This window comes from Aliiruegeria sabulilitoris (assembly GCF_001558155.1).
Classification (GTDB): domain Bacteria; phylum Pseudomonadota; class Alphaproteobacteria; order Rhodobacterales; family Rhodobacteraceae; genus Tropicimonas; species Tropicimonas sabulilitoris.
Genome location: NZ_LOAS01000008.1, coordinates 56,347 through 112,636, shown reverse-complemented (window position 1 = coordinate 112,636; position 56,290 = coordinate 56,347). Strand labels below are relative to the sequence as shown.

The window sequence follows — 56,290 nt, the reverse complement described above, 5'->3', positions numbered from 1 at the left end:
GTGCTCGGCAGGGGAAACGCCAGTTTCAGCCCGATCACGCAAATCGCGATGGCCGCGATGAAATAGAGAGATACCTTGATCAGCCGCATGTCCCGCTCCGAGTTCGATCAGTCAGGGTATCGTCGCATTCAACGCTGGAGCATGGCCAGCCCGGTTTTCAAGATAACCCTCTGAATCCGGAATTCGATCATCGAATGTCGTATCCAATTGGGCTCCGTGGCGTTGTCTTGGACAGGTTTTCCTTCGACCTCCGGCCGGAAACCGGCGGCTCGCTGTTGCTGGTGAGGCGTCAGCGAACTTGCGCAGTCAACCCAATGACGGCAACGCGAAGCTCCCGTCGGCCAAGCTGGAAACAGACCCGCTGGCGCTGTTACCCTTTCCGGCTCAGGAATTCTCCCATGCGGTCCAGTGCGCGGGAGATGTTTTCCGCCGAGTTGGCATAGCTCAGTCGAATATAGCCCTCGCCCAGCACGCCGAAATCCGGCCCGCCGATGGTGGCCACGCCGGCCTCTTCCAGAAGGGCAGAGGCGAGCGGTTTGGCCTTCCAGCCGGTCTCGCCGACATTCGGGAAGGCATAAAAGGCACCCTTGGGCGTGATGCAGCTAACACCGGGGAGGGCGTTGAGGCCGTCCACCACGAGCGTTCGGCGCTTGTCGAATTCCGCCAGCATCGTGGCCACCGCGTCCTGCGGGCCGGTCAAAGCTTCGAGGGCGGCGAATTGCGCAGGTGCGTTGACGCAGGACCAGGCGTTGACCGCGAGCTTGCGCACCTTGTCATAGAGCCCGTCCGGCCAGACGGAATAGCCCAGCCGCCAGCCGGTCATGGCATAAGTCTTGGACCAGCCATTGAGCAGGATCAGGCGGTCGCGGATCTCGGGATAGTCGAGCAGGGTGACGTGTTGCTCGCCGTCATAGAGCATCTGGTCGTAGATCTCGTCCGACAGGATCGCGACCTGAGGATGCGCGGCGAGGCCCGCGACGAGCTTGTCGACCTCGGCCTTGGGCGTGACGCCGCCGCAGGGGTTGGCGGGCGAGTTGACGATGAGCAGGCGTGTCTCGGGCGTGATCAGCGCGAGCGTCTCCTCCGCCGAGAAGCCGAAGCCGTTCTCCTCGCGGATGGGCACCGGGATGGGGCGGGCGCCGGTAAACTCGATCATCGAGCGATAGATCGGAAAGCCGGGATCGGGATAGAGGATATCCGCGCCCGGCTCGCCGAACATCAGGATGGCGGAGAACATGGTGACCTTGCCGCCCGGCACAACGATGACGTTGTCGGGGTTCACCTCCGCGTTGAAGCGGCGATGCAGGTCGGCGGCGACGGCTGCGCGAAGCGGCGGGATGCCGACCGCCGGGGTATAGCCGTGCTGGCCGTCCTTGAGGGCCTTGATTGCAGCCTCGACGATATTGGGCGGCGTCGGGAAATCCGGCTGGCCGATGCCGAGATTGATGATGTCCTTGCCCTGCGCGGCAAGCTGGCCTGCGCGCGCCAGAACGGCGAAGGCGTTTTCCTCGCCGATACGGTCAAAGCCCGCGATTGTCTGCATGGTTGTTCCTTTACTGCTCGCGGGAAGGCCGCTGGCGCGACCTGCCTTCGGCGAGGATATTTTTGAACAGATGATGAGCCTAGGCGCTCCAGGCTTTCACGGACTGGTTCTGTTCGCCGAGCCCTTCGATGCCGAGGCGCATGGTGTCGCCGGGGCGCAGGAAGCGCTGCGGTTTCATGCCCATGCCGACGCCCGGGGGGGTGCCGGTGGAGATGATGTCACCCGGCATGAGCGTGATGAATTCGCTCAGGTGGCTGATGATCTCGGCCACGCCGAAGATCATCGTGGCGGTGTTTCCGGTCTGGCAGCGCTCGCCATTCACGTCGAGGAACATGTCGAGCGCCTGCGGGTCGGGCACCTCGTCGGCGGTGACGAGCCAGGGGCCAACCGGGCCGAAGCCGTCGCAGGATTTGCCCTTCACCCACTGGCCGCCGCGCTCGATCTGGTAGCTGCGTTCGGAGAGGTCGTTGACCACGCAGTAGCCGGCGACATGGTCCAGCGCGTCCTCGACGGAGACGTGTTGCGTCTTCTTGCCGATGACGACGCCAAGCTCGACCTCCCAGTCCATTTTCTGGGATCCCTTGGGGACGGTCACCGGATCATTGGCGCCGGTAGCCGGGCAGACCTTCATGAACAGGATCGGCTGTTCGGGGATCGCCATGCCGGCTTCCTCGGCGTGATCGGAATAGTTCAGCCCGATGCAGAAGATGCGTCGAATATCCGACAGGATCGGCGCGTAGTCCGGGGCGTTGAGGGCGGGCAGGGCGGCGAGGCCGGCTTCGGTGACGCTGGCCAGTTTGCCCTCGGCGAGGGAGTCGGCGCTCAGGTCTTGCATGAGCCCGGCAAGGCTGCGCGCCGTCCCTTCGGCGTCAATGGCGGCGGGGATGGTGCCGGTCTCGGTGCGGATTCGGCAAAACTTCATGGTTTTTCCTCCCGGGCGGTCAGCCGCCCTTGCGAATATGGAATTCCAGGTGACCTGCGCGCTCTGACTGCTCCAGCAGCGCGTGGCCGGCTTCGGTGCAGAAATGCGGGAAGTCGATCACGGCGGCCGGATCGTCCGCCAGAACGAGAAGTTCGGCGCCATCGGGCAAGGGTTTGAGCGCCTTGCGGGCCTTCAGAACCGGCAAGGGGCAGAGCAGGCCGCGGGCGTCGAGCGTGGTCGGATCCTTCATGGGGAAAATGTCTAGGGCCAGATCGGCGTGGCGTCTACAGGACATCCACGCCAATGTGACCGCTGGGGCCGTGACCTTTTGCGCGCGAGCGTCTAGAGCGGTGTGAAAGGAGAGGACATGTTCGGATTTGAAATCATCGACGCCGCGCTTTTGCCGGCCATGGCGATTGCCCTCGTGGCGGGGTTGATCTCGTTTCTGAGCCCTTGCGTGTTGCCGATCGTACCGCCTTACCTGGCCTATATGGGCGGCATCTCCATGTCCGACATGAGCGACGGCGGCACGGGACGGCGGCGGGTGATCCTGACAGCCCTGTTCTTCGTGATGGGGCTGTCGACCGTGTTCCTGTTCCTGGGCTTCACGGCCTCGGCATTTGGTGCGTTCTTTCTTCAGAACCAGCAGGTTTTCAACACGCTCGCGGGCCTGCTGGTGATGTTTTTCGGGCTACATTTCCTTGGCATTATTCGCATTCCCTTTTTGGAGCGCGAAGCGCGGCTAGATGCGGGCGACCGGGGCGGCTCCGCCTTTGGCGCCTATATCCTTGGGCTCGCCTTCGCCTTCGGGTGGACACCTTGCATCGGGCCGCAGCTCGGGGCGATCCTGTCGTTGGCGGCCTCCGAGGCGAGCATCACGCGCGGCACGCTGCTGCTGGCGGTCTATGCGGCGGGGCTTGGCATCCCGTTTCTGCTCGTCGCGGCGTTTTTCCCAAGCCTGACGGGCGTTATGGCCTGGATGAAGCGGCACATGGCGCAGATCGAACGGATCATGGGGTTGCTGCTCTGGACCATCGGATTGCTGATGCTGACGGGCGGCTTCAGCCAGTTCTCCTATTGGCTGCTGGAGACTTTCCCGGCGTTGGCACAGCTCGGTTGACGGGTCGCGATCAGCGCGGGTCCACCGATAGCCAGACCTTTCCATCCCGGTAGCCGCCGCGGATGACATGCTCCGGCTGCCTCAGTTCCGGGTACTCGTCCGCCCAATCTCGGAACCGGTCATTGCTGATGACGCGTGCGCCCATATCGCGCGCCGCGCCAAGCAGGACGGGGTCGGCCGGGACACCCTTGTCCACGACCAGGACCCTGCTCGGGGGCAGGCCGAGCTGGCGCGCCAGCGCCTTGTCTCCGCGATATTGGCCCTCGAGCTTGTAGCCGGCATTGGCATCGAAAACGACGCCTGGCCTCAAACCGAGCGCGGTGAGGCGGTCGATCACTTCGCGTACCGTTTCCAGGCGGGCCTCGCCATCCTTCCAATGCATGACGTTCGAACCATCCAGAACGACCACGTTCGCCGGGTGCCCTCGGCCCAGAATGGCCCGGACCAAGAGGTAGAGGCTTGCCAACGCCGCAGGTCCGGCAACCAGGAGCAGGTCGCCGAGTTCAGGACGCAGAAAGGAGAGGATTGCGGCCGCGAAAGCGATCAGGAAAAGCAGCAAGGGAACGATCATGGCGGCACCTTAGCCCTTCGCGCGCTGCGTGCAATCGGGGGGGCATTGGCGTTTGTCGAAGCGCCATCCCGGGATCAGTTGGCCCCTGCAATCTGGAAATTGACGCAAGGACAACCTGCTTCTAGGCTGAAAGGGCGCAAAGACAGGACAACCACCTTTATTGGGAGGCAAGGAAACGCATGTCAGATCGTCCATATGACGGAAATACCAACTACCAACGTACTTTTGAAACAGTTGCGGACCGCGCGGCGAATGCCGGGGTCAATCCCGGACAGACCAGGCAGCGATCCTATTCGGTCGAGCGGCGGTATCGGTCGGGGTCAATCGACCGGGTGCATATTCATGACAATGCCCGCAACGGAAACCGCCAGTTTCGGCATGTGATCGGCCATTGGAACCGGGACGGGGATTATGACGGACGTCCCCTGTAACAGGGCCATCGAAAAGACGCGCCGGCGGAACAACGGTTTTGCGGTGCACTAGAGACGAGAGCGCCCCGGCCTAATCAGGCCGGGGCGTCCGTTTGTTCTTCTCTGATCTCAAATGGCTCAGGCGGCGGCTTTCGCCAGGTTGCGCAGCACGTATTGCAGCACGCCGCCATTCTCGATGTAGTCGATCTCGACAGCGGTATCGATCCGGCATTTCAGTGTGATTTCAACCGTCTCGCCACCCGCGCGCGTGATCGTGCAGGGCACGTCCTGCAGCGGCTTCACGCCCACCAGGCCAGTGATCGCCACCGTCTCGTCGCCGGTCAGGCCCAGCGTCTTGCGGGTATCGCCGCCGGTGAACTCGAACGGGATGACGCCCATGCCGACGAGGTTGGAGCGGTGGATACGCTCGAAGCTCTCGGCGATCACCGCCTTGACGCCCAGCAGGTTGGTGCCCTTGGCCGCCCAGTCGCGGGAGGAACCGGCGCCGTATTGCTCGCCGCCAAAGATCACCAGCGGGGTGCCGGCCTTCTGGTAGGCCATGGAGGCGTCGTAGATCGACGTCATCTCGCCATCCGGGCCCTTGGTGTAGCCGCCTTCGACCCCGTCCAGCATCTCGTTCCTGATGCGGATATTGGCAAACGTGCCGCGCATCATGATCTCGTGGTTGCCACGACGCGAGCCGTAGGAGTTGAACTCCCGCGGGGCGACCTGCCGTTCGATGAGGTATCTGCCGGCCGGGGTGTCCTGCTTGAATGAGCCGGCGGGCGAGATGTGGTCGGTGGTGATCATGTCGCCCAGAAGGGCCAGAACCTTGGCGCCTTCGATATTCTCGATGGGCTTGGTCTCCATGCCCATTCCCCGGAAATAGGGCGGGTTCTGGATGTAGGTCGATTGCGCGGGCCAGTCATAGGTCTCGGCATCCGTGGTCTCGACCGCCTGCCATTTCTCGTCGCCCTTGAAGACCTCCGCATATTTCTTGCGGAAAGCTTCGCGCGTGACGGTCTCGTGCACCAGATCGGCGATCTCGGCATTGGAGGGCCAGATGTCCTTGAGAAACACGTCCTTGCCGTTCTGGTCCTGGCCGAGCGGCTCGGTGGTCAGGTCGATATTCATGTCACCGGCCAGCGCATAGGCGACAACCAGCGGCGGCGAGGCGAGGTAGTTGGCGCGCACGTCCGCGCTGATGCGACCTTCGAAGTTGCGGTTGCCCGAGAGCACCGCGGTGGCCACGAGGTCGCCTTCGCTGATCGCCTTGGAGATCTCCGGCTGGAGCGGGCCCGAGTTGCCGATACAGGTGGTACAACCGTAACCGACGAGGTTGAAGCCGATCGCGTCGAGATCCTCCTGCAGGCCGGCGGCCTCCAGGTACTCGGTCACGACTTGCGAGCCGGGGGCGAGGGACGTCTTCACCCAGGGCTTGCGGTTCAGGCCGAGCGCGCGCGCCTTGCGGGCCACGAGACCGGCGCCGATCATCACATAAGGGTTCGACGTGTTGGTGCACGATGTGATCGAGGCGATCACGACCTTGCCCGAGGACATGGTGTACGCCTCGCCCTCGACGGCAACTTCCTTGCCCGGCTCGCGCTTGAAGGCCTCGACCATTTCCCTGGCAAAGGCTTGCTTGGCGTTGGTCAGCGGCAGGTAGTCCTGCGGGCGCTTCGGGCCGGAAATGGCCGGAACGATGCTGCCCATGTCGAGTTCCAGCGTGTCGGTATAGACCGGCGCGTAATCGGCGCCGCGCCAGAAGCCGTTCTCCCTGGCGTAGGCCTCGACCAGCGCGATGCGGTCCTCGTCACGCCCCGTCTGGCGCAGGTAGCGCAGCGTTTCGTCATCGACCGGGAAGAAGCCGCAGGTGGCGCCGTATTCGGGGGCCATGTTGGCGATGGTGGCACGGTCGGGCAGGGGCAGTTTGTCGAGACCCTCGCCGTAGAATTCCACGAACTTGCCGACCACGCCCTTGACGCGAAGCATTTCGACGACCTTGAGCACGAGGTCTGTGGCGGTGGTGCCTTCGACCATCTCGCCGGTGAGCTTGAAGCCCACGACCTCCGGGATCAGCATGGAGATCGGCTGGCCGAGCATGGCGGCCTCGGCCTCTATGCCGCCCACGCCCCAGCCCAGAACGGCCAGACCGTTGACCATGGTGGTGTGGCTGTCCGTGCCCACGAGCGTATCCGGATAGGCGACCTCGCGGCCGGTCTGATCGGTGTCGGTCCAGACGGCCTGAGCGAGGTATTCGAGGTTCACCTGGTGGCAGATGCCGGTCCCCGGCGGAACGACGCGGAAATTGTTGAACGCCTTCTGGCCCCATTTGAGGAAGGTGTAGCGCTCCATGTTCCGCTCGTATTCGCGGTCCACGTTCATCTGGAAGGCGCGCGGGTTGCCGAACTCGTCGATCATCACGCTGTGGTCGATCACGAGGTCGACCGGGTTCAGCGGGTTGATCTGCTGGGCATTGCCGCCAAGGCCCTTGATGCCGTCACGCATGGCGGCGAGGTCGACGACGGCGGGAACGCCGGTGAAGTCCTGCATCAGCACGCGGGCGGGGCGATAGGCGATCTCACGCGGGTTCTGGCCGCCATTGGCGCCCCATTCGGCAAAGGCCTTGATGTCCTCGACGGAGACGGTGAAGCCACCGTCCTCGAAACGGAGCATGTTCTCCAGCACCACCTTGAGCGCGGCGGGAAGCCTGGCGAAATCGCCAAGCCCGGCGGCTTCGGCGGCGGGAATGGAGTAAAAAGAATATGTTTTTCCGCCGACAGTAAGATCCTTTCGGGTCCTGGCGGTGTCAGTGCCTACTTTGATCGGCATGTGTTGGCCTCCCTTTCAGGTCCAGGGCTTCGCTGTTTGCACGTTTGTCCGAGCCGGCGCCCTGCAATCAAGATTGCCATTGGCAGGAACGCTTTCAAGCCATCCCATGCCGGTCGCGGCCCCGGTTGCGGAATTGCCGGCGTCGTATTCGCGGGCCAACACTTCCGGCTGCACCCCGAAGCCGCCTTTGTGCGCCCTAGCAGTGGTGGGGAGAGCCTGTCGAACGGCTCCCGAAGTCTTCGCGCTTTGAGACCGTCCCGTTTTGCATGTAAGAGGATGTTCAAGCGCTATGCGGGCGGCTGATGGGGGCGCCACGACAAGTTTGTGACAACCTGTCGCGTCGTTTCTGTTGAAGATCAGATCGCTTTAGTATACCGTCGCATACAACAAGCTTGTCCCGGCTCGCCAGACGATTCTGAGATTCGGCGTTCAAGCTGCAACCTGACATCTGAACGGTGAGAAAAGACATGAGCTTGTACACTGAATACCTGGACGAAATCGGCACCCGCAAGGCGCAAGGCCTGCACCCCAAACCGATCGACGACGGAGCGCTCGTTGGCGAGTTGATCGAACAGATCAAGGATACCGGCAACGCGCATCGCGCCGACTCGCTGGAGTATTTCATCTACAACACCCTGCCGGGCACCACGAGCGCGGCGGGCGTGAAGGCGAAATTCCTCAAGGAGATCATTCTTGGCGAGGCCGTGGTCGCGGAGATCACGCCGGACTTCGCCTTCGAGCTGCTCTCGCACATGAAAGGCGGCCCCTCCGTCGAGGTTCTTCTCGACCTGGCGCTGGGCGACGACGCTGCCATCGCGGAGCAGGCCGCCGAGGTGCTCAAGACGCAGGTCTTCCTCTATGACGCGGATACCGCTCGTCTCGAGGCCGCCTACAAGGCCGGTAACAAGATCGCCCTTGGCATTCTGGAAAGCTACGCCAAGGCGGAGTTCTTCACCAAGCTGCCCGAGATCGACGAGGAGGTGAAGGTCGTTACCTATGTCGCCGCCGAAGGCGATATCTCCACCGACCTGCTCTCGCCCGGCAACCAGGCCCATTCCCGCTCCGACCGTGAGCTGCACGGAAAATGCATGATTTCCGAGACGGCGCAGAAGGAAATCGAGGCTCTGAAGGTCAAGCATCCCGAAGCGCGCGTCATGCTGATCGCCGAAAAAGGCACGATGGGCGTCGGCTCCTCGCGCATGTCGGGCGTCAACAATGTGGCGCTCTGGACCGGCAAGCAGGCCTCTCCCTACGTGCCGTTCGTGAATATCGCTCCGGTCGTCGCCGGCACCAACGGCATCTCGCCGATCTTCCTGACCACCGTCGACGTTACGGGCGGCATCGGGATCAACCTGAAAAACTGGGTCAAGAAGGTTGACGAGGACGGCAAGCCGATCCTCAACAATGACGGCAACCCGATCCTGGAGCAGAAATACTCCGTCGAGACGGGCACCGTCCTGACCATCAACACGAAGGAAAAGAAGCTCTTCAACGAAGACGGCTCCAAGGAGCTTGTCGACATGGCCGGCTCCTTCACGCCGCAGAAACTTGAATTCATGAAGGCCGGCGGCTCCTATGCCATCGTCTTCGGCAAGCGGCTGCAGACATTCGCCGCCGAAACGCTGGGTGTCGAGCCGACCCCGGTCTTTGCGCCCTCCAAGATCGTGACCAATGAAGGCCAGGGCCTGACCGCGGTTGAGAAGATCTTCAACCGCAACGCCGTGGGTGTTCCCGCCGGTACGGTCATGCATGCCGGCTCCGATGCCCGCGTGACGGTGAATATCGTTGGCTCGCAGGACACGACCGGCCTGATGACCAGCCAGGAACTCGAAGCAATGGCCGCCACGGTCATTTCGCCGAAGGTTGACGGCGCCTACCAATCCGGTTGTCACACGGCGTCGGTCTGGGATCTGAAGGCGCAGGCCAACACCCCGCGCCTGATGAAGTTCATGAGCGATTTCGGCCTGATCACCGGGCGCGACCCGAAGGGCGAATATCACGCCATGACGGACGTGATCCACAAGGTGCTCAACGACCTCACCGTGGATGACTGGGACATCACCATCGGCGGCGACAGCCACACGCGCATGTCCAAGGGCGTGGCCTTTGGTGCCGACTCCGGCACCGTGGCGCTGGCGCTGGCAACGGGCGAGGCCTCCATGCCGATCCCGGAATCGGTCAAGGTGACCTTCAAGGGCAAGATGGCCGACTACATGGATTTCCGCGACGTGGTGCACGCCACCCAGCAGCAGATGCTCCAGCAATGCGGCGACAACGTCTTCCAGGGCCGTGTCATCGAGGTGCATATCGGCACGCTGCTGGCCGACCAGGCCTTTACCTTCACCGACTGGACCGCGGAGATGAAGGCCAAGGCCTCGATCTGTATCTCCAATGACGAGACGCTGATCGGCTCGCTGGAACTGGCCAAGCATCGCATCGGCATCATGATCGAGAAGGGCATGGACAACGAAGTGGGCATGCTCCAGGGCCTGATCGACAAGGCGGACAAGCGTATCGCCGAGATCCGTTCCGGCGAGAAGCCGGCGCTGACCCCGGATGAAGACGCGAAATACTTTGCCGAAGTCGTGGTCGACCTGGATCAGATCGTCGAGCCGATGATCGCGGACCCGGATGTCAACAACGCCGATGTCTCCAAGCGCTACACCCACGACACCATCCGCCCGGTTTCCTTCTACGGCGCCGAGAAGAAGGTGGACCTGGGCTTCGTCGGCTCCTGCATGGTGCACAAGGGCGACATGAAGATCGTGGCCCAGATGCTCAAGAACCTGGAGAAGGAAACCGGCAAGGTCGAGTTCAAGGCCCCGCTCGTGGTTGCCGCTCCGACCTACAACATCATCGACGAGTTGAAGGAAGAGGGCGACTGGGAGATCCTGCAGAAATACTCGGGCTTCGAGTTCGACGATTTCATGCCCAAGACCGAGGCGCGCACCGAGTACGAGAACATCCTCTACCTCGAGCGTCCGGGCTGTAACCTCTGCATGGGCAACCAGGAGAAGGCCGCCAAGGGTGACACGGTGCTGGCCACCTCGACCCGCCTCTTCCAGGGCCGTGTCGTGGCCGACGCGCCCGAGAAGAAAGGTGAATCGCTGCTAGCCTCGACCCCGGTCGTCGTCCTCTCCGCCATTCTCGGCCGTACGCCGAGCGTCGAGGAGTACAAGCACGCCGTCGAAGGGATCGACCTGACCAAGTTTGCACCGCCGCTGGCGGCCCCCGCGACGTCCAGATCCGTCCATTTCTGACGGGGTGTGTAACGAGCGCTTCGCGGCCGCCGGGTTGACCCCGGCGGCCGTTTTTTGTTCCGGGTGGTACGTCTGCCGACGAAGGGGATGAATAACCGCTCCAATCCGCGCCGAGGCGGACTGATTCACGCAGACCCGCGGCAGGGGATTGCACGCCCGCACGCTCTGTCACAAAAAGACGGGCAGGCAGGGCGTGCCGGCGCGCAGGGGCGTGCAGGTGAGTCGCAGTGCTGGACGGGAGGGACACATGTCGGATCGAGACGCATCGGAAGAGATTTCGCTGAAGGAACAACTGGACCGGATCGAGCAGAAGGTGGACCGGATGCTCGGTCTCTACGATGCATTGGGCGATATCGCCGCCGGTCTGCCGCCGCGCCTGGTGGCGGCGCTGCACACCATGTCGCCGGCCGAGCATGTCGCCTTGCAGATGGTGCTGGATAACCGCTCCAACCACGAGATTTCCGTCTGCCTCGACGTGGAGGAGCCGCGCGTGGCCGAATGGGTGGACTCCGTGCTTGCCAAGCTAAACGTGAGCCGCCGGGCCGAGATCCGCAGGTTGATGCAGCCGCTGATGGCGGCCATCCCGCCCGAAAACTACGTGCGCGCCAGTGGCGGCATTCCCAAGGACTGGAACGACAAATACGGCGTTGGCGGCGTCCCGGATCCCTATCGGCGTATTTATCACCCGAATCCGGACTGACAGTCGCGCCATCCGTGAGCATTCGTTACCGAAATCCCACGGGTTCTTGATTGGCGGTTGCATGGCGCGGCGGCTAAGAAGGGCGTCAGCGAAGGACGAGAGGCGCCCTATGAAATCGAACCATCTGCTGGCGGGTATAGCAGCAACTGGCATGCTACTGGCACAGGCCGTTTCCGGTTGGGCCGAGACGGCAACGAACGATGCCAGTTCCTCTCTGGTCGTGGTCGAGCTGTTCACCTCGCAGGGCTGTTCCTCCTGTCCGCCGGCCGATGCGCTTTTGGCGCGTCTGGCCGAGCGCGCGGACATCCTGCCGCTGGCCCTGCATGTCGATTACTGGGATTACATCGGCTGGGCCGACAGTTTTGCCCGTCCCGAGCATACCAAGCGTCAGAAATCCTATGCTCGCGTGGTCGGCTCACACACGATCTACACACCGCAGATGGTGGTCGGTGGTGTTACCCATATCGTTGGTGCCAAGCCGATGGAGCTGGCCGAGGCGGTGATGGAACTGACGCCGGCCGCTTCGGCGATCAAGCTTAGCGCGGAGCGGAAGGGCGACATCGTTCACCTCTCGTCGCCGGCGCTGCCGCAGGGCGGGACCTACGCGGTGCAACTCGTGCGCTTTGTGCCCAAGAGCACGGTAGCCATAGAGCGGGGCGAGAACGCGGGCAAAACAATTTCCTATTCCAATATCGTGACCGACTGGGAAACTCTCGGCAAATGGTCCGGCGACGAGCCTCTCGCGCTCGAACTTCCGGTCGGAGGCCCCGAAGAGGGGGCCGTGATTGTGCAGGAGTGGGGATTCGGCCCGATTCTCGGGGCGTTGCGGCTGCCCTGACCGGCTTGGGCCGTTTGATCGCGGCGCGGACTTTCAACGAGATTTCTGACGGGGCAATTCTGCCGGGTGAAGGCCCGGCACCATGCCCTTGCCGCCCTGCCACTTCCGTTTCCAGCGGCGATGCAGCCAGAACCACTGTCCGGGATCTTCCACGATCCGCGCTTCGAGCGAGCGGTTGAAGGCCGCTGTCATCTCTTCCGGGGTGCCGGGCGGGATCGGCGCCTCCAGCACGAAACGGAAGCTGAGCCCGTCGGGCTGGCGAATGCCGTAGAAAGGAATCAGCGGGGCGTCCATCTTCAGCGCGAAGTCGGCAGAGGACAGCGCGGTGCGTGCCGGTCTGCCGAGGAAATCCATCTCGATCCCGCCACCGACATAGAGGTCGTTGAGGATGATCGCGGTGCCGCCGCCACGCATGTGGCGCAGCAGCCTGCCCATCCCCGCGCGACCCTGTTCGAAGAGCGGACCACGGCCGAGCGCGTCCACCGCATCGACATAATGCTGGTTCACGTACGGGTTCTGCATCGGCCGGTAGAGCCCGCCGGCGGACATGCCGCGCACTGTCAGGCAGATGAAGGCCATTTCGTGATTGCCGTAATGCCCGGTGATCAGGATCGCCGGTTTTCCGGCCGCCTGTGCCGCGCGAAGAACCTCCCATCCGGGCCCTTCAGGTTCGACATCCGCCATGCGCTGCGCCAGTTCCTGCATCGAGTAATGCTCGATCAGGGTGCGCCCGATATTGTCGGCGGCCGCGCGGGCGATGGCGCGGCGTTCCTCGAGCGGGCGGTCGGGCCAGACATGATCGAGATTGTCCAGCATGCGTTGTTGGAAATTGGGGATCGCGCGGGCGGCAGCCCGTGCCAGCGCGCCAAAGAGCGGCACGCGGCGCTTGTAGGGCAGGCGCAGCGCGCTCCAGATGGCCATGCGCAAGGCGCGGTCGACCAGCCACTGACCCGTGGTGCCGCCCGTCTCCGTATCGCTGCCGTGCTTGCGTGCCATAATGCTACCCCGCAGCGTGCAGACATATTCAAGCGCGCCGCCGATCTCAAGCCTGCGCGTGGTGTGAGGCAGCAGATTGGCGCCGCTCGGGGCGTCAACCTCTCGTCCGGTCGATCAATCGAGGGCGGGGTGAAGCGCGAACGGGTTCCCAACGCATCCGAAAACGCCTTGAGCCGTGCCCCGCAAGGATGCGCGGGTGCCGGTCTGGAAACTGCGCGATTACTCTTCTTCGGCCACGAGCAGCAACTCTCCCGCTTCGACAAGGCGTCGGATTTCGCCGACGACGGTGTTCATGGCTTCCTCGCCTGCCGTGTCCGCGACCGTCGCGGCCTCGCCGATCTCCTCGCGCAGTGCCTCGGCCATACGCTTGGACATGTTGTCCAGCACGTAGTCGCGTGCCTTTTCCATGTCCGCATTGCCGGCACAATACCCAAGCGCCTGTACCAGAACTGCCTGGTCGATGCCTCGCACGACGCGGGGGATGTCGCGCTCCGTGACGCGGCTGGGAATATTGGCGAAGGTGAAGATGGCCTTGCGCACCTCGGCTGCAAAGGCCCGATCGGTCTCGTCCAGCCCTTCGAGCACGTCGTCGCGGGTCGCGGCGCGACTGAAATTGAGAATGGCGCCGACGCGCTCCACCGGGTCCGCCTCGAAAGCCGAGACCGGCTCGGCATCAAGTTGGGAGGCGAGCGAAAGCCCTATGCGCTGCACCGTTTCCGGCAATACCTTCCCCGTGCGGGAGATTGCATAGGACAGCTCGCGCGCACGATGACCTGGCAGCATGCCGAGCAGGGTGGCAGCCTGCGAGACCGACAGTTTGGAGAGCATCACCGCACCGACCTCGGTGCTCTCCTCCTCCAGAACCTTCACCAGCCGCTCCGGAGCCAGCCCCGAGATCCGCTCCCAGGGGTCGCCCCGCGCGGCAACGCCCGCCTGGCGCCTCAGCCGTGCGGAAGTTGTCGGGCTGATATGGCCGTCCAGCAGGCCGAGCGCGCCCTCTATCCCGCCGGGAAAGGTCAGCCCGATCGAGTCCATCTCATCGACGAACTCGTCCACGACCGATTGCAGCGTGTCCCGGTCGATCGTCCGCATTTCTCCAAGCAATGACGTCAGGTCCGCTTGCTGGTCTTCGGTCAAGGCCTTGAGCGGAAGTTCGGCGCCTTCGGAGAGCAGCAACTGGACGATGACCGCAGCCTTTTGCTGGCGGTTCAGCCCCTTGCGTGCCACGGCCGGCATACGCGCCGCACACCGTGCGGGGGGCGGCGCGCCCGGAGCCCCAAGCCCGCCGATGGTCATGGGAATCGGTGTGATTTCTGTCGACACGTCCATCTCCTGCATGTCCTTGGACAGCAGGGTATCGTGATCGTTCTTAAAGCGGCGTTACCGGCCTCGCGGGGGCACCGCGAGACCGATGGAAATCAGCTCGTTGTCTGCTTTACACAGGCGCCCGAGGTGCCGTCATAGACATGTCCGTCCGGGCATTGGCTGACGCTCTGGTCGCGGTGCTCCCAACTGCATTCCGCCAGCGCGGCGGCGGGCAGCAGGCCAAGAAGGAAGGCGGCGGCAATAGCTTTCAAATGCATTCTGAATCTCCCTGTTCGTGCGTGACGTAAGGGTAGCACGGAAACGCGCGGGGTCAAAACGCCGCGGATCTCTGCCCGGATCCGAGACCCGCCGGGAAGGCGTCAATGGCCATTGCGCCGGGGACACGTTCGACAAGGATGCCTTCCTCATCAAGCGCCTCGAACGGCTCGAATTGCGCCATGCCCGGCGTGTCGGCCAGCAGGTAGACGACGCTGCGCCCATGCCGCGCTTCGGTCGCAATGCGTTGCTCCAACCGTTCCCGGGGCCAAGCCAGCGCGGCACCCGGCTCGGGAAGATGCACGCGCTCGGCATCGCGGCGCGCCTGTTCGAGAATGGCCGGCGCGACCTCGGGGGCGACGAAAATGATGTCGGCCTCCTGCAGGCGCTGCACGGCCCGAAGGGTCAGCAGATCGGCATCGCCGGGGCCGGCGCCGACAAGGCTGACTGCGCCCTTGCGACGGGTCTGTGGGTCGTGCCCCTCGGCAATCGCCTGCTTGAGAAGCCGTGCCGCCCGGTGCTCGGAGCCACGGGCGTGAAGCCGCCGCGGCTCGCCCGCGAACATCCAGCGCCAGAAACCGCGCCGCGCCTCGGGCGCGACGTGATGGGCCACCGCCTCGCGCAGACGGCCGGCCAGCCGCGCCATGTCGCCAAGGCGCGGCTCCAGCAGCTCCTCCACCTGGGTCTTGATCATGCGGCCCAGAACCGGTGCATTGCCTTCGGTGCCGATGGCCACCACGACCGGGTCGCGGTCGACAATGGACGGGGTGTAGGCATCGCAGAGATCGGGCTGGTCGACGACATTCACCAGCACGCCGGCTTCCTTGGCCAACGCTTGCAGCGCCGCGTCCAGCCCCACGCACCCCGTCGCGATGAAGACCAGCGCGGCGCCGTAGAAGCTCCTGACACCGGGGGCGCCGGTGTCGTGGCGGGCGCGGCCGGTGGCGACGAGATCCTGCAACTCCTCGTCAAGCTCCTGCGAGAGCAACACGATCTCTGCCTCGGTCTTGAGCATGAGCCGGGCCTTCTGGGCCGCCTGCTCGCCGCCGCCGGCGATGACAACGCGGCGGTCCTGCATTTTGAGGAACATGGGGAACGTCTTCACAGGGCGGTCCTTTCGGTTGCAAGGGCGCGGGCGGCCCAGAGGGCCTGGGCTTGTGCATCGGCCTCGGCGGGCGAGGCGGCGCGGCCCATCGTCAACAGGGCGAGTGCGGCGGTGCCGGTGACGATGGCTTCGGCGAAACTGTCCTCCGCGTCGCCCGACCATAGTGCTGCCAGCGCGTCGGGCGAGGTGGAAAGCTGTGGCCCGTCGGCGAGGCGGGCATGGGTCTCGGATAGCAGGGCCGGGGGCATGCCTTCCCGCAGGGCGCCCGCGCAAATGCCCGAGAGCGGCAGGGATTTGGCCGGGTTGCGCTCGAATTCGCCACCGCCGCCCTTGATCACACAGGAGCCTTGCAGCCCGAGCAGCAGCGCGGCCTCCGATTGCAGCGCCAGGTAGGGCGGGTGGAAGACGCCCTGAACAGAGGCCGGGGCGCCCGCGGGGTTGACCAACCGCAACACGGTATTGACCGCTGAGCGCAGGCCGAGCACGTCGCGCAATTGCAGCAGTTCCAGCGCCCTTGGCGCGTAGTCGGCGAGCGAGAGATAGGCGATGCCGGTGTCGGCAATGATCTGCCCGGCGTCGCATAGGCTCTTTGCCTGCCGGATGCCGGCATGGGCCAGCGCACCGGTGACCGAGGCCGCGACGCCCTGGTGCGAGTTCCAGCCATGCAGCAGCACCGGATGCCCGGCCTCGGCCAGAAGCCGCGCCGAGAGCAGGAACCACGGCAGGCCGCGCGTGCGTCCGGCGGCAAAGCTCGGCCAGTCCAGCGCGGGTGCGGGGCTGGACCAGTCGGGCAGGGTGGCGCGCAGCGCAAGGGTGAAACCGGCCAGCTCCTCCGGCGTCTCGCCGCGATAGCGCATGAGCATCAGCAGCGCCCCAACGGCCTCGGGGGCGGCGGTGCCAGCGAGGATCTGCGCCATCGCGTCTTCGGCCTCCGCCGCGCTCAGCGACCGGCCCCGGCTGGGACCACGCCCCATGGCGCGGACATATTCCCGCAGGCTCATTCCGCGGCCACGGGCGTTGTTGCGGCGGCGAGCAGGGCCTGAAGTTCGGGCTTGCAGGAGCCGCAATTGGAGCCGGCCTGAAGCGCCGCGCCAATCTGCTCGACGCTGCTCAGCCGCTGGCTCCGGATCGCCTCCAGGATCGTGTTCTGGCCGACATCGAAACAGGCGCAGACCGTGGGGCCGGGATCGGGGCGTTCGGCGCCGGGGCGGCCGGAGAGAATCTCGGCGCTGGTGTCCTCCCCGATCATCCCGGCGAGAAAACTGCGCGAGACGCCAACCGGTTCGGGGCCGGCATAGAGCGCTGCAACCAGACGGCCTTCTTCGAGGAAGGCGATCCGCGCGGCGCAGTGGGCGGGATCGATCATGCTGACCGCGGTGGCCTTCTGTCCGAGACCGAACAGCGCCCGCGCCGCATCGTTCCAATCGGCGGGGGCCTCGGCAGAGGCAAGCTCGGCCCGCCAGCCGCCGCGCGTGCGGGCGCGGGCCCAGTAATCGGTCTGGGGGCGGAACTCTCGGTTCGAGAGCGCGAAGCCGTACCAGGCGGCTGCCATTGGGCGAATGGCGACGGTGGAGGACTTGCTCTCGGGCTGTCCGGAGACAGGGTCGGTATTGGCAGCGACCAGCGCATCGACGCGGCCGCAGGGCGCGGTCTCGCCGGTCCAGTGCATGGGTGCGAAGACCTGGCCCCGTTGCACCCGCTCGGAGATCAGCACCCGCAGCAGGGCGCGGCCATGACGGCTGCTCACCTCGGCGATGAAGGCCGGGGCAAGGCGCAGTTCGGCGGCGTCCGCGGGGTGAATCTCAAGATAGGGCTCGGCGATATGCTGGCTGAGGCGCGGCGATTTCGCGGTGCGGGTCATCGTGTGCCAGTGATCGCGCACGCGCCCGGTATTGAGACGGAACGGGTAGTCCGGGCAGGGCCGCGAGGCCGGGGCGCGGTGGGTAACAGCGAGCATCCTTGCCTTGCCGTCGGGATGATAGAAGCCGCCCTCGGCGAAGAAGCGCCCGCCCTGGCGGTCCCCGGCGCGGGGCCAGTGGAAGGGCTCCAGCGCGTCGTAGTCCCGGTCGGACATGTTGCTCAGATCCGAGATGTCGAAATCGCGCCCGAGCTTGCCCGCGAGGCCGGAGAGCGCAGCATATTCGCGGAAGATCTCGGCGGGGGAGGCGAAATCGAACGCGGCGCCAAAGCCCATCCGCTCGGCCACGTCGCAGAGGATACGCCAGTCATGGCGCGCGGCTCCCGGCGGCGGCAGGATGGCGCGCTGGCGCGAGATGCAGCGCTCGGAATTGGTCACCGTGCCGTCCTTTTCAGCCCAGCCGGTGGCGGGCAGCAGAACGTCGGCGAGCCGGGCGGTGTCGGTCTGGGCCGTCAGGTCGGAGACGACGGTGAAATCGCAGGACTCGATGGCGGCGGCGACGCGGTCGGCCTCCGGCATGGAGACGGCCGGGTTGGTGCACATGATCCAGAGCGCCTTGATCCGGCCCTCCTCGACGGCGCGGAACATGTCCACCGCCTTGAGGCCGGGACCCTCGGGCATGGCCGGCGCGTCCCAGAATTCCTTTACCGTGGCGCGGTGCTCGGCATTTTCGATGTCGAGGTGACAGGCGAGCATGTTTGCCAGCCCTCCGACTTCGCGCCCGCCCATGGCGTTGGGCTGGCCGGTGACCGAGAAGGGCCCCATGCCGGGTTTGCCGATGCGGCCCGAGCCAAGGTGGCAATTGAGGATCGCATTGACCTTGTCGCTGCCTGAACTCGATTGATTGACGCCCTGCGAATAGATCGTGACCACCTTTTTCGTGCTGGCCCAGAGGGCGCAGAAACCGGCGATCGCTTCCTCCGAGAGACCAGAGGCGGCGGGATCGTCGGCGCGGGCAGTGGCCAGTGCCTCGCTGAGGCCGTTCACATGGGCCGCGATATAGGCATGGTCGAGCCGGTTGGTATCGGCGAGATAGGCGAGCAGCGCGTTAAAGAGCGCGACATCGCCACCGGGTGCGATGGCGAGGTGGATATCGGCCAATTCGGAGGTGGCGGTGCGGCGGGGGTCGATATTGACGATTCTGAGTGCAGGGTTGGCCTTTTTCGCCGCAACGAGACGCTGGAACAGCACCGGGTGGCACCAGGCGAGGTTGGAGCCGGTGAGCACCACGAGGTCGGCCTGATCGAGGTCCTCGTAGAGGCCGGGCACGGTATCGGTGCCAAAGGCGCGGCGGTGACCGGCCACAGAGGAGGCCATGCAAAGGCGCGAATTGGTGTCGATATTGGCCGAGCCGATGAAGCCCTTCATCAGCTTGTTGGCGACGTAGTAATCCTCGGTCAAAAGCTGGCCGGAGACGTAAAAGGCGACAGAGTCAGGGCCGTGCTTTTCGATTGTCTTGCGGAATTTCGTCGCCACCAGGTCGAGCGCGTCGGACCAGCCGGCCTCGCGGCCATGGATGCGCGGGGTGAGCAAGCGGTCGTCGAGCGCGGTGGTCTCGCCGAGCGCGGTGCCCTTGGAGCAGAGACGACCCGCATTGGCCGGGTGGGTCTTGTCGGCGGTGATGGTCAGCCCGCCAAGACCGTCCGGAACGGCATTGACGCCGCAGCCGACCCCGCAATAGGGGCAGGTCGTGCAGGTGGCGAGGCGCCCCTCGACCTGCAGCAGCTTCGCGGGGCGGGTGGAGCCGTCCATCATCACGCGGCGCTCCGATTTGCCAGTTGGGCGGCGTCGAGCAGGATGCGCCCCTGTTCGATGCGGGTAGGGTAGGTGGGGACCGAGCCCTCGTCGGGGCCCTGGGCGAGGCCCGTTTCCAGGCTAAAGACCCAGTTATGCAAGGGGCAGGTCACGGAGGCGCCGTGCACGATGCCTTCGGAGAGCGGGCCGCCCTTGTGCGGGCAGCGGTCTTGGAGGGCGAAGACCTGATCCTCGCCGGTGCGGAAGATGGCGACGCAACCGAGGGCGGTTTTCACCACGCGCGCGCCGCGGTTGGGGATGTCGTCAAGCGCGCCGATATCGATCCAGGTGGTCATGGGGCGGTTCCTTGTGTCTGGGCGGGGAGGGGGCTGTCTGCCCCCCGCGCGGCAAGCCGCGCGCCCCCCGAGGATATTTCCGAACAGATGATGGCTATTCCGCAGCTTGAAGATTCAGGCTTGCCAGCGGCTGGTAGGCGTCTGCGCGTTCACTGGCGTGCTCGGCCCACGGGTCCTTCTGGTAGATGGTCTGGGAAAGTTCGAAACGCTCGATCAGCGCCTTGCGGTTTTCCAGGTCGTCGATGACGCGTTTCTTGACCCAGTCCAGCCCGACCTTGGCGATCCATTTATAGGGCCGGTCTAGGTATTTCGCGTTCTCGCGGTAGAGCTGGTAGAAGGCCACGGTGACGTCGATGGCCTCCGCTTCGGTGGGTACCTGCGCCAGTGCATCGGTTTCGCGCAGATCCATGCCCGCCGCGCCGCCGACGCCGATCTGGTAGCCGCTATCGACACAGACGACGCCGAGATCCTTGCAGGTGGCCTCCGCGCAATTGCGCGGGCAGCCGGAGACGGCGAGCTTGAACTTGTGTGGCGACCATGCGCCCCAGAGCTTCTGTTCGAGCTTGATGCCGAGGCCGGAGCTGTCCTGCGTGCCGAAGCGGCAGTGCTCCTTGCCGACGCAGGTTTTGACCGTGCGCAGGCCCTTGGAATAGGCGTGACCGGAGACCATGCCGGCGCGGTTCAGATCGGCCCAGATGGCGGGCAGGTCCTCGCCCTTGACACCGAGCAGGTCGATACGCTGGCCGCCGGTGACGTGGATGGTGGGCACGTTGTACTTGTCTGCCGCGTCCGCGATGGCGCGCAACTCGTCGGAAGTGGTCATGCCGCCGAACATGCGCGGCACGACGGAGAAGGTGCCGTCTTTCTGGATATTGGCGTGCTTGCGTTCGTTGATGAAGCGCGATTGCGGGTCGTCGCGGTATTCCAGCGGCCAGTCGGCCAGCAGGTAGTAGTTGATCGCCGGGCGGCAGACATGGCAGCCGTCTTTCGACTTCCAACCAAGCTCCTGCCAGACCGCGGCCTGGCTCTTCAGCTCCTGTGACTTGATCAGACGGCGGACGTCTTCGTGGCTGTGCTCGGTGCAGCCGCAGATCGACTGCGCGGCGGGGATGACGAAATCGTCGCCGAGCGTGACGCCGAGGACCTGTTCGACCAGCCCGGTGCAGGTCCCGCAGGAGCCCGACGCTTTGGTCTTGGCGCGCACGGCGGCCAGATCGAGGGCGCCGCCTTCGATCGCGGCGACGATGTCGCCCTTGGAAACGCCGTTGCAACCACAGATTTCTGCGTCAGCCGGCAAGGCTGCAACGGCCGCCATAGGGTCCAGGGGTTCGCCCCCCTGGTAGGCGGGGCCGAAGATGAGGGTTTCGCGCATCTCCGAGATGTCTTGCTCGTCCTTCATCAGGCCGAAGAACCAGGAGCTGTCGGCGGTGTCGCCATACATGACGGCGCCGATGATCCGGTTGTCCTTGAGGATCAGGCGCTTGTAGACGCCGCGGCCCGGATCGCGGAAGACGATGTCCTCGCGGTCCTCGCCCGCCTCGAAATCGCCGGCGGAGAACAGGTCGCAGCCCGTCACCTTGAGCTTGGTCGACACCTCCTTGGGCACGAAATGGGCCGTCTCGCCGATCAGTGTCTGCGCCACGACCTTGGCCTGGTCATAGAGCGGTGCCACGAGGCCGAACACGGCGCCATTATGCTCGACGCATTCGCCCACGGCGAGCACGTCGGGGTCGGAGGTCAGCATGTGGTCATCGACATGGATGCCGCGGCCCGTGGCGAGGCCGGCCTCGGCGGCAAGCCCGGTATTGGGACGGATGCCCACGGCCATGACGAGGATATCGCAGGGCAACTCGGTACCGTCCTCAAGCATCAGGGCTTTAACTTTGCCGTCTACACCAATGATTTGCTTGGAATTTGCAGAACACATCACCTTGATGCCCCGGTCCAGCAACGCCTTGCGCAGCAAGTAGCCGGCGGCCTCGTCGAGTTGGCGCTCCATGAGGTGGCCCATCAGGTGGACGACGGTCACATCCATGCCGCGCAGCTTGAGGCCGGCGGCGGCTTCGAGCCCGAGAAGCCCGCCGCCGATGACCACCGCCTTGCTGCCGGGGGCAGCGGCGGCGTCGATCATGGCGTTGGTGTCCTCGAGGTCGCGATAGGCGATGACGCCGTCGAGATCGTGGCCGGGTAGCGGGATGATGAACGGGTTGGAGCCGGTGGCGACAAGCAGCTTGTCATAGGCCACCGGCTCCCCTTCCTCCCCGGAAACGGTTTTCTCGGCGCGATCTATCTTTGTAACTTTTTCGCCAAAACGGCAGGTTACGCCGTGTTCTTCATACCAGGCATCATCATGGGTGACGATCTCCGGGAACGCCTTTTCACCCGAGAGCACCGGCGAGAGCATGATGCGGTTATAGTTGCCGCGTGGCTCCGCGTTGAAAAGCGTCACGTCCCAGCCATGGGGCTCGGCGGCAAAGAGATGTTCGAGCGCGCGGCCGGAGGCCATTCCGGCGCCGATCACCACGAGTTTCTTTCTGTTCATTCGGGGGCTCCTTGAGCTTTGGCGGCGTCGATCATGGCGGTGGACAATATGGAGTAGGCTTCGACCCAGGCTTCGCGGGTCTCGAGGGTGAAATCCTCTCCCAGCCCGGCTTCGAGCGTGGCGATCAGCGCGGCGCCGACGGGCTCGTAATGGGCAGGCTTCACGCCGTAGCCCACATGCTCGACGGCCATCTTCCGGGCGATGGGGGTGACCTTGTGCAGGTCGCGCAGCCCGTTCACGACGGTGCCGAGCATCGTCATCAGCTTGCCGGCCTGCTCGGTCACGTTCTCCTTGAAGAGCGGGCGGACCTCCGGGGCGATCTCGAAGAGCTTGGCATAGAAGATCTCGCCGGCCTGCTGCTTGCTCGGCACGAGTTTGGCGTAGCTCTGCTGGATCAGGGTGATCTGGGATTGGTTCATCGGATCAGGCCGCTCACACGTACCAGGCGACGATGTGGGACAGCTCGCCGTTCTGGTGGATCGGCAGGGCGACCATCGAGTCGTATCCGGCGGTCAGGCCCGGAACCTTGCTTTCGACAACCGGAACACCACTGCCCAGCACGCGACCGATCAGGCCCTGCCATGCGGTGGCGCGGCGTTCGGATTCCTCGTTCCAGAGCGGACCTTCGCGGGCGCAGATGCCGTCGATCAGCACAGCTTCGTTCGCCTTGCCGACCTTGGCGGCGCGGGCGTCCCATATCTCGAAGCGCCGCGCGATGGGGGTGCCGCGAGCCGAGAGGAGGGTAAGAACGTATTCCTGCCCGGAAGGCGTCGGGACGGGCAGGCCAAGGCCGGTGGTCAGTCCTGCCTTGCCGGCGCTGTCGGAACGGATGAACTTGTAGCCCGAGCCGAGGTCGCGCATCAGGATTGGCGTATTGGAGGCCCAGACGCCCCCTGGAAGCCCCTGGCCGCGCGGGAAATGCGTGTGCTTGGAGACCCATTCGAAATGTTTGGCGGCGCCGTAATAGCCATCTTCCAGCATCAGCGCGTCATCTTTGTCGCGCCAGATCTCGATGGCGCCGGTACGCTCGTTGTCGTCGGCGCAGAGAACGACCAGAACTGCGTTAAGCAATTCGCCGTCGAACACCGGAATCGCCACGGCGCTGGTGAGACCCGCTTCATGCGCGGCCTCGGTGCGCTTGAAATAGGAGCCTTCGAACTCTTTCAGCACGATCGGGCGGGCCTCGGCCCAGGCCTTGCCGGGCAGGCCCTCACCCTTGGCGAAGCTCTCGTTGCCGGAGATCGAGGCGAAGTTTTCGAGCGAGCCGTAATTGCCGGCGGCCAGCACCAACTTGTCGTTTTCGGGAACCCAGACCTCGGAGACCTCGATGAAAGTACGGGTGGGAGCGTCGAGTGCGAGATCCATCAGGCGGCCTCTTCGGTTTTGGGTGTAGCTATCTGGGAGACAGGCGCGGATTTCGGCGTGGCGCCGTGCTCGTATTCCTCGAGGAAGGAGAGCACCTGCTCGCGGTAGAGATAGTAGTCGGGATGCTCCAGCAGCGCCTTGCGGGTGCGCGGGCGGGGCAGGTCGACATCGACGATGCGCCCGATCGTGGCCTGCGGTCCGTTGGTCATCATCACGACGCGGTCGGCCAGCAGGATGGCTTCGTCCACGTCATGGGTGACGCAGATCGCGGTGACCTTCGTGCGCGACCAGACTTCCATCAGCACTTCCTGCAACTCCCAGCGGGTGAGGCTGTCGAGCATGCCGAAGGGCTCGTCGAGCAGCAGCAGCTTGGGGGAGAGGGCGAAGGCGCGGGCGATGCCGACGCGCTGTTTCATGCCGTTGGAGAGGTCCACGGCCGCCTTGTCCATGCTCTCGCCGAGGCCGACGCGTTCGAGGTAGTATTCGATGATATCCTGCCGCTCGGCCCGCGAGGCGCGCGGGTAGACCTTTTCCACGCCCACGGCGACGTTCTCCTTGGCGGTGAGCCAGGGGAAGAGCGAGGGCGACTGGAAGACAACGGCGCGTTCGGGGTCGGCGCCGACAACGCCGCGTCCGTCGAGATTGATCACGCCCTTGGAGATATCGTTGAGGCCGGCGGCCATGGTCAGCACCGTGGACTTGCCACAGCCCGAATGGCCGATCAGCGAGATGAATTCGCCCTTGTTCAGCTTGAGGTTGAAATCCTCGACCACGGTGAGCGGCCCCTTGGGCGTGGGGTAGATCTTGTGAAGCTGCGAGAACTCCAGGTACTTGTCCGTCCGGCCTTCGCCTTGCACGGCCTTGAGCGCAGCGGGGGGCAGCTCGTTATGGATAGCGGTGACGTTGGGCAGTTGGCGGGTTTCCTCGGACTTTGCCTTGATGCCGGCATCCATCAGGTACTTGGTGACCACACCGCGCAGGCGCTTGAATTCGGCGTCATGGTTCATCTCGCCACGGTCGCGCGGGCGGGGGATGGTGACGCGGAATTCCTCGCCGAGCGTGCCGTCGGGGTTCAGCGCAATGATGCGATCGGCCAGCACAATGGCCTCGTCCACGTCATTGGTGATGAGCACGCAGGTCTTCTTGTCGGCTTCCCAGATATGCTCGATCTCGTCGGCGAGATTGGCGCGGGTGAGCGCGTCGAGCGCGGAGAGCGGCTCGTCGAGCAGCAGAAGCTCCGGGCTCATGGCGAGCGCGCGGGCCACGTTGACCCGCTGGCGCATGCCGCCCGACAGCTCGGCGGGGCGACGGGCGGCGGCATGGGAGAGGCCGACCATCTTGACGTATTTGGCGACCAGCGCGTCTTTCTCTGCTTTGCCCATCTTGGGAAAGACGGTGTCCACGGCGAGCTTGATGTTGCCGGTGACGGTCAGCCAGGGCATCAGCGAGTAGTTCTGGAAGATCACGCCACGCTCGCGGCCCGGCCCGGTTATGGGGGCGCCCTTGAAAGTGACCTTGCCCTTGGTCGGGAACTCAAGCCCGGCCATCAGGTTGATCAGCGTCGTCTTGCCGGTGCCGGAGAAGCCGAGCAGGACAAGGAACTCGCCTTCCGCCACTTCGAGGTTGATATTCTTGAGAATATCGGTTTTCGCCGTGCCCTCGCCGAAGGACTTGGTGACGTTGTCGAACTTGAGAATGCTCATCTGGGTCACCGGTTGTTGGAGAAGGTAAAGAGCGACTGGAGCGCGAACATCAGGCGGTCGAGCAGGAAGCCGATGATGCCGATGGTGAAGACCGCGACCATGATCTTGGCGAGCGACTGGCTGGAGCCGTTCTGGAACTCGTCCCAGACGAATTTGCCGAGGCCCGGGTTCTGCGCCAGCATCTCGGCGGCGATCAGCACCATCCAGCCAACCCCGAGCGACAGGCGCAGGCCGGTGAACATCAGCGGCAGGGCGGAGGGCAGCACCAGCTTGGTGATCTTGGTCCAGGTGTTCATCTTCAGGACCTTGGAGACGTTGACGAGATCCTTGTCGATGGAAGCCACACCCAGCGAGGTGTTGATCAGCGTCGGCCAGAGCGAGCAGAGCGTCACGGTGATGGCCGAGATCAGGAAGGACTTGGTGAACATGCCGTCATTGGTCGTGTAGGTGGCAGAGACGATCATGGTGACTATGGGCAGCCATGCCAGCGGCGAGACCGGCTTGAAGATCTGGATGATCGGGTTCAGCGCAGCTTCACCGGCGCGAGAGAGACCGGCGACGATGCCGAGCGGGATGGCGACCGCGGAGGCCAGCAGGAAGCCGAAGAACACGGTCTGGATCGAGGTCCAGATCTGGTCGTAATAGGTCGGCTTGCCGGTGTACTGGCGGTGCTTGACCTTGTCGGACTTGCCGGCCGCTTCCAGCTTGGCGTTGCGCGTGTCCTGACGGGTGTAGAAATCCTCTTCCTTCTGCCATTCGCGCTTGGCGTCTTCATGCAGGTTTTCCACCTGTTCCCAGACTTGCGCCGGGCCGGGGACGGCGCCGAGGGAGGTTTGCACCTTGGGCGCGAGGTTGGCCCAAAGCAGCAGGAAGCAGAGAATCGACAGCAGCGGGACACCGAGCAGGATCCAGATTTCCTTCATCTGGGCTTTCGGATTGTCGCCGGCGGCGGCCTTGAGCAGCGGGGTCATGAAGGAGAGGCCAAGCACCTTGAACCAGGAATCGGCCTTGTTGATGCGTGTGAAGAGGCGGGCCTTGCGGGCCTCAACGGCCTCCTGGGTGCTGGTGTTGACGGGGTCGATGGCGGTCATCTTGGCTATCCTAGGTCTGGCGGGGAGCTGGGGCCCGAGGGCGCTGCCCTTGCTCGGAAATGGCTGTTCGGATTGTTCAGTGTCGGGATGGCGGGACGGACGCTCGCTCTGACGAGCATCGCCCCGCCCGCCATCCCGTTTGTGCCGGCCCGGGAGACGGTGGGCCGGCAGGTCGGTCAGCCTTGTACTTCGTTGCCCACGACCTTCTGATCGCCCTTCAGGCCGATCGGCAGGCTGTCGAGATAGGCGTTGGGGGTGCGGCCGTCATAGGCGATGCCGTCGATGATATCCTCGGCCGGGGTCGGGGCCTTGTAGCCATCGGTGTCGAAGTCGAACATGTCGGCGGTGGCCAGGCCGTCATCGATCAGGCTCTCGGCGGCGGCGAGGTAGATTTCCGGCTTGTAGACCGACTTGGCGACCTCGTCGTACCAGCTATCCGGCTTGGCCTCGGCGATCTGGCCCCAGCGGCGCATCTGGGTCAGGTACCAGATGGCGTCGGAGTAATAGGGGTAGGTCGCGTTGTAGCGGAAGAACACGTTGAAATCGGGAACCTCGCGCTTGTCGCCCTTTTCGTACTCAAAAGTGCCGGTCATGGAGTTGGCGATCACGTCGTAATCGGCGCCGACATATTCGGAGCGCGACAGGATCTCCACGGCTTCGGGACGGTTGGCGTTGTCGTTCTCGTCGAGCCACATGGCGGCGCGGATCAGTGCCTTGGTCACGGCGATGGTGGTCTGCGGGTTCTCTTCCTGGAAGGCGGCGGAGATGCCGAAGACCTTCTCCGGATTGTTCTTCCACAGCTCATAGTCGGTGATGACCGGCACGCCGATGCCTTTGAACACGGCCTGCTGGTTCCACGGCTCACCCACGCAGTAGCCATAGATCGTGCCGGCTTCCATCGTGGCGGGCATCTGCGGCGGCGGGGTGACGGAGAGCAGTACCTCGGCGTCGATCTGGCCGGTCACGTCCTCGGGGGAGTAGTAGCCCGGCTTGATGCCGCCGGCGGCCAGCCAGTAGCGCAGCTCGTAATTGTGGGTGGAGACCGGGAAGACCATGCCCATGTTGAAGGGCTTGCCCTCGTCTGCGAAGGCGTCGACCACGGGCTTGAGCGCGGAGGCCGGGATCGGGTGGACCGGCTTGCCCTCGGCATCGTGCTCGACATGTTCCTTCATAAGCGCCCAGATCTCGTTGGACACGGTGATGCCGTTGCCGTTCAGATCCATCGAGAAGGGGGTGATGATATGGGCCTCGGTGCCGAAGCCGATGGTGGCGGCGAGCGGCTGGCCGGCAAGCATGTGGGCGCCGTCGAGCTGGCCACCGATCACGCCGTCGAGCAGCACTTTCCAGTTGGCCTGCGCTTCGAGTGTCACGAAGAGCCCTTCATCCTCGAAATAGCCCTTCTCGTAGGCCACGGCGAGCGGGGCCATGTCGGTCAGCTTGATGAAGCCGAAGGTCAGCTCATCCTTCTCGACGTCCAGCATCTCGGCGAGGGCCGGGGCCGTCAGGGCCGTTGAAGCGGCGAGGGCCAGGGCAAGAGTCTTGTTCATTGAAACCTCTGTCTGTCGGTGGCGCGTTTCGGGAGGTGGGGCGCCGAAAAAAGAAAAAGCCGCTGAGTTCGGAGTCGTGTGGGAGGAGGACACGACATAAGACTCAAGCGGCTTTGCTCGGGATGCCCCGGATCATCGGAGCGATGTCTCTGGTGGGACGCCCTTGCCCCGGAGACAGGTTTATTAGGGATGCTGCGCTGCTTTGGGTCAATGCTGCGATGCAGCTAGTGGGCCTTTTTCGAGGTTCTTATGGGTCGGGTACGCCGCCTGCTCAATCTGTGGGCGTCAAATGGCGCCCGGGTCAAAGATTTGACCATCGAAGAAACGGTCACGGTGCAGAATCAAGCTTCCGCTCTGGGCGGGGACTTCGGTCGCCTGTTCGAGGGCGCCTTCGAGTTTCTCGGAGGCGCCGGGCAGATCGACCGCGAGCCCGGCGAGGGCGGCCCGGTAGAGATCGCTGCGAAAGACGCTGTGCGCGGCGCGGCGGGCGCTGGCGCGATCGAGCCCCATGCGCGCGGCCAGACGGGCGGCGATCCAGCCGGCCTGGCTGCGCCAGGGGAAGGTCGCGGCGCCGTCGTGGAAATGGAGATAGTCTTCCACCCGGCGCTGTTCGCCGCGCGGGGAGATCGTCAGTTGTCCGGTCAGGGAGCGTTCGAGCAGTTCTGCCGGCAGGTTGAGATATTCCGGGCGGGCAAGGATCTCGGAGGCGGTGACGAAATTGGAGCGATCCGCCAGCCAGCGGGTCGCGCGCCACATGCAGCGGATCAGGCGCTTGGCAAGGTCGGGCTCGCTTTCGGCCCAGTCATGGCGCACAGCGAGCACCTTTTCCGGGGCGAAGGCCCAGATGGCCGAGGTTGGCAGCAGCAACTCGCCCGAGCCGTTTTCGACCGCGATCGAGCCCCAGGGCGCCCCCACGCAGAAGGCGTCCACATCGCCCGAGGCCAGCGCCTCGGCCATGAGCGGCGGGGGGACGGTATGCACGTCCAGCGCTTGCGGCGCTTCCAGCCCGAGCGCACCGAGCCAGTAATAGAGCAGCTCGGCATGCATCGAGAAAGGGAAGGGCACGCCGATCCGCAGGCGGTCGCCCGCGGCCGCGATCAATGCCTTGCCGGCGGCGGTGGCATCCGCGAAGTCGAAATCGTGGCCGGCCGCGCGCATGGCGGCGGCAAGTTCGTTGGACACGCCCACCGTGTTGCCGCCCACCGAAAGCACGCAAAGCGCATCCAGCCGGCTGGGAAGGCCGCCCAGCCCGAGCGCCGTGGCCACGGGAACGGGAGCGAGCATGTGGGCGGCCTCAATCTGGCCGAGCGCCACGAGGTCGCGCAGCGTGGACCAGGAGGGCGCGGCCCGCAGGGTCAGGGCCAGCCCCTCGCGCTCGGCGAAGCCAAGCTCGCGGGCAATGATCAGCGGGGCGGCGTCCACAAGCGGGATATAGCCGAGCGTCAGCGGGATTTGATTCATGAGAGCAGCCCCGCCGCCGTGACCAGAGCCTCGGCGACATCGACCATCTTCTTGCCCTGGTCCATCGCCGCCTTGCGCAGCAACGCGTAGGCGGCGTCCTCGTCCAGCCCGCGCGCCTTCATCAACAGGCCCTTGGCGCGGTCGATGATCTTGCGCTCCTCCAGCGCGCGCTTGGTGGCGGCCAGTTCGGCCCGCATGGCGTGGAACATGTGAAAGCGGGTGATGGCGGCGTCGAGCACCGGCTTGATCCGGCCCGGCGCCAACCCGTCGACCACGTAGGCGGAAACACCCGCCTCGATGGCGGCGCGGGTGAGGTTGTCGTCGGAGCGGTCCACGAACATGGCCACGGGCCGATCAAGCGGCGAGGAGGCGAGCGTGAGTTCCTCCAGCATGTCGCGCGAAGGCGAGGTCACATCGACCAGCACGACATCGGGGTTCTTCTCGGAGATCAGGCGCGACAGGCCGGTACGCTCGGAGATGACGGAGATTTCGTGATCTCCCGAGGCGCGCAGCGCATCCACGATCAGCAGGGCGCGTTCTCGATCCTGTTCGACAATTACGATGGAAAGGCGGTTTGTCATGACATCCCGTGAATCTTTGCCCGTGGGTCGGGCAAGCATGGGGACAGTTTCAACCCGATGCTGCCGCGACAATCGAGGTATGTTGGGGCATGGGAGCCTGCTTCGCGCAATTCCTGTGCGGGATGCCCGGAAATTATGCGCCTTGCATGCCCGCGCGGCACCACTCCAACAGGATATCGAAATCGCAGGGCAATTCCTCGGCCATGTCACCGCTGAACGCCCGGAAATCGTCCAGTTTGGCCTCGGTGACGCCAACCACAACGGCAACGTCCTCGGCCAGCGCGGTTCCGATCAGGTCCCGGAAACCCCGGCCTTCGGCTTCGTGGCTGCCAAACTTGTTGACGAAGAACAGGTCCGCCCCCTTCGCGAGGCGTTGGCCGCATTCATGAACCGCCGCCTCCAGCTGTTCAGTGTCGAGCCGGCAGCCGGTCGATCCCGGGCCGAGCGACTGGGAAATGCACATATGCGGCCCGTCGGGCAGCAGCTTCAGGTCCATGTCGCAGGGCACGTCCTCGCTGTCGGGCTCGCGATTCACCTGTACCGCGCCGACCACGCGGGCACCTTCGGCCTGCATCGCCTCGGCCAGCCGGCGCAGGGTCTCGTTCATCTTGCCCGGTATGTCGGATCCGGTATGGGCCAGTCGCATGGGCACCGCCGCTTGTCATGTTCTCCCCGCTGGCCTAGCACATCCGGGGTGGGAAACTGAAGGCCAAGCAGGGTCGCGAGGGGGGAGAATGCGCATTATCCTGGTGCATGGGGCGTGGAGCCGGGCCGATTGCTGGGAGCGGGTGAGCGCGCTTCTGGCCGGGGCCGGGCATGATGTAGAGGCCGTGGACCTGCCCGGCCATGGCGCCGACCCCACACCGCCGGAAGAAGTGACGCTCGCGCATTATGCCGAAGCGCTCCGTGCCCGGCTTGAGCGTTGCGAGCCGGCTGTTCTCGTTGGTCATTCCATGGGCGGAATGGCGATATCGGCGGCGGCCGAGCTTGTGCCGGAGCGGGTGCGGCGGCTGATCTATGTTGCCGCCTTCCTGCCGCGGGATGGTGACAGCCTGCTATCGCTGAAGAAACTGGAGCCGGAGACGATCGGCCCGGCAGTGCGGCGCGGGCCCGTGCGGGGCACGACCGTGCTCGATCCGGCCCTTGCGGGCGATATCCTGTTCCAGGATCTGCCCGGGCCAGCGCAACAGGCCGCGCTGGCACTCCTCGGACCACAGGCGAATGCGCCCCAGACCGACCCGATCCACCTGAGAGCGGAAAGTTTCGGGCGGGTGGCGCGCGATTACATCCTCTGCCGTCATGACAGGACTGTGACGCCCGAGCTGCAGGCGCGCATGTGCGATTGGAGCCCTTGTCGGCGGGTGGAAACGTTGGAGGCCGGACATTTCCCGCAGCTTTCCCGGCCCGAAGACCTCTCGGACATGATCCTGTCCCTGCTTGGCTAGCCGATCTTCTGCAGCAGTTCGTCCAACAGGCGCGCGGCCGCCCATTCCACTTGCGGGGTCAGGCCGGTACCGGGAGAGAAATCCTTCCCCTCAATTCCGACAAGCTGCAATTTCGGTGGCAGGCAGCCCATCGCGCGGGCCGTTTCCACCGCCTCGGCGGCGCCGACACTGCCGACAGGATGACGAAAGACATTGAGCGGAACCGGAGCGGCGCTGGCGTCGAAGCGGGTGATGGTTCCGGGCGCATGGCCGGACTGGGTCGCATCGACGAGGATCACATCGGAATGGGTGTCCATGGCTTCGATCAGCGCCGCGTCATCGCGCGACAGCGCAACGCATTGCGTCGCTCCGCGCGCGGTCAGGGTCCGCGCCAGCCACAGGCCAACAGTGCCATCATGCCGGTTATCGGCTCCCAGCCCAATGCAGAATGTCGTCGACGGGAGGCTCATGATCAACTCTCCATGGAAAGCCTTCGCCGTGAAATCGGCGACAGGACGCTTCCAGCGGAACAACAGGATAACACCAATTGAGATATGTCTGCCGAGCGCCCGATTTCAAGGCGCGCGAATGCATGGGGGGGGTGTGTTCGAACGCCTGTTATGGAAATCAGCGGCTTGCCAACGCGCTCAGCAATTGCAGCCTCTGTGCGCGGAAACGATCGGCGAGATGTGGCAGCCAGTTCTGGTAGAGCCGGTAGCCAAGTTCGGGATGCGCATTGCATAGCGCGCGCACGCCCGCGGCATCGAGGGCGACGGCACGGACATCGCCGATTGCCACCGCATCGGACATGCGCCGGAAGGGCGGCATCAGCCAGGCCCATCCGAGTATATCGCCCGGTCCCAGCGTTTCGATTCGGACTGGATCGCGTCCGGGCAGGGCATTTTGAACAGCAACTTCCCCTTCGAGAAGCAGCAGAACCGCATCCGCCTCGTCCTCCTCCTGGAAGATCGTGCTGCCGTCGGGAAAGTTCTCCTCCCGCGCATGTCGCGCAAGTTGCCGGCGTTCTTCGTGGTCGAAAGCGAAGAAATCGGGATGTTCGGCCAGCAGGGTTTCGATCCGTTCCATGGGCACGAGGCTCCTTCCATTTGCCGTCACCCCAGGAGATGAGCACCCGGGCCTTCGGAGTCTAGCCTCCGTGACCCCGGGGGTTGCATGATCCATGTCAAGATCGCCCGACGGACGCTCCAGCCCCTGTTTCCTTTCCACTTAAGCGAATTTTCACGCCTTCGGGCCAGTCTTCGCGGGAGAAGGCTGCGGATTTTCTCGATTCGTTGCGTGAAAACGGTGCATTGCGCCCCGGCCGTTATCTGGAGGTCTTCAACGGATGAGATTGCTCGACACGCTTGGTTATTTGATCGGGTTTCCGGATGGGCGTGCCGGTCGAGGCAATTGCGGGGCGTCCGAATCTCGGACCCAGGCCCGAGAAACCGAGCGCATGGATGACCGCAATCGTGCCGGCTGGGCGGGCCAGCGTGGCAGCGGCGCCGGCTACTTGCACAGACAAGGGTGGTAACAGTGACCGGGAGGGTTTCCGAAGGCGGATCTGCACCAAGTGGTTGGCTTTTCTCAATTAGATGGATGTGAGTGATTGATCAATGAGCAAGAAACGAGTGGTTATCGTAGATGATTCCGTGGTCATTCGGGCCCTGGTGCGAAGGCATCTGACCGAAGATGGACGTTTTGTCGTCGTGGGGGAGGCGGGAGATCCGTTCGAAGCCCGGGAAGTCATCAAGCGCGTGAACCCTGACGTCATCACCCTTGATGTCGAAATGCCTCGGATGGACGGGCTGTCTTTCCTCGAAAAGCTCATGCGGCTTCGCCCGTTGCCGGTGGTGATGTTCTCCACGGAGACTCACAAGGGCAGCGTTGCCGCGGTCGAAGCGCTCTCGCTCGGGGCCGTCGATTGCATCGGCAAGCCGAACGCTGCGGCGCCGGACACGATCAACACGCTGGCGGATCGCGTTTTCGTTGCCTCGAATGCGAGAATTGTTCCGCGTCAGACAAATGTGACTGCTCCCCCCTCCAGTTACACCTGGAACGGGAAGTATGTATTGGTGGGCGCGTCCACGGGAGGGGTTGATGCCCTGGAACGTCTGCTCGCGGGCTACCCGGAAAACTGCCCGCCCACGGTCATTACCCAGCATATGCCAGAGAGTTTTCTGGTCAGCTTCGCCGAGCGCCTGTCCAACCGGGTCCGCCCCGATGTCGCGCTCGCGCGGGAGGGGGAGAGGTTGCTGCCCGGGATGGTCCGGATTGCCCCGGGCGGTGAGAACCACCTGGTGTTGTCGGAAACGCGAACGGAGATCATGTGTCGTCTGCGAGCCGGCGAAAAGGTATCGGGGCATCGCCCTTCTGTGGATATGCTGTTTCGCTCGGCAAAACCTTTTGCGAGCAGGGTCCTGGCGGTCCTGTTGACAGGTATGGGCCGCGACGGTGCCTATGGGATGCTGGAATTGCGGCAGGCGGGTGCGCAGACAATCGCGCAGGACCGCAACAGCAGTGTCGTTTACGGGATGCCAAGAGTTGCCACCGAGATCGGCGGCGCCAACCGGACACTCGATCTCGATCGGATTGCCGCAGGCATTCTTGAAGAAACCGGACGCGGCACGCCTGCGTCCCCGCATGCGAGGGTTGTCGCAAAGTGAGGACAAATGTCCTGCATGTCACGCAAGGGGAGCATGCCGTTTCGGCGTGCACCGAGACGTATATCACCACCTTGTTGGGGTCCTGCGTCTCCACCTGCCTCTGGGATCCCTACGCGGGGCTGGGCGGACTGAACCATATCCTGGTGCCGGACGGAAAAAGCGGAGACATCACGTCCCGCTCAATAGGCACCAATGCGATGGAACTGCTCATCAACGACCTGCTAAGGCATGGGGCAAGAAAGAACAGGCTTCAGGCGAAGCTGTTTGGCGGCGCCCGGATGATCTCGGGGCTGAGCGATATCGGCCAGGCCAATGCAAAATTCGCGGAAGACTTCTGTCGGCGGGAAGGGATCCCTTGTCTGGCCAGCAGCCTCGGAGGAACGCAGGGGCGCAGGATACAATTCTGGCCTGTCACGGGAAAGGTTCGCCAACAATTCCTGCAAGCGGTTCCGGAAGAGAAAATCGACATCCCCCCAAAGCCGCATCGCCCGAATACGACGGAGATCGAACTTTTCTGACCAATGCCGGTGCATGTCAAACGGTGACATCTTGCGGCCGCCCACAACGAACGGAGGCAAGATTGACCTGCCCGGACCTTGGCGATCACCCTCGGGAGCAAGCGCGATCTGGACCGAGGAACGAGTCCGGGACGGCGCGAGGTGGGATCTGCCGTGTGGCAGTAACCGCCTGTCCGGACGAAACCACCCCAACCTTGCATGGGCCAAGCTCTGGGACAAAAACGCTTGCTCGAAGGCTTTACGAGAGATCCTGTGTGAGCGGCCCGCAAGCCGATTTGGCACGCAACTCCGCATGAGCCTGTGGGATTGAATGCAATAATTGTCAGAATTTGCAAAAAGCCGCAGGACGCCGAAAAAGCGATCTTCTGGCCCGCCAACTATTTTTGAGTATTCCCGCAGGCCGACCGCTTAATCTCTCGGCGCAGATTGATGCGGGCGACATTTCTGATAGGTTTTGTTCGAGGAAAGAATGCCAGGACAGTGGAGGAATGGCGTGGACGGATATGTCGGGCGAAGCGGGCTTCAGGTCGAAACCTCTCTGGCGGAATTCATCGAAACGGAGGCATTGCCCGGTACTGAGGTCGATGGCGAGACCTTTTGGGCGGGGCTGGCCCGGATGGTTGCCGAATACGGCCCGCGCAACCGGGAGCTTCTGGATGTCCGTGCCAAGATTCACCAGCGCATCGATGCCTGGCACATTGCCAGCCGCGACCGGCCAGCGGACTGGCCGGCGTATTTCTCCTTCCTGAAGGATATCGGCTATCTCTGCGAAGAGCCGGAACCGTTTCAATTGCAGACGGAAAATGTCGACCCGGAACTGGCCAGCATCGCTGGGCCGCAGCTCGTCGTGCCGATCACCAACGCGCGCTATGCGTTGAACGCGGCGAACGCGCGCTGGGGCAGCCTGTATGATGCCCTTTACGGCACCGATGCGCTGGGCTCGCTGCCCGAGGGAGCCGGCTACGATCCGGACCGTGGAGCCGCGGTGATCGCCTGGGCCAAGGCGCATCTGGACAAGGCGTTGCCGTTGGCCGCCGGTCGCTGGGCTGATGTGACCGGTTTCACCTTCGATGGCAGCATTCTCGGGCTACGCCTCGGCGAGGGTTTCACCGCGCTGGAGCAGCCGTCCTGTTTCGCCGGAACGGTCCTGAGCGAGAATGACGGAACGCTGCACGAGGTGATCTTCTGGGTGCATGGGCTGCATCTGCGGCTGGTGATCGATCCGCAGAGTCCGATCGGGAAGGACGACCCGGCGGGCATTTCCGACATGCTGCTGGAAGCGGCCATTTCGACCATCATGGACATGGAAGACAGCGTGGCCTGCGTCGACGGGCCGGACAAGGCGCTGGCCTATCGCAACTGGCTCGGCCTGATGAAGGGCGATCTGACGGCTGAGGTCTCCAAGGGCGGCAAGCCGTTCACGCGCGCGCTCAACAAGGATATCCACTTTACCCGGCCCGACGGCACGCCGGCCCGATTGCGGGGGCGGTCGCTCATGCTGGTGCGCAATGTCGGCCACCTGATGACGACACCGGCGGTGTTGACGGAAGACGGGGCGGAGATTGGCGAGGGGCTGCTGGATGCGGTGGCCTCCGTCTCCATTGCGTTGCACGACCTGCGCCGCAGCGGCGGACCGGTCAATGCGCCGGCCGGCTCGGTCTATGTGGTCAAGCCCAAGATGCATGGGCCCGACGAGGTGGCCTTCGCCGATGACATCTTCACCATGGTGGAAGAGATCCTTGGCCTGCCCCGATACACGGTGAAAATCGGGATCATGGATGAAGAACGCCGGACCTCGGCCAATCTGGCGGCCTGCATCGCAGCGGCCAGGCATCGGGTCTGTTTCATCAATACGGGCTTCCTGGACCGGACCGGCGACGAGACATCGACCTCGATGGAGGCCGGCGCCATGGTGCCGCGGGCGGAGATGAAGAACTCGGCTTGGCTGTCGGCCTACGAAGATCGCAATGTCGATATCGGGCTGGCCTGCGGGCTGAAAGGGCGGGCGCAGATCGGCAAGGGAATGTGGGCCATGCCGGACCGGATGGCGGACATGCTGGCGCAGAAGATCGGTCATCCGCAGGCCGGCGCGTCTTGTGCCTGGGTGCCAAGCCCCACGGCGGCGGTGTTGCACGCCACGCATTACCATATCGTGGACGTGGCGCGGCGGCAGGAGGAGCTTGCGGCTGGCGCGGCGAACGGGCCGCGTGCCTCGCTTGAGAAACTGCTCACCATCCCGCTGCTGGAACGCGAGTTGGTCGATCAGGAGATCGAGGATGAACTGGAGAATTGCTGCCAGGGGATCCTCGGTTACGTGGTTCGCTGGGTCAATCACGGCGTGGGTTGCTCCAAGGTGCCGGACATCAACGATGTCGGGCTGATGGAGGACCGCGCGACCTGCCGGATTTCGAGCCAGGCGCTGGTGAACTGGATCCACCACGGCATTGTCGACGATGTTCGGGTGATGAATGCGATGCGCCGGATGGCGGTCAAGGTGGATGCGCAGAATGCCGGCGATCCGGATTATCGCCCGATGGCGCCGGAATATGGCGGCCATGCCTTCCAGGCGGCCTGTGACCTGGTGTTCAACGATGGCAACTGGCCGTCGGGATATACCGAGCCGACGCTGCATTACCGTCGACGCCAGGTGAAGGCGAAGGAAGCCCGAAAGCGCGCCAACGCGGCTGCTCCGCAGGCGTAGCGCTCCCGCCGGTTTCCCGCGGGCCGCGCGGCCGACGGGCAAATGGTTGGGCCGGGCGCGCGCTTTACGCGCGTGGCCGCTCCCGTGTTTCAACGATAAGTCAATGGCATGGACCGCGCAGATGCTGCGAATCGGCGCCTGCGTTGGGATGCCCAATGCAGGCCGGCCGGTTGGGTCCTGACAGAGATACAGGAGTGTGGGCAGATGGTCATTGATACCGAACTTGCGCGAAAGATCCTTCGCGCGGTCTTTGAAGAAGGCGCACGGATGGGGCTGCGTCCGATGACGGTTGTCGTCGCCGATGCGGGCGGGCATCCGCTGGCGTTGGAGCGGGCCGATGGCGCTAATCCGGGCGGCGTCGATATCGTGCGCAACAAGGCCTACGCCGCGGTGATGATGCGGCTGGGGGGCACCCGGATGCGGGAGCTCTGCGATGAGACCTCGTGGTTTTTGTCCTCGGCGCAGCAGGTTTGCGACGGCAAGATCTTTCCGGTTCCGGGCGCCATCGTGATCCGGGATGCCGACGGGGGGGTTATCGGCGGGCTCGGTGTGACCGGCGACACGCCCGACAATGACGCGGCCGCGGGCAAGGCGGCTTTGGAGCGCTTTGGCCTGGTGGCCGAAATCTAAACCCCTCGCTTGAGACGGTCGCTGGCTGAAATGGTGCGCGAGAAAGACGTTCAGCGCGCCTTTTTTCGGCTACCATCACAAATGAAGCGGCGAGAACACGCTGCGTGCGCGTGGAGCCTATTCCCGCAAGGTGATGCTTTGTCTCCTGCAGATTAGCCGGTATCAGAAGCGGTGAGGCAATTGAGCGAGGGAACATGGCGCGACCTGTCGTCGGCATTATCGGCAACCACTACCTGATCAATGACGAGTACCCGACCCATGCTGGAGGCACGATGAATTCGGAGGCCGTGGCCGAGGTGTGTGGCGCCGTTCCGATGGTGATCCCGGCAGATCCGCGATTCGTCTCGGTGGAAGACCTGATGGAGGTGTGCGACGGGTTCCTGTTGACCGGCGGACGCCCGAATGTTCACCCGGAGGAATATGGCGAGGCGGCAACGGAAGCGCATGGCGATTTCGACCGCGCGCGCGATGCGATCACGCTGCCGCTGATCCGGGCTTGCGTGGATCGGGGACAGCCTTTCCTCGGTGTGTGCCGGGGCTTTCAGGAGGTGAATGTCGCCTTGGGCGGCACGCTTTATCCCGAAATCCGAGACCTGCCGGGGCGAATGAACCACCGCATGCCGCCGGACGGGACGCTGGAGGAGAAATTCGCCCTCCGCCATATCGTGACGTTCAACGAGGGCGGGCGGTTCCACGACCTCTACGGGACAAGGGAAGTTCTGACCAATACGCTGCACGGGCAGGGGATCAAGGAACCCGGCAAGCGGATCGTTATCGACGGCTACGCGCCAGATGGCACGCCCGAGGCGATCTATGTCGAAGGTGCGCCGGGCTTTACCATGTCGGTGCAGTGGCATCCGGAATATCGCGCGGTGCAGGATCCCGTGTCGCGCCCGCTATTCGAGGCTTTTGGCCGGGCTGTCGATGATTGGGCCGCAACACGCGGGAAGCTCCCAATGCACAGGTCAGCCTAGGGAAGGTCCGCCCCCGTCGCGCCAGCATCGCAGATGCTGCCCCTTCTGGGGAGCGTAGCAACACGCGCGCACAGCGCGCGCCCGGCCCCAAACGGGTAAGGCGCCGCAGGCGCCGTTCCCGGAGGGGAAGCCTCGGCCGGGACTTAGCGCATCGGTTTCCTCGAGCTGCGCTGCCAGGCCATTTTCCAGCGTTTCAGCGAAACCCCGTGGCGGATCGTGGTTTCGCCCTCGATCATCCGCCAGCCGCGCTTTTCCAGAAAGGAGCGGGCGAGGTGGCTGGCATCGGTGGTGAGACCGGCCAGATCATGCGTCTCGGCCCAATCCATCATCCGCTCATAAAGCGCGTCCGCCAAACCTTCCGGCCGGGCCTCCGGACGGACAAAGAAGAAGTCCAGATGCCCGTCCCGTGTGACGGTCAGGAACCCTTCTGCCCGCCGATCCGACCAACCAATCCAGGTCTGGCCTGCCGCCAATCGAGGCGGCAACCAGTCTTCAACGTTATCGGTCGGTGCCCAGGCCATGGCTTGGGCGGCGCTGTAATGCCGCCCTGTCCCGTTGCGCACCGCATCGACATAGACTTCCATGCAGGCGACCGCATCCGCGGCGGAACCGTCCCGTATCTGCCAGTTCACGTGATGATTGCCTTGACCTTGTATTCCGGGCGATCCCAGAGATCCCCGTTCATGATTTCGGCTAGGATCTCCACTGCGCGGTCCACATCCTCGGGGCCGATATAGAGCGGGGTGAAGCCGAAACGCATGATATCGGGCGCGCGGAAATCGCCGATCACGCCGCGCGCGATCAGAGCCTGCATGGCGGCGTAGCCCTCGTCGAAATGGAACGAGACCTGGCTGCCGCGCTGCGCGGCAGCCCGCGGCGAGGCAAGGCGAAGCTGCGGGCATCTTGCTTCGACACCGGCAATGAAGCGCTCGCAAAGTTCGATGGAGCGGGCGCGAATGTCGTTCATGTCGACCTGCTCCCAGATGTCCAGCGCGGCTTCCAGCGCGGCGAGTTGCAACACCGGCGGGGTGCCGACGCGCATGCGGACGACTTCGGTGGCCGGGCGGTAGTCCTGCTCGAAGGCAAAGGGTGCGTCGTGCCCTTGCCAGCCTTGCAGCGCGGTGCAGGCGCGGCCAGCATGCTCGGGCGCGACATAGATAAAGGCCGGGGCGCCGGGGCCGGCATTGATGTATTTATAGGTGCACCCAGCGGCGAAATCGGCGCCACATCCTGCTAGGTCCACCGGCAGGGCGCCGAAAGAATGCGCAAGATCCCAGACGGTTATCGCGCCAACTTCATGTGCTTTCGCGGTCAGGGCCTTCATGTCGTGGCGCCGCCCGGTGCGGTAATCCACCTCCGTCAGCATCAGCACGGCGACCTCGTCGGTGATATGCTCCGGGACATCTTCGGGGGCGACAGTCTTCAATCGCGTGCCATTGCCCAAGGTGTGTGCCAGCCCCTGCGCCATGTAGAGATCGGAGGGAAAATTGCCGGTATCGGACAGGATCACCCGCCGGTCGGGGCGCAGGGCGAGCGCGGCGGCCAGCGCCTGGTAGATCTTGATCGACAGCGTGTCGCCGACAACCACATGCCCCGCTTCGGCGCCGATCATGGCCGCGATCCGGTCGCCGAGACGTTCGGGCGCCAGGTGCCAGCCGGCCCCGACCCAGCCGCCGATCAACTGGTCGCGCCACTCGGGCTCCATCACCTGCTGTACGCGGGCGGGCGTCGCCTTGGGCATCGGTCCGAGTGAATTTCCGTCGAGATAGATCACACCCTCGGGCAGGTTGAACTGGTCTCTTGTCCAGGCGAAATCGGTCATGGTCAGGCTCCGTTGGTCTTGCTGTCGGTTTGGCAGAACGGTGCAGCGGAAGCCAGAGCGGATGCCCCCCGAGCCGGGCTGCGACAGGAATTGTCTGGACTTTGAATTCCAACATTGGAATATGTGCGGCCGGGAGGACTATTCATGTACAGCATTTCACCGATCACTTTGGCCTTGGCGCTCGTCGTCGCACCCCTTGCCGTGAGGGCGAGCGAAGACATCGCCGATCAGTACCCGCAAAGCCCGCTCTATTCAAAGCCGTACGAGGTCATTCCTGGCGTCTGGTCCGCGATCGGCGCAACGGCGCCGCCGACATATGAAAACTCCGGGCATAACAACAACCTGAGCTTCATTGTCACGACTGACGGGGTCGTCGTGATCAATGGTGGCGCAGCGGCCGTGCTGGCCGAGGCGCTGCATGACGAGATCAAGGCGGTCACGGATCAGCCGGTGAAACTGGTCATCAACGAGAACGGGCAGGGCCACGCGGTTCTGGGCAATTCCTACTGGGCGGCGCAAGGCGTCCCGATTCTGGGCCATGTCGACGCGGCACACGAGGTCGAGGAATATGGCCAACAGATCCTCGACGGCATGATCCGCTACAACAAGGACAAGGCCGAGGGCACCGAGATCCAGGGGCCGACCATCACTTTTGAGGACAGCTACGACGCCTCGATGGGCGACACGAAGATCGAGGTGCTGCATCTCGGTCCGGCGCATGGGCCCGGAGATACGCAGGTCTGGTTGCCCGAGAAGGGGTTGGTGATTGCGGGCGATATCGCGTTTCACGAGCGCATGCTGCCGATCTTCGCGGATACAGTCACCAGCGCGTGGATCGAGACTTGGGAGACCGCGTTCGAACCGCTGGAAGCGACCTACGTGATCCCGGGCCACGGCCATCCGACCAACATGGACCAGGTGCGCCGCTATACGCATGATTACCTTGTCCACCTGCGCGGCAAGATCGCCGAACATCTCGACAATGGCGGCGATCTCGCGGATGCGTATTACGTCGATCAGGAGGCGTATCGAAACCTTGATACTTTCGAGGAACTGGCAACAAAAAATGCCGGTCGGGTCTATGAAGAGATGGAATTCGAGTAGGATCGGGGACGGGCAAGTCGAACGAATCTGGGGGGGGTATCACCAAGCCCCCCAGGATATTTCGAACCAGAAGAAGCCTGAAGATTCTCTGATTTCCTCTGACCGAAGACATCCGGGGGCAGCGCCCCCCTCCAGCAATTGGAATGGCGCGAAACGGGCCGCACAGGGAGACGTTCTGCCGCTTGCGGCCGGGTTCGGTATCGCTATCATGCGCCGAAATCTGAATTCCGAGGGCAGGTATGCCGTTCATGTCAAAACTGAAATGGATAGATCTGCCGCCGCTCTGGCTACTGCTCTTTCTTGCGTTGGCATGGGTTCAGGCGACGCGGTTGCCGTTGGGTCTGATCGATCACCCCGTTACGGACCTGCTCGCGGGGATGCTGATCGGCGGCGGGCTGCTGATGATGGCTGTGGCCGTGGTCCAGATGCGCCAACACCACACGACATTCATACCGCATAAGCATGCCAGCTTCCTGGTGACCAACGGTGTGTTCTCGCATTCGCGCAACCCGATCTATCTCGGTGACGCAATGGTCCTGCTGGGTTGCATCCTGCATTGGTCTGCCTGGCCGAGCCTGGTTCTGGTGCCGCTTTTCATGTGGGTCATCACGGATCGCTTCATTCACGAGGAAGAATCGTGGCTCAAAGAGGATTTTGGCCCCGAATTTGATCAATGGTCGCGCAAGACGCGACGTTGGCTGTGAGCATAACGCCGCGCTCTGCGGATTGGGCTGGAAAAGGTACATTCGAGGTGCGATGAACGCCCTCGGAGAACGCCATGTGTGGTCGGGCTGAGCCCGGACTGCATCCGAACGAAAGGGACGGAGACGTGAAGATAGGTTCCCCGCGGGAGGTATTCCCGGGCGAGTCACGTGTCGCTATGACACCGGACTCTGCCACGCAGCTTCAAAAGCTAGGGTATGATTGCGCGATCGAGAGCGGAGCGGGCTTGCTTGCCGGTTTCTCGGACGCGCTTTACGCAGAGGCTGGTGTCGAGGTCTTGGGCAGCGCGGAGGAACTGTTCGCCGCCTGTGATGTCATCGCCAAGGTGCGGCCGCCGGAAGATTCGGAAATTGAGCTTCTGACGCCGGAGAAAACGCTGATTTCCTTCTTCTATCCTGCCTCGAACGAGGCGCTGATGGAGGCCGCGAAGGACAAGGGCGCGAGCGTCATCGCGATGGACATGGTGCCGCGGATCTCCCGCGCGCAGAAGATGGACGCACTCAGCTCCATGGCCAATATCGCCGGCTACCGCGCGGTGATCGAGGCGGGCAACAATTTCGGCCGTTTCTTCACCGGTCAGGTGACCGCTGCGGGCAAGGTGCCGCCGGCCAAGGTTCTGGTCGTGGGCGCCGGCGTTGCCGGTCTGGCCGCGATCGGTACTTCCACCTCGCTCGGTGCGATTACCTATGCCTTCGATGTGCGCCCTGAAGTGGCCGAACAGATCGAATCCATGGGCGCCGAATTCGTTTATCTCGAGTTTGACGAAGAGCAGACGGACGGGGCCGCAACGGGTGGCTATGCCGCGCCATCCTCGCCCGAGTTCCGCGAAGCCCAACTGGCCAAGTTCCGCGAGCTTGCCCCGGAGGTGGACATCGTCATCACCACCGCGCTGATCCCGAACCGGGATGCGCCGGTGCTCTGGACCAAGGACATGGTCGAGTTGATGAAGCCCGGCTCTGTCATCGTCGACCTCGCCGCCGAGCGTGGCGGCAACTGCGAACTGACCGTCAAGGACGAGAAGATCGTCACCGACAACGGCGTGACAATCGTCGGCTACACGGACTTCCCGAGCCGCATGGCCGCGCAGTCCTCGACGCTCTACGCCACCAACATTCGCCACATGATGACGGACCTGACGCCGGACAAGGACGGCAAGGTCAATCACAACATGGAAGATGACGTGATCCGTGGCGCCACGATTGCGCATGAGGGCGCGATCACCTTCCCACCGCCGCCGCCAAAGATTCAGGCGATCGCGGCGCAGAAGCCCAAGGAGCCGGTCAAGGAGCTGACCCGTGAGGAGAAGCTGGCCATCGAGCGGGAAGAGTTCCGCAAGCAGACCCGCAGCCAGGCAATCCTGATCGGTGTCAGCGCGGCAGTTCTTCTGCTGGTGGGGGCCTATGCGCCTGCGAGCTTCATGCAGCACTTCATCGTCTTCGTGCTGGCCGTCTTCGTCGGCTTCCAGGTGATCTGGAACGTCGCGCATTCGCTGCACACGCCGCTTATGGCGGTTACCAACGCGATCTCCTCGATCATCATCCTCGGTGCATTGATGCAGATCGGATCGGGGTCCTTCCTCGTCATCCTGCTGGCGTCGTTGTCGGTCTTCATGGCCGGTATCAACATCTTCGGCGGTTTCCTCGTCACCCGGCGCATGCTCGCCATGTTCCAGAAATCCTAAGGAGGGCGAGACAATGGAAGGCTTTACCACTGCCGCCTATATCGTTGCGGCTGTCCTCTTCATCCTGTCCCTCGGGGGACTTTCGGGCCAGGAAAGCGCCAAGCGCGCCGTCTGGTACGGTATCGTGGGCATGGCGCTGGCCGTGTTTGCCACGCTGATCGGCCCGGGCTCGGGCTTCTGGCTGCTCTCGCTGATCCTGGTTGCCGCTGGCGGTGCCATCGGTGTCGTGGTCGCCAAGCGCGTCCAGATGACCGAGATGCCGCAACTCGTTGCCGCCATGCACTCGCTGGTCGGTCTCGCGGCTGTCTTCGTGGGTTTCAACGCCCATTTCGAGCTTGGCCGTGTGCTCGGTCTGGACGAGGCCGCGCGGCACGATCTGGCTGGCTTCGCCGCCGCCCTCGTGCACAAGCTTGAAAGCCCGGACGCGGCGGCCCTGATCAACATCCTGAAGGTCGAGTTGTTCCTCGGCATCTTCATCGGTGCGATCACCTTTACCGGCTCCGTCATTGCCTTCGGCAAGCTTGCCGGCTCCATCGACGGCAAGCCCAAGCAGCTCCCCGGCGGTCACCTGCTGAACGCGGCGGCGGCGATCATCTCGCTCGTCTGTCTCGTCTGGTACTTCAACACCGGCGGTTTCTTCCCGCTCTTCCTGATGACGCTGGCCGCGCTCTTCATCGGCTACCACCTCATCATGGGCATCGGCGGCGCCGACATGCCCGTCGTGGTCTCGATGCTGAACAGCTACTCGGGCTGGGCCGCGGCGGCCATCGGCTTCTCGCTCGGCAACGACCTGCTGATCGTGACCGGTGCCCTCGTGGGTTCCTCGGGTGCGATCCTCAGCTACATCATGTGCAAGGCGATGAACCGGCACTTCGTCTCGGTGATCCTCGGCGGCTTCGGCGGCTCGGGCGAACCGGCGATGGAAGTCACCGGCGAACAGATTGCCATCGACGCCGATGGCGTGGCCTCTGCGTTGGAAGATGCCGACAGCGTTGTCATCATCCCGGGCTACGGCCTCGCCGTGGCGCAGGCTCAGCAATCCGTTGCCGAGCTGACCCGCCGCCTGCGTGCCAAGGGCAAGGAGGTTCGCTTCGCGATCCACCCTGTTGCCGGCCGTCTGCCGGGCCACATGAACGTGCTGCTGGCCGAGGCCAAGGTGCCTTATGACATCGTGCTGGAGATGGACGAGATCAACGACGACTTCCCGGAAACGGATGTCTCGATCGTCATCGGCTCCAACGACATCGTAAACCCGGCCGCCCAGGACGACCCCAACTCGCCCATCGCCGGCATGCCGGTGCTGGAAGTGTGGAAGTCCAAGGTGGTCTTTGTCTCCAAGCGGGGCCAGGGCACGGGCTATTCGGGCATCGAGAACCCGCTTTTCTACAAGGACAACACGCGGATGTTCTTCGGCGACGCCAAGAAGAGCCTGGACGACCTGCTGACGCGGATCGACTGAGCCAACCCGGAAAACGAACTGGAAAGGGGCCGCCTTCGGGTGGCCCTTTTGCTGTTGCGGAAGGTGATTGATTCCGGAGGGGACTGGACACGCTTGCCCGCGCTGGATGCTGTTTCGAACGGGCTCTTGACGCAGGTAAAGGGGGGCGTCGCTCCTCCGCGCGCTCTCCTCAGGATATTTGGCGAAAGAGTATGTGCCTGCGTGCGCCTGAGTGCCCGCGAGAGCGGGGAACCATCTGTTCCACGGCTCTCGTTCCAGAAAGAGCTTGAGTCGGACCCGCAATGTGCGATCCTTGGCGATAATAATGACATAAATCAGGGGGATATCGTGGCCGACACACATGGCGCCGAGGGGGTGCCCGAACTTCCTTTCTACATGACAGCTCCGGGCGATACCGACGTGCTTTACGTGGTTGTCGTCGTCTTTGTCTTGGTTTTGATCCTCCTGCTGGGGCTGTTCTATTTCAAACTGCACGCCCTGCCTGAGCAGATGGCGCATCAACGCGGCCGGACGCATATGCAGGTTGTCGCAATTCTCGCGTTGTTGGCGCTGTTCACACATAACAACCTGTTCTGGATCGCCGCGCTGCTACTGGCCGCAATCGAGTTTCCCGAGTACGGGCGCTATTTCCAGACGATAAGCCAATCTTTGGAGAAGATCGCAAACCGGGACGACAAGGGGACGGAACCCGTTGTGGCCACGGATGCTCCGCCCGATGTCGCGGAAAGCGGCGACGGCGACTCCATAGCGCGGGAGGGATGATCGATGCTTGAAGTCATCTTGTGTTCGATACTGACCATCCTGCCGGATTATCTCTATCGCCGTTATGCTCAGGGCAAACGGTTCGGCGAGGAAATCACGCTCTTTACCGTCTGGTACGAGCTGCGTGTCGGCATCACGACCTGCCTCATGTTGACGGTCACGCTGATCACGATCGTCTTCTACTATCACCCTTCGACGACGGATGTGTCCTCCTTCTTTCGGACCGTGGCGATCAGTCCGGAGGGGATCGGCCGGGTGAAAGAGGTCCATGTCGCGAATAATACCGAAGTAAAGGCGGGCGAGGTGATCTTCACGCTTGAGGACGACTCCCAGCAGGCGGCTGTTCGGACGGCCGCACAACGTATCGCCGAGGTGGAGGCCGAGTTCGTCACCGCCGACGCAGAGCTGGCCGCCGCCCAAGGCGGTGTGGACCAGGCGCAGGGCGCCCTGACACAGGCCGTCGAGGAATACGAGTTGCGCAAGAAGCTTCTGGACGAGGGATCCGCTGCAACGAGCCCGCGTGAGGTGGAACGGTTGGAAAACACGGTCGACTCCCGTCGTGGTGGCCTCGAAGCCGCGCAAGCGCAGTATGATGCGGTTGAGACCAAGATCACCGTCGCGCTCCCGGCCAAACAGAAAACGGCGGAAGCCGCGCTGGAGGAAGCCAAGGCGGCGCTTGCCAAGACGGTCGTCTATGCGCGAGTCGACGGGATCGTGCAGCAATTTGCACTACAGCCCGGCGATGTTGTGAACCCGGTGATGCGGCCTGCGGGTGTGCTCGTGCCGCCGCAGGTGACCGACGGCTATTTCCAGGCAGGTTTCAACCAGTTGGCAGGGCAGGTTGTCCAGCCGGGGATGCTGGCGGAAATGACCTGTCTCTCCCTGCCATTCGTCATCGTTCCGATGCGGGTCAAATCGGTCATGCCGTTCATTCCCGCCGGGCAGTTCAAGCCCTCCGACAACCTGATCGACATCCAGGACCGGGCGCGTCCGGGCACGGTGCCGGCGATGCTCGAGGAGATCTACCCCGGATCCACGGACAGGATCCGGCCCGGCTCGAAATGCATCGTGAACGCCTACACGGTGAATCACGAAAAGCTGGCAAACGAAGATCTCGGTTTCTGGGAAGGGATGTTCCTGCACATGGTGGACACCGTCGGGTTGGTGCATGCGCTGATCCTGCGTATCCAGGCCTTGTTGCTGCCGGTAAACACCCTGGTGCTCACCGGGCACTGACGCGCGACTCTGATCGAGAGAGTGCCGCCGGGCAGAGCCCGTGCGGCGGGGCAGGGGCGCCGCTTCGCGGCGCCCCTGTTGCTGTCCGATTTCGTGTTGTCTGGTGGACCCGGTCAGTCTTTCGGGCGCAGCGTAAGCCAGATGAGTGCGCCACCCGCGAGGGCGAGGAAGGGTATCATGGCGATATTGACCGAGACCCAGCCGACCTGCGTATCGCCGCCGGAGCAGTTCATCAGCCCGCCCGAGACCACGGATGCAACCGCCACGCAGCCGAACACGAGCGTGTCGTTCATGCCCTGAACCCGGCCGCGTTCTTCGGGCGCATGGGCCTGTGAGAGCATGGTCGTCGCGCCGATAAAGCCGAAATTCCAGCCAACGCCCAGAAGGATCAGCGCGACGAAGAAATTGCCCAGCTCAACCCCCTGCAGCGCCACGGCACCGGCAGCGGCGAGGATGAGCAGCCCGGTCGACACGATGGCCCGGACGCCGAAACGGGCGATCAGGTGCCCGGTGACGAAGGAGGGGGCGAACATAGCCAGCACATGCGCGGTGACGACGAAACCGGCGGTTTCGGTGTCGAAGCCGCAGCCCACGACGGCAAGTGGCGTCGAGGTCATGACGAGGTTCATCAGCGCATAGGAGACCATGGCGCAGATGATGGCTACCAGCACATTGGGGTCGCGCAGCAGCTCGCGGCGGGTACGCCCCGTGGGCGTGCCGGGTTTGGGCAAGGGCGGCTTGGGGATGTCGAGCAGGAAGAACAGGCCCATGCCGACGATATTGATGCCGATGGCGCCGAAATAGGTGCCGAGGAACGGCACCACGAAGGCATCGGCCAGCGATGTGCCGAGCGTCGGCCCGATCACGGCCGAGACCAGCCCGCCGGCGAGCACATAGGAGATGGCCTTGGGGCGAAACTCCTCGGAGGCCGTGTCGGCGGCGGCAAAGCGGTAGAAACCCTGCGCGGAGACATAGATTCCGGTGAAATAGGAGCCGAGCAGGAAAATCGCGAAACTGTCGGTCCACAGGCCATAGGCCGACACGGAGGCGCCAACTACGCCGCCTATTCCACCGATGAAGAAGCCAAGCTTCCGGCCAAGCAGTTGCATGGCCGAGGACAGCCAGGGTGCGGTGGTCATCGAGCCGATGACGATCAGCGAGATCGGCAGCGTCGCAAGGCAGGCATTGGGCGCGAGCATTCCGCCCGCCAGGCCCGCGACCGTGTAGATCATCGCGACCTGCGAGCCGAGGATTGCCTGCGCCGCGACGAGGATCGCCACGTTGCGCTTGGCACGGGCGTCCTGCGGGGCGGGGGAGGGAGAAACTGCGTCGGTCATCGGATCCGCTTTGCCCGCGATTGCCCGGCAAGGCAAGGGAGCCCGACCGACGAATGCGCAGGATTCGGGCTTTTCGGGATTTCCGCCTCAGCCTAGTTTCGCCGGGAGAGCAAAAGGACAGCCCGTGACCGATATTGGCAGGATCATCGAGACCCATGATTGCGTGGCCGAAGGCAGCGCCTTCCTTGCTGCGCGGGAACCGCGTTTCGCGCAGGCCTTGGAGCAGACCGGCCCGCTGCCGCTGCGTCGTCGCAAGGATGGCTACGAAGCGCTGCTCTCGGCGATTGTCAGCCAGCAGGTGTCGGTGGCGGCGGCGAATGCGATCTGGGGAAAGCTGAAACAGGCGCGCCTGACCGGCCCGCGCAAGGTGGCATGGGCGAGCGAGGAGGAGCTGCGCGCTTGCGGGCTAAGCCGGCAAAAGGTGCGCTATGCCAAGGCGCTGAGCGAGGCGCGGATCGACTACGCCGCGTTGCGGGGTGCGCCAGAGGAGGAGATTCTGGCCCGGCTGACCGATGTGCCTGGGATCGGGCGTTGGACCGCCGAGATCTATGCCATGTTCTCGCTGGGGCGCGCCGATGTCTTTGCACCTGGCGATCTTGCCTTGCAGGAAGCGGCACGGATGCTGTTCGAGCTGGAGAAACGCCCCACCGAAAAGGTGCTTCGCGAAATGGCTGCGGACTGGTCGCCCTGGCGGGCGGTGGCCGCGCGGCTGCTTTGGGCCTATTTCCGGGTAGCAAAGGCGCGTGAGGGCATACGCTAGCGCGATCAGCTCTCGTGGCGCGGCTCTGCTGACGCCGCTCAGAGCAAGCCGGTTTCCATGCCACGCAGCGCCGCCGTGGTACGGTCGCCGGCCCCGAGCTTGCGGTAGATCCGGCGGATATGGGTGTCGACGGTATGCGGAGAGATGCCGAGGATTTCCGCGATCACCGAGTTGCTCTTGCCCCGTGCGATCCAGCGCAGGATTTCCGCTTCACGCGGGCTGAGCCCTATTTCGCATTCTCCTCGCTCGTGCGGCAGCGGCGACACCGGCAGCATGTCGAGCAATCCGAGGATTTCGGAGAGACGTTCGCGGTCTTTCTCTGTCCAGTCCACCAGTTCTACCGGATGCTCCAGGTAGAGGCTGCGCAGCCGTGCGAGCGCGACGCAAATCCTGTCGAATGCCTGATGGAGTTCCTCGCATTGAGGCGGCTTTCGATCCGAACGGTCGGTCGAGAGATCGTACAGGTCGAGTGCTGGCATCCGCTCTGCTCCCTCCAGCAAAGAATTCGCGCGTCCGGGACGCGGTGCGATCCGGCTTCGTTGCATTATGATGGTGATTTGCTTTCATCTTGGATGTAGGAAGTGGTGGCCGAATTGCAAGCGTTTCAGTTGCGAAATAGTAGCGGAATTGGGTCTGCATCGGTACTGGCGAGCCGGCGCGCATCGCGATAGAGCGGGGCAAAGGAGTCAAGTATGACCGTCGCAAATGTCATCTGCATCAAATGGGGCACGCTCTTCGGGCCGGAATATGTGAACCGGCTCTATTCCGGCGCCCGGCGGAACCTCACAGCGGATGTGCGATTCTTTTGCATGACGGAGCATCGTGAAGGGCTGCATCCGGATATCGAGGTGCTTGAGTTGCCGGTCGAGCCTTATCTGGACGAGATGGACGCAGCGCTTGCGGTGGCCAATCGGCAGGGCGCGATGCGCAAGGTCAGCCTGTTCCGGCGGGGCCTCATTCCCGACCTGGAGGGGCCGCTGCTGGGGTTCGACCTCGACGTGGTGATCACCGGAGATCTCGACGAATTGCTGCATTTCGCTCCGGGCAAGGTGGCGATGCGCGCCGACTGGGTCGAGGCGCGACGCGGGCGCAAGACGGGGCATGGCTCGGTGTTTCGCTATGATCCCGCGCTGCACGGCTGGCTTTATGACACGCTCGCGGCCGACCCCAGGGGGCAGGTTGAAAAGGCGCGCGGCTCCGAGCAGCGTTACACCTCGACGCTTGCGCAGGAGCGGGGCGAATTCGCCTATCTGCCGCCCGACCAGGTGGTGAGCTTCAAACATGGCTGCCTGCGCCTTCCGCCGATGAACTATCTCGCCGAGCCACGCCTGCCGGAGAATGCGCGCGTCGTATGTTTCCATGGTCGGCCCAAGATGAGTGAGGCGGTGGAGGGCTATCACGGCTCCATCATCCGCCACACGAAGTCCTGTTCCTGGCTTCGGGAACACTGGATCGACCGCGCGCGGGAGGACCTTGGCGCCGAGTGGGGGTGACAGACGGCGCTTTAAGGCCCTATCAATTCTTCTGAGGCGTGAGGAAACGCTCATGACCAGGGGAGAGAGATCATGCGTTATCTGGCAATACTGTTTTTTGCGATGGCCAGCGCGGCCAATGCCGATCCGGTCGGTATCACCAAGGACATGATGAGCGTGGAGGTGGAGACCGAGGATGGGACGGTCGAAATCTCGCGCGTGCAGGACAACGCAGCGGTTATAGAGGGTGATTTCGCCCAGATCGCGCGGCCTTGCCCGAGTTTCTGTATCCAGCCGATGATTCCCGCCGAGGGCGTGACGCCGATCGGCGAACTGGAATTGCTGGCCTTCCTTCAGGATCCTGAGGTGGTGGTGATCGATGGGCGTGTGCGGCCCGACTACCAAGGCGGGGCCATTCCGGGCGCAATCAACGTCCCCTATACCGAAGCCGCCGATCAGCTTGGCCTGCTGGGCTGCGAGCCCGATTTCGATGGGTGGATCTGCGATGGCGAGGACGTGAAGTCCGCCGCACTTTATTGCAACGGCCCGTGGTGCGGCCAGTCGCCCGCGGCGGCACGGAGGATGATCGAAGCGGGGTTCCCTGCGGAGAAACTCTATTACTACCGCGCCGGTATGCAGGGCTGGAGGATGCTCGGTCTGACGGTTTACCAGCCGGGCGGCTGACGCAACGCTTCAGCCTCCGGTATGGCTCATGTGGCGGGGCATTTGCCCGTCCACCTGCTGCCGCGAATAGTCGAAATCATGGCCCTTGGGCTTGTTCCTGATCGCGGCGCGGATGGCGTCGTCGAGTGCCGGCGCGGTGGCCGAGCGCAGGGCAGGGCGCAGGTCCGCGCGGTCTTCCTGGCCAAGGCACATGTAGAGTTCGCCGGTGCAGGTCAGCCGCACGCGGTTGCAGCTTTCGCAGAAATTATGGGTCAGCGGCGTGATGAAGCCGATTTTTTGCCCGGTCTCGTTCAGCCGGATATAGCGCGCGGGCCCGCCGGTGCTCTCGGCGAGGTCCGTGGTGGAATAGCGTTCCTCCAGCCGCGCGCGCAGATCCTTCAGCGACCAATACTGGTCCAGCCGGTCCTCGTTGCCCATGTCGCCCATCGGCATGACCTCGATGAAGGTCAGGTCCATGTCGCGCTCGGCGCACCAGGCGACCATGTCGAACAGCTCGTCCTCGTTGAAGCCCTTGAGGGCGACGGCGTTTATCTTGATCCGCAGCCCGGCCGCCTGGGCGGCGTCGATCCCGCGCAGCACGGAAGGCAGGCGCCCCCAGCGAGTGATCTGCGCGAACTTCTCCTCGTTTAGCGTATCGAGCGAGATATTCACCCGTCGCACGCCCAGCCCGGCCAGATCGGCGGCGAATCGGTGCAGTTGGGAGCCGTTGGTGGTGAGCGTCAGCTCATCGAGCGCGCCAGTCTCGAGATGGCGCGACATCGCCTCGAAATAGGTCATGATCCCGCGGCGCACGAGCGGCTCACCGCCGGTGATGCGCAGTTTGCGCACGCCCAGCCGGATGAAGGCCGAGGAGACGGTGTCTAGCTCCTCCAAAGTCAGCAATTCCCGCTTTGGCAGGAATGTCATGTCTTCAGACATGCAATAGCTGCAGCGGAAATCGCAGCGGTCCGTTACGGATACCCGAAGATAGCTCACCGGGCGTTGGAAAGGGTCGATAAGGGGCGCATCCATGGCGGGCAGGCTACGCCGAGCGCGCAGGTGAGGCAAGTCCGGCAAAGCCTGTTGCCTGTCGCGGCGTCGGACGGCAGGGTGTGAGGGAAACAGATGGAGCAGGGAGCCGGAGATGAATAGGCGGAACTGGATCGTGCTGCTCGTGCTCGTGACTGCCGGATGTGGCGTGGGGGCAAAGCTTCCCATCGGCAAACCGGTCTCAACCGTGGCCGGGACGGATGCAGAAATCGGCACTCAAACCAACGTAAGCGCGCCGGTGCCGGCGGCGGATGCGCAGACACCCGAGCAGTTGGACACGACCACGGCGCAGGAACGCGCCGCAGCGGCCGCCGCGCCGGCCGTGATCTCCGAGGTGCGCCTTGGCACGACGATCGCTTCGCTCGGCGATCCGACCGATCCGGGTTTCTGGGCCGAAACGGGCCTCGTGGATCAGGTCGTCATGGGGCGGCTGGAATATCCCGGTGCGGGCACATCGGTTCAGGTGGAACTGCGCCCCTCGGGTGGCTCGCCGGGATCGGGAACGCGGGTGAGCCTTCCGGCCATGCGGGTGCTGCAGGCGCCGCTGACCGAGCTGCCGGAACTCGTCGTCTTCAGCGGTTGAGCGCCGCCCTGGCTGCGCGCAATGCAGGCCGTCCGGCGTGTCGGAGCTGTCGTTGCCCGCTTACCAGTCCCGGGCCTCGCCGTGCAGCGCCGAGAGCGCGCCGTTTATACGGCGATGAAGATCCGTAATGCGGGTGCGTTCGGAATCGGGCGCACCGCCGGAGCATTCGGGCTTGGCCAGTGCCATGCTCAGCTCGTTGCGGGTATTTTCCAGCTCCTGCGTGATTTCGCGGATGCGACCGGTGGAGTCTGTAACAATGGACATGGGGGACCTCAGTAAGAAAGTGGAACTGGGATGCGGGTGTCCTTCACGACACGCGCGGTGACGCCGCCAAGGAAGTCCTCGGGGAATTTCGATTGCTCACGGGCAGCAAGGCCCGTCGCGTGTCTTCCATCTTCGAGAGGCGGCGAGACGTGGCGCAGCGCAGACCCCGCGCTGGCGGAGCCGTCGCTCGAGACGAGAATGTCGCGGCTTCTCATGCCTCTACCTCCTGGACCGCCCGGATCGGGCGGGGAACACAGATCCGGTCATCGGCCGGTTGCGGGTCCTGCGGATAAACCCGGATGCGTTCCAGTTAAACCCGTCCTTGAAGGAAAAATCCACAGGCGCGTCAATTCGGTCCCGGACCGTACCGGGCCAGCCCCCGCTCGGGCGCCCGTCTGTTTGCGTGTTCGCGGTCGCGGGCTGTGCCCGTGGCGACGTATGGAGCCTCTGCGGCGAGGGTGGCGAGACGTTCTTCCGGACCTTCCTCGGGCTACCGGTCACATCTTCCTGAAGCCCGTTGCCGGATGCGAAACCCTCCGCTAGGGTCCCGCGCATGATAGTAGAACTTGGCCATTTCGCCCTCGTCCTCGCCGCGCTAGTCGCGATCGTTCAGATGACCGTCCCGCTCGTGGGCGCTTCCCGCCAATGGCCGGGATGGATGGCCGTGGCCGAACCTGCGGCTATCGTCCAATTCCTGCTGGTCGCCTTCTCCTTCGCTGCGCTGACCTATGCCTTTGTCACGTCGGATTTCTCGCTGCGGCTGGTGATCCTCAACTCCCACACGGCCAAGCCGATGCTCTACAAGGTGTCGGGCGTCTGGGGGAACCATGAAGGCTCGATGCTGCTCTGGGTGCTGATTCTGGCGCTGTTCGGCGCCTGCGCGGCGGTATTCGGGGGCAATCTGCGCCCATCGCTCAAGGCGCGCGTTTTGGCCGTTCAGTCTTCGATATCGGTGGCCTTCTACGGTTTCATCCTGTTCACCTCGAACCCGTTCACCCGGCAGGGCATGCCGGTGCCGATGAACGGGGAGGATCTCAATCCGCTCCTGCAGGACCCGGGCCTCGCCTTCCACCCGCCCTTCCTTTACCTCGGCTATGTGGGCCTCTCCATGGCCTTCTCCTTTGCCATCGCGGCCCTGCTGGAGGGCAAGGTGGACGCCGCCTGGGGCCGCTGGGTGCGGCCGTGGACGCTGGCGGCCTGGCTCTTCCTGACCATCGGCATCGGGCTTGGTTCCTGGTGGGCCTATTACGAGCTTGGCTGGGGCGGGTTCTGGTTCTGGGATCCTGTGGAGAACGCCTCCTTCATGCCCTGGCTGCTGGCCGCCGCACTCCTGCATTCGGCCATCGTGGTCGAGAAGCGCGAGGCGCTGAAAAGCTGGACCGTCCTGCTTGCCATCATGGCCTTCGGCTTCTCGCTGATTGGCACCTTCCTCGTGCGCTCCGGCGTCATCACCTCGGTGCACGCCTTCGCCAATGATCCCGAACGCGGCGTGTTCATCTTGATGATCCTCGCCGTCTTCATGGGCGGCGCGCTCACGCTCTATGCCGCCCGTGCCTCCGCGATGGAGGCCAAGGGTGTCTTCGGCATGATCAGCCGCGAAAGCGCGCTGGTGACCAACAATATCCTGCTCGCCGTCGCCGCTTTCGTGGTGTTTGTCGGCACGATCTGGCCGCTGGTGGCCGAGATGGCCTTTGGCCGCAAGCTCTCGGTCGGCGCGCCGTTCTTCGACGCGGCCTTCACACCCTTCATGGTCGCGCTCACAGCGATCCTGCCTGTCGGCGCCATGCTGCCCTGGAAACGGGGCAACCTGAGACGCGCGATGCAGCCGCTCTGGGGCGTGCTGGCGCTCTCCATTGCCGGTGGCGCGCTTGTCTGGGTGATGCAGACGGGCGGTTCCATGCTGGCGCCGGTGGGCTTCGTGCTCGCCACATGGGTGACACTCGGTTCGCTCGTGGATCTGTGGACCCGCACCGGACGGGGTGATTTCTCCAGCAAGCTGCGCCGCTTGCGCAGCCTGCCCGGCGCCGATTGGGGCAAGTCCACGGCCCATATCGGGCTGGCAATCACGGTGTTCGGCATTGCCGGGCTGACGGCCTGGGAAACGGAGGATATCCGTGTGGCCTATGTCGGCGAGCGTTTCGAACATGCCGGCTACGAGATCGAACTGCGCGAAGTGCATGACGTGCAGGGACCGAACTACATCGCCACCACGGCGAGCATGGCCATCTACCGCAATGGCAAGGAAGTGTCCGTTCAGCACCCCGAGAAGCGGGTTTACCCGGTGG

The 56,290-nt window shown here is 64.0% G+C and carries 53 protein-coding genes (2 of these 53 running past the window's edge); 22 read left to right on the top strand and 31 right to left on the bottom strand.

Going from position 1 to position 56,290, the window contains the following annotated elements:
• From AX756_RS08055 to AX756_RS08040, 4 genes are all read right to left on the bottom strand, one after another.
• Positions 1 to 89: the 5' end (the start) of a phospholipase D family protein gene (locus tag AX756_RS08055; protein ID WP_068309943.1), read on the bottom strand. 1,453 nt of this gene lie to the left of the window's left edge; 89 of the gene's 1,542 nt are visible here — the first part of the coding sequence; its start codon is at positions 87 to 89; its stop codon lies off the left edge, out of view.
• A gap of 281 nt (positions 90 to 370) precedes the next feature.
• Complete coding sequence (locus AX756_RS08050) at positions 371 to 1,543, bottom strand: pyridoxal phosphate-dependent aminotransferase (RefSeq protein ID WP_068309942.1); 1,173 nt, start codon at positions 1,541 to 1,543, stop codon at positions 371 to 373.
• Between the two features lie 79 nt (positions 1,544 to 1,622).
• Complete coding sequence (locus AX756_RS08045; RefSeq protein WP_068309941.1) at positions 1,623 to 2,465, bottom strand: fumarylacetoacetate hydrolase family protein; 843 nt, start codon at positions 2,463 to 2,465, stop codon at positions 1,623 to 1,625.
• A gap of 19 nt (positions 2,466 to 2,484) precedes the next feature.
• Positions 2,485 to 2,715 (bottom strand): sulfurtransferase TusA family protein, encoded by a 231-nt coding sequence (locus tag AX756_RS08040; protein ID WP_068310127.1) that lies wholly within the window; start codon positions 2,713 to 2,715, stop codon positions 2,485 to 2,487.
• Positions 2,716 to 2,832: 117 nt separating this feature from the next.
• On the opposite strand from AX756_RS08040, the gene AX756_RS08035 reads away from it, so the two are divergent.
• Positions 2,833 to 3,585 carry a cytochrome c biogenesis CcdA family protein gene (locus tag AX756_RS08035; RefSeq protein WP_068309940.1) on the top strand — a complete coding sequence of 251 codons (753 nt, stop codon included), beginning with the start codon at positions 2,833 to 2,835 and terminating at the stop codon, positions 3,583 to 3,585.
• A gap of 10 nt (positions 3,586 to 3,595) precedes the next feature.
• Here the strand turns inward: AX756_RS08035 and AX756_RS08030 are convergent, their stop codons facing one another.
• Entirely contained in the window at positions 3,596 to 4,156 is a 561-nt protein-coding gene (locus AX756_RS08030; protein ID WP_068309939.1) for an NYN domain-containing protein, read from the bottom strand.
• Between the two features lie 179 nt (positions 4,157 to 4,335).
• On the opposite strand from AX756_RS08030, the gene AX756_RS25570 reads away from it, so the two are divergent.
• A complete protein-coding gene (locus AX756_RS25570; RefSeq protein ID WP_156461425.1) occupies positions 4,336 to 4,587 on the top strand; it encodes a hypothetical protein in 252 nt (83 codons plus the stop codon).
• Between the two features lie 117 nt (positions 4,588 to 4,704).
• On the opposite strand, the gene acnA is transcribed toward AX756_RS25570, so the two are convergent.
• Positions 4,705 to 7,398 carry an aconitate hydratase AcnA gene (acnA, locus tag AX756_RS08025; protein ID WP_068309938.1) on the bottom strand — a complete coding sequence of 898 codons (2,694 nt, stop codon included), beginning with the start codon at positions 7,396 to 7,398 and terminating at the stop codon, positions 4,705 to 4,707.
• Positions 7,399 to 7,865: 467 nt separating this feature from the next.
• Here acnA and AX756_RS08020 point away from each other — a divergent pair, with 467 nt between their 5' ends.
• The 3 genes from AX756_RS08020 to AX756_RS08010 all read left to right on the top strand — a co-directional run bounded on the left by AX756_RS08020 (position 7,866) and on the right by AX756_RS08010 (position 12,196).
• Complete coding sequence (locus AX756_RS08020) at positions 7,866 to 10,658, top strand: bifunctional aconitate hydratase 2/2-methylisocitrate dehydratase (RefSeq protein WP_068309937.1); 2,793 nt, start codon at positions 7,866 to 7,868, stop codon at positions 10,656 to 10,658.
• A 247-nt stretch (positions 10,659 to 10,905) separates the two neighbouring features.
• On the top strand, positions 10,906 to 11,358 hold the full coding sequence (locus AX756_RS08015) for a helix-turn-helix domain-containing protein (protein ID WP_068309936.1): 453 nt from the start codon (positions 10,906 to 10,908) through the stop codon (positions 11,356 to 11,358).
• Positions 11,359 to 11,467: 109 nt separating this feature from the next.
• A complete protein-coding gene (locus AX756_RS08010) occupies positions 11,468 to 12,196 on the top strand; it encodes a DUF1223 domain-containing protein (protein ID WP_231701009.1) in 729 nt (242 codons plus the stop codon).
• A gap of 33 nt (positions 12,197 to 12,229) precedes the next feature.
• On the opposite strand, the gene AX756_RS08005 is transcribed toward AX756_RS08010, so the two are convergent.
• The 16 genes from AX756_RS08005 to AX756_RS07935 form a co-directional block, all read right to left on the bottom strand.
• Positions 12,230 to 13,192 (bottom strand): lysophospholipid acyltransferase family protein, encoded by a 963-nt coding sequence (locus AX756_RS08005; protein ID WP_082739004.1) that lies wholly within the window; start codon positions 13,190 to 13,192, stop codon positions 12,230 to 12,232.
• 219 nt (positions 13,193 to 13,411) lie between these two features.
• A complete protein-coding gene (locus tag AX756_RS08000; protein ID WP_231701008.1) occupies positions 13,412 to 14,515 on the bottom strand; it encodes a flagellar motor switch protein FliG in 1,104 nt (367 codons plus the stop codon).
• A gap of 95 nt (positions 14,516 to 14,610) precedes the next feature.
• Positions 14,611 to 14,775, bottom strand: a complete 165-nt coding sequence (locus tag AX756_RS25565; RefSeq protein WP_156461424.1) for a hypothetical protein — start codon at positions 14,773 to 14,775, stop codon at positions 14,611 to 14,613.
• 53 nt (positions 14,776 to 14,828) lie between these two features.
• Entirely contained in the window at positions 14,829 to 15,863 is a 1,035-nt protein-coding gene (locus AX756_RS07995) for an NAD(P)-dependent oxidoreductase (protein ID WP_068309935.1), read from the bottom strand.
• A gap of 11 nt (positions 15,864 to 15,874) precedes the next feature.
• On the bottom strand, positions 15,875 to 16,879 hold the full coding sequence (locus AX756_RS07990; RefSeq protein ID WP_068309934.1) for a glycosyl transferase family protein: 1,005 nt from the start codon (positions 16,877 to 16,879) through the stop codon (positions 15,875 to 15,877).
• The gene (locus tag AX756_RS07985) at positions 16,876 to 19,548 is read right to left on the bottom strand and encodes a nitrate reductase (protein ID WP_068310121.1); all 2,673 of its coding nucleotides are present in this window, start codon (positions 19,546 to 19,548) and stop codon (positions 16,876 to 16,878) included. The genes AX756_RS07990 and AX756_RS07985 overlap by 4 nt, the downstream gene beginning before the upstream one ends.
• Positions 19,549 to 19,550: 2 nt before the next feature.
• Positions 19,551 to 19,886, bottom strand: a complete 336-nt coding sequence (gene nirD, locus AX756_RS07980; RefSeq protein WP_068309933.1) for a nitrite reductase small subunit NirD — start codon at positions 19,884 to 19,886, stop codon at positions 19,551 to 19,553.
• A 94-nt stretch (positions 19,887 to 19,980) separates the two neighbouring features.
• Entirely contained in the window at positions 19,981 to 22,428 is a 2,448-nt protein-coding gene (gene nirB, locus AX756_RS07975; RefSeq protein ID WP_068309932.1) for a nitrite reductase large subunit NirB, read from the bottom strand.
• On the bottom strand, positions 22,425 to 22,847 hold the full coding sequence (locus AX756_RS07970) for a globin family protein (RefSeq protein WP_068309931.1): 423 nt from the start codon (positions 22,845 to 22,847) through the stop codon (positions 22,425 to 22,427). Before AX756_RS07970 ends, nirB begins: the two co-directional genes overlap by 4 nt.
• A 13-nt stretch (positions 22,848 to 22,860) precedes the next feature.
• Positions 22,861 to 23,793: a GAF domain-containing protein gene (locus AX756_RS07965; RefSeq protein ID WP_068309930.1), complete on the bottom strand. Its 933-nt coding sequence runs from the start codon at positions 23,791 to 23,793 to the stop codon at positions 22,861 to 22,863.
• The gene (locus tag AX756_RS07960) at positions 23,793 to 25,496 is read right to left on the bottom strand and encodes an ABC transporter ATP-binding protein (RefSeq protein ID WP_068310119.1); all 1,704 of its coding nucleotides are present in this window, start codon (positions 25,494 to 25,496) and stop codon (positions 23,793 to 23,795) included. Before AX756_RS07960 ends, AX756_RS07965 begins: the two co-directional genes overlap by 1 nt.
• Positions 25,497 to 25,501: 5 nt before the next feature.
• Positions 25,502 to 26,587, bottom strand: a complete 1,086-nt coding sequence (locus AX756_RS07955; protein WP_068309929.1) for an ABC transporter permease — start codon at positions 26,585 to 26,587, stop codon at positions 25,502 to 25,504.
• Positions 26,588 to 26,763: 176 nt separating this feature from the next.
• A complete protein-coding gene (locus AX756_RS07950; protein WP_068309928.1) occupies positions 26,764 to 28,134 on the bottom strand; it encodes a CmpA/NrtA family ABC transporter substrate-binding protein in 1,371 nt (456 codons plus the stop codon).
• Positions 28,135 to 28,419: 285 nt separating this feature from the next.
• On the bottom strand, positions 28,420 to 29,595 hold the full coding sequence (locus AX756_RS07945; RefSeq protein WP_068309927.1) for a CmpA/NrtA family ABC transporter substrate-binding protein: 1,176 nt from the start codon (positions 29,593 to 29,595) through the stop codon (positions 28,420 to 28,422).
• Positions 29,592 to 30,176, bottom strand: a complete 585-nt coding sequence (locus AX756_RS07940) for an ANTAR domain-containing response regulator (protein ID WP_068310118.1) — start codon at positions 30,174 to 30,176, stop codon at positions 29,592 to 29,594. The genes AX756_RS07945 and AX756_RS07940 overlap by 4 nt, the downstream gene beginning before the upstream one ends.
• 133 nt (positions 30,177 to 30,309) lie before the next feature.
• Complete coding sequence (locus tag AX756_RS07935; protein WP_068309926.1) at positions 30,310 to 30,822, bottom strand: DUF2478 domain-containing protein; 513 nt, start codon at positions 30,820 to 30,822, stop codon at positions 30,310 to 30,312.
• 88 nt (positions 30,823 to 30,910) lie between these two features.
• On the opposite strand from AX756_RS07935, the gene AX756_RS07930 reads away from it, so the two are divergent.
• Positions 30,911 to 31,621 (top strand): alpha/beta fold hydrolase, encoded by a 711-nt coding sequence (locus AX756_RS07930; RefSeq protein WP_068309925.1) that lies wholly within the window; start codon positions 30,911 to 30,913, stop codon positions 31,619 to 31,621.
• Here AX756_RS07930 and AX756_RS07925 read toward each other — a convergent pair.
• Together AX756_RS07925 and AX756_RS07920 are read right to left on the bottom strand one after the other, a co-directional pair.
• Complete coding sequence (locus AX756_RS07925; RefSeq protein WP_156461422.1) at positions 31,618 to 32,070, bottom strand: hydrogenase maturation protease; 453 nt, start codon at positions 32,068 to 32,070, stop codon at positions 31,618 to 31,620. The genes AX756_RS07930 and AX756_RS07925 overlap by 4 nt on opposite strands.
• 157 nt (positions 32,071 to 32,227) lie before the next feature.
• Positions 32,228 to 32,686 carry a cyclic nucleotide-binding domain-containing protein gene (locus AX756_RS07920; RefSeq protein WP_068309923.1) on the bottom strand — a complete coding sequence of 153 codons (459 nt, stop codon included), beginning with the start codon at positions 32,684 to 32,686 and terminating at the stop codon, positions 32,228 to 32,230.
• A gap of 530 nt (positions 32,687 to 33,216) precedes the next feature.
• Here AX756_RS07920 and AX756_RS07915 point away from each other — a divergent pair.
• The 5 genes from AX756_RS07915 (at position 33,217) to AX756_RS07895 (ending at position 39,089) form a co-directional block, all read left to right on the top strand.
• Complete coding sequence (locus AX756_RS07915) at positions 33,217 to 34,266, top strand: protein-glutamate methylesterase/protein-glutamine glutaminase (protein ID WP_068309922.1); 1,050 nt, start codon at positions 33,217 to 33,219, stop codon at positions 34,264 to 34,266.
• Entirely contained in the window at positions 34,263 to 34,784 is a 522-nt protein-coding gene (locus tag AX756_RS07910) for a chemotaxis protein CheD (protein WP_068309921.1), read from the top strand. The genes AX756_RS07915 and AX756_RS07910 overlap by 4 nt, the downstream gene beginning before the upstream one ends.
• Positions 34,785 to 35,277: 493 nt before the next feature.
• Positions 35,278 to 37,485 carry a malate synthase G gene (locus AX756_RS07905; protein WP_163886885.1) on the top strand — a complete coding sequence of 736 codons (2,208 nt, stop codon included), beginning with the start codon at positions 35,278 to 35,280 and terminating at the stop codon, positions 37,483 to 37,485.
• Positions 37,486 to 37,689: 204 nt separating this feature from the next.
• Positions 37,690 to 38,115 (top strand): GlcG/HbpS family heme-binding protein, encoded by a 426-nt coding sequence (locus tag AX756_RS07900; protein WP_068309919.1) that lies wholly within the window; start codon positions 37,690 to 37,692, stop codon positions 38,113 to 38,115.
• 194 nt (positions 38,116 to 38,309) lie between these two features.
• Positions 38,310 to 39,089, top strand: coding sequence for a gamma-glutamyl-gamma-aminobutyrate hydrolase family protein (locus tag AX756_RS07895; protein ID WP_068309918.1), 780 nt, complete (start codon positions 38,310 to 38,312; stop codon positions 39,087 to 39,089).
• 143 nt (positions 39,090 to 39,232) lie between these two features.
• On the opposite strand, the gene AX756_RS07890 is transcribed toward AX756_RS07895, so the two are convergent.
• Both AX756_RS07890 and kynU read right to left on the bottom strand, forming a co-directional pair.
• Positions 39,233 to 39,721: a GNAT family N-acetyltransferase gene (locus AX756_RS07890; protein WP_068309917.1), complete on the bottom strand. Its 489-nt coding sequence runs from the start codon at positions 39,719 to 39,721 to the stop codon at positions 39,233 to 39,235.
• Positions 39,718 to 40,911, bottom strand: coding sequence for a kynureninase (gene kynU / locus AX756_RS07885; RefSeq protein WP_068309916.1), 1,194 nt, complete (start codon positions 40,909 to 40,911; stop codon positions 39,718 to 39,720). Before kynU ends, AX756_RS07890 begins: the two co-directional genes overlap by 4 nt.
• 144 nt (positions 40,912 to 41,055) lie before the next feature.
• On the opposite strand from kynU, the gene AX756_RS07880 reads away from it, so the two are divergent.
• The 6 genes from AX756_RS07880 (at position 41,056) to AX756_RS07855 (ending at position 47,876) form a co-directional block, all read left to right on the top strand.
• Complete coding sequence (locus AX756_RS07880; protein WP_068309915.1) at positions 41,056 to 42,015, top strand: MBL fold metallo-hydrolase; 960 nt, start codon at positions 41,056 to 41,058, stop codon at positions 42,013 to 42,015.
• Positions 42,016 to 42,263: 248 nt separating this feature from the next.
• Entirely contained in the window at positions 42,264 to 42,719 is a 456-nt protein-coding gene (locus AX756_RS07875) for a methyltransferase family protein (protein ID WP_194247526.1), read from the top strand.
• A gap of 125 nt (positions 42,720 to 42,844) precedes the next feature.
• The gene (locus tag AX756_RS07870) at positions 42,845 to 44,419 is read left to right on the top strand and encodes a Re/Si-specific NAD(P)(+) transhydrogenase subunit alpha (protein WP_068310116.1); all 1,575 of its coding nucleotides are present in this window, start codon (positions 42,845 to 42,847) and stop codon (positions 44,417 to 44,419) included.
• Positions 44,420 to 44,432: 13 nt separating this feature from the next.
• Positions 44,433 to 45,878, top strand: a complete 1,446-nt coding sequence (locus AX756_RS07865; RefSeq protein WP_068309914.1) for an NAD(P)(+) transhydrogenase (Re/Si-specific) subunit beta — start codon at positions 44,433 to 44,435, stop codon at positions 45,876 to 45,878.
• Between the two features lie 327 nt (positions 45,879 to 46,205).
• On the top strand, positions 46,206 to 46,640 hold the full coding sequence (locus AX756_RS26340; RefSeq protein ID WP_231701007.1) for a hypothetical protein: 435 nt from the start codon (positions 46,206 to 46,208) through the stop codon (positions 46,638 to 46,640).
• A 3-nt stretch (positions 46,641 to 46,643) separates the two neighbouring features.
• Positions 46,644 to 47,876: an HlyD family secretion protein gene (locus tag AX756_RS07855; protein WP_068309913.1), complete on the top strand. Its 1,233-nt coding sequence runs from the start codon at positions 46,644 to 46,646 to the stop codon at positions 47,874 to 47,876.
• A 113-nt stretch (positions 47,877 to 47,989) separates the two neighbouring features.
• Here AX756_RS07855 and AX756_RS07850 read toward each other — a convergent pair whose 3' ends face one another.
• Positions 47,990 to 49,213 carry an MFS transporter gene (locus tag AX756_RS07850; protein ID WP_068309912.1) on the bottom strand — a complete coding sequence of 408 codons (1,224 nt, stop codon included), beginning with the start codon at positions 49,211 to 49,213 and terminating at the stop codon, positions 47,990 to 47,992.
• A 124-nt stretch (positions 49,214 to 49,337) separates the two neighbouring features.
• Here AX756_RS07850 and AX756_RS07845 point away from each other — a divergent pair, with 124 nt between their 5' ends.
• Positions 49,338 to 49,973, top strand: a complete 636-nt coding sequence (locus AX756_RS07845; protein WP_231701006.1) for a DNA-3-methyladenine glycosylase family protein — start codon at positions 49,338 to 49,340, stop codon at positions 49,971 to 49,973.
• A gap of 38 nt (positions 49,974 to 50,011) precedes the next feature.
• Here AX756_RS07845 and AX756_RS07840 read toward each other — a convergent pair whose 3' ends face one another.
• Positions 50,012 to 50,452, bottom strand: a complete 441-nt coding sequence (locus AX756_RS07840; protein WP_068309911.1) for a helix-turn-helix transcriptional regulator — start codon at positions 50,450 to 50,452, stop codon at positions 50,012 to 50,014.
• A 213-nt stretch (positions 50,453 to 50,665) separates the two neighbouring features.
• On the opposite strand from AX756_RS07840, the gene AX756_RS07835 reads away from it, so the two are divergent.
• Both AX756_RS07835 and AX756_RS07830 read left to right on the top strand, forming a co-directional pair.
• Positions 50,666 to 51,466, top strand: a complete 801-nt coding sequence (locus AX756_RS07835) for a glycosyl transferase (RefSeq protein ID WP_068309910.1) — start codon at positions 50,666 to 50,668, stop codon at positions 51,464 to 51,466.
• A 72-nt stretch (positions 51,467 to 51,538) separates the two neighbouring features.
• A complete protein-coding gene (locus AX756_RS07830) occupies positions 51,539 to 52,129 on the top strand; it encodes a rhodanese-like domain-containing protein (protein ID WP_068309909.1) in 591 nt (196 codons plus the stop codon).
• A gap of 9 nt (positions 52,130 to 52,138) precedes the next feature.
• Here AX756_RS07830 and moaA read toward each other — a convergent pair whose 3' ends face one another.
• Positions 52,139 to 53,140 carry a GTP 3',8-cyclase MoaA gene (moaA, locus tag AX756_RS07825; protein ID WP_068309908.1) on the bottom strand — a complete coding sequence of 334 codons (1,002 nt, stop codon included), beginning with the start codon at positions 53,138 to 53,140 and terminating at the stop codon, positions 52,139 to 52,141.
• Positions 53,141 to 53,252: 112 nt separating this feature from the next.
• Between moaA and AX756_RS07820 the strand changes: the two genes are divergently transcribed.
• A complete protein-coding gene (locus tag AX756_RS07820) occupies positions 53,253 to 53,741 on the top strand; it encodes a D-galactarate dehydratase (RefSeq protein ID WP_194247525.1) in 489 nt (162 codons plus the stop codon).
• 60 nt (positions 53,742 to 53,801) lie between these two features.
• Here the strand turns inward: AX756_RS07820 and AX756_RS07815 are convergent, their stop codons facing one another.
• Both AX756_RS07815 and AX756_RS07810 read right to left on the bottom strand, forming a co-directional pair.
• Positions 53,802 to 54,005 (bottom strand): hypothetical protein, encoded by a 204-nt coding sequence (locus tag AX756_RS07815; RefSeq protein WP_068309907.1) that lies wholly within the window; start codon positions 54,003 to 54,005, stop codon positions 53,802 to 53,804.
• A gap of 8 nt (positions 54,006 to 54,013) precedes the next feature.
• On the bottom strand, positions 54,014 to 54,220 hold the full coding sequence (locus AX756_RS07810; RefSeq protein WP_068309906.1) for a hypothetical protein: 207 nt from the start codon (positions 54,218 to 54,220) through the stop codon (positions 54,014 to 54,016).
• Between the two features lie 338 nt (positions 54,221 to 54,558).
• On the opposite strand from AX756_RS07810, the gene AX756_RS07805 reads away from it, so the two are divergent.
• Positions 54,559 to 56,290, top strand: partial view of a heme lyase CcmF/NrfE family subunit gene (locus tag AX756_RS07805; protein WP_068309905.1) — the 5' portion only. Its footprint extends 251 nt past the window's final position; 1,732 of the gene's 1,983 nt are visible here — the first part of the coding sequence; it begins with the start codon at positions 54,559 to 54,561; its stop codon lies beyond the right edge, outside the window.

Excerpts from the sequence above, each read along its gene's own strand:
- AX756_RS08050 (WP_068309942.1), bottom strand. The coding sequence starts at position 1,543 with ATGCAGACAATCGCGGGCTTTGACCGTATCGGCGAGGAAAACGCCTTC.
- AX756_RS08045 (WP_068309941.1), bottom strand. The coding sequence starts at position 2,465 with ATGAAGTTTTGCCGAATCCGCACCGAGACCGGCACCATCCCCGCCGCC.
- AX756_RS08040 (WP_068310127.1), bottom strand. The coding sequence starts at position 2,715 with ATGAAGGATCCGACCACGCTCGACGCCCGCGGCCTGCTCTGCCCCTTG.
- AX756_RS08035 (WP_068309940.1), top strand. The coding sequence starts at position 2,833 with ATGTTCGGATTTGAAATCATCGACGCCGCGCTTTTGCCGGCCATGGCG.
- AX756_RS08030 (WP_068309939.1), bottom strand. The coding sequence starts at position 4,156 with ATGATCGTTCCCTTGCTGCTTTTCCTGATCGCTTTCGCGGCCGCAATC.
- AX756_RS25570 (WP_156461425.1), top strand. The coding sequence starts at position 4,336 with ATGTCAGATCGTCCATATGACGGAAATACCAACTACCAACGTACTTTT.
- acnA (WP_068309938.1), bottom strand. The coding sequence starts at position 7,398 with ATGCCGATCAAAGTAGGCACTGACACCGCCAGGACCCGAAAGGATCTT.
- AX756_RS08020 (WP_068309937.1), top strand. The coding sequence starts at position 7,866 with ATGAGCTTGTACACTGAATACCTGGACGAAATCGGCACCCGCAAGGCG.
- AX756_RS08015 (WP_068309936.1), top strand. The coding sequence starts at position 10,906 with ATGTCGGATCGAGACGCATCGGAAGAGATTTCGCTGAAGGAACAACTG.
- AX756_RS08010 (WP_231701009.1), top strand. The coding sequence starts at position 11,468 with ATGAAATCGAACCATCTGCTGGCGGGTATAGCAGCAACTGGCATGCTA.
- AX756_RS08005 (WP_082739004.1), bottom strand. The coding sequence starts at position 13,192 with ATGGCACGCAAGCACGGCAGCGATACGGAGACGGGCGGCACCACGGGT.
- AX756_RS25565 (WP_156461424.1), bottom strand. The coding sequence starts at position 14,775 with ATGCATTTGAAAGCTATTGCCGCCGCCTTCCTTCTTGGCCTGCTGCCC.
- AX756_RS07995 (WP_068309935.1), bottom strand. The coding sequence starts at position 15,863 with ATGTTCCTCAAAATGCAGGACCGCCGCGTTGTCATCGCCGGCGGCGGC.
- AX756_RS07990 (WP_068309934.1), bottom strand. The coding sequence starts at position 16,879 with ATGAGCCTGCGGGAATATGTCCGCGCCATGGGGCGTGGTCCCAGCCGG.
- AX756_RS07985 (WP_068310121.1), bottom strand. The coding sequence starts at position 19,548 with ATGGACGGCTCCACCCGCCCCGCGAAGCTGCTGCAGGTCGAGGGGCGC.
- nirD (WP_068309933.1), bottom strand. The coding sequence starts at position 19,886 with ATGACCACCTGGATCGATATCGGCGCGCTTGACGACATCCCCAACCGC.
- nirB (WP_068309932.1), bottom strand. The coding sequence starts at position 22,428 with ATGAACAGAAAGAAACTCGTGGTGATCGGCGCCGGAATGGCCTCCGGC.
- AX756_RS07970 (WP_068309931.1), bottom strand. The coding sequence starts at position 22,847 with ATGAACCAATCCCAGATCACCCTGATCCAGCAGAGCTACGCCAAACTC.
- AX756_RS07965 (WP_068309930.1), bottom strand. The coding sequence starts at position 23,793 with ATGGATCTCGCACTCGACGCTCCCACCCGTACTTTCATCGAGGTCTCC.
- AX756_RS07960 (WP_068310119.1), bottom strand. The coding sequence starts at position 25,496 with ATGAGCATTCTCAAGTTCGACAACGTCACCAAGTCCTTCGGCGAGGGC.
- AX756_RS07955 (WP_068309929.1), bottom strand. The coding sequence starts at position 26,587 with ATGACCGCCATCGACCCCGTCAACACCAGCACCCAGGAGGCCGTTGAG.
- AX756_RS07950 (WP_068309928.1), bottom strand. The coding sequence starts at position 28,134 with ATGAACAAGACTCTTGCCCTGGCCCTCGCCGCTTCAACGGCCCTGACG.
- AX756_RS07945 (WP_068309927.1), bottom strand. The coding sequence starts at position 29,595 with ATGAATCAAATCCCGCTGACGCTCGGCTATATCCCGCTTGTGGACGCC.
- AX756_RS07940 (WP_068310118.1), bottom strand. The coding sequence starts at position 30,176 with ATGACAAACCGCCTTTCCATCGTAATTGTCGAACAGGATCGAGAACGC.
- AX756_RS07935 (WP_068309926.1), bottom strand. The coding sequence starts at position 30,822 with ATGCGACTGGCCCATACCGGATCCGACATACCGGGCAAGATGAACGAG.
- AX756_RS07930 (WP_068309925.1), top strand. The coding sequence starts at position 30,911 with ATGCGCATTATCCTGGTGCATGGGGCGTGGAGCCGGGCCGATTGCTGG.
- AX756_RS07925 (WP_156461422.1), bottom strand. The coding sequence starts at position 32,070 with ATGAGCCTCCCGTCGACGACATTCTGCATTGGGCTGGGAGCCGATAAC.
- AX756_RS07920 (WP_068309923.1), bottom strand. The coding sequence starts at position 32,686 with ATGGAACGGATCGAAACCCTGCTGGCCGAACATCCCGATTTCTTCGCT.
- AX756_RS07915 (WP_068309922.1), top strand. The coding sequence starts at position 33,217 with ATGAGCAAGAAACGAGTGGTTATCGTAGATGATTCCGTGGTCATTCGG.
- AX756_RS07900 (WP_068309919.1), top strand. The coding sequence starts at position 37,690 with ATGGTCATTGATACCGAACTTGCGCGAAAGATCCTTCGCGCGGTCTTT.
- AX756_RS07895 (WP_068309918.1), top strand. The coding sequence starts at position 38,310 with ATGGCGCGACCTGTCGTCGGCATTATCGGCAACCACTACCTGATCAAT.
- kynU (WP_068309916.1), bottom strand. The coding sequence starts at position 40,911 with ATGACCGATTTCGCCTGGACAAGAGACCAGTTCAACCTGCCCGAGGGT.
- AX756_RS07880 (WP_068309915.1), top strand. The coding sequence starts at position 41,056 with ATGTACAGCATTTCACCGATCACTTTGGCCTTGGCGCTCGTCGTCGCA.
- AX756_RS07875 (WP_194247526.1), top strand. The coding sequence starts at position 42,264 with ATGTCAAAACTGAAATGGATAGATCTGCCGCCGCTCTGGCTACTGCTC.
- AX756_RS07865 (WP_068309914.1), top strand. The coding sequence starts at position 44,433 with ATGGAAGGCTTTACCACTGCCGCCTATATCGTTGCGGCTGTCCTCTTC.
- AX756_RS07855 (WP_068309913.1), top strand. The coding sequence starts at position 46,644 with ATGCTTGAAGTCATCTTGTGTTCGATACTGACCATCCTGCCGGATTAT.
- AX756_RS07850 (WP_068309912.1), bottom strand. The coding sequence starts at position 49,213 with ATGACCGACGCAGTTTCTCCCTCCCCCGCCCCGCAGGACGCCCGTGCC.
- AX756_RS07840 (WP_068309911.1), bottom strand. The coding sequence starts at position 50,452 with ATGCCAGCACTCGACCTGTACGATCTCTCGACCGACCGTTCGGATCGA.
- AX756_RS07835 (WP_068309910.1), top strand. The coding sequence starts at position 50,666 with ATGACCGTCGCAAATGTCATCTGCATCAAATGGGGCACGCTCTTCGGG.
- AX756_RS07830 (WP_068309909.1), top strand. The coding sequence starts at position 51,539 with ATGCGTTATCTGGCAATACTGTTTTTTGCGATGGCCAGCGCGGCCAAT.
- moaA (WP_068309908.1), bottom strand. The coding sequence starts at position 53,140 with ATGGATGCGCCCCTTATCGACCCTTTCCAACGCCCGGTGAGCTATCTT.
- AX756_RS07820 (WP_194247525.1), top strand. The coding sequence starts at position 53,253 with ATGAATAGGCGGAACTGGATCGTGCTGCTCGTGCTCGTGACTGCCGGA.
- AX756_RS07815 (WP_068309907.1), bottom strand. The coding sequence starts at position 54,005 with ATGTCCATTGTTACAGACTCCACCGGTCGCATCCGCGAAATCACGCAG.
- AX756_RS07810 (WP_068309906.1), bottom strand. The coding sequence starts at position 54,220 with ATGAGAAGCCGCGACATTCTCGTCTCGAGCGACGGCTCCGCCAGCGCG.